We start from the raw sequence: 57,671 nt of genomic DNA, 5'->3' as shown, positions 1-57,671 counted from the left end.
GAAAAAACGCGGCAAAGTAACCGCGTATTGCTAAGGTATAAGTGAAATATTTAGCGCCTCTTAAATAAAAGAAACGCTTTGTTTTAACTGGGAATTATCAACTGCTATTTTTCGTAAGGCGTGAAGTCTTACATGACACATTATTTTTGCACAGGCGCGGTCGATTCACGCTCAATCAATTTGCCAGCGAACACTTCTTCAATGTCTTCGCTTTCAGGCGCATTAATCTTATCGATTAATAAGTTTACCGCGCGAAATGTCATATCTTCTACCGGTTGCGCAATCGTTGTAAGGCCTGGCCAAATATGGCGCGCAATCGGGGCATTATCAAAGCCTGCAATTGACAGCTCATCAGGTACTTTCAGTGACATTTGCGAGGCAACTTTTAATACCGCTGCCGCCATGTAATCATTCGACGCAAATACCGCACTTGGTCGAGCTGCTGATTCAAGGATTTGTCGCGCACTGTCTTCACCCGAATGATAACTAAAGTTACCCTCGGCAACTAACTCACTTTTAAGAGTTATACCCTCTTCGTTCAAGGCATCAACATAGCCGGCGAAACGCGCTTCGGTAGCACTGTGATCTGGGTGACCTTTAATAAACGCAATATCTTTGTGGCCAAGTTTTAGCAATAACTTGGTAATATCATAAGCCGCTTGCGTGTCGTTACTTTTAATCGAGATTGATTGGTCGTCTAAGGTCACTGGTGCGACGCGTGCATACGGAATATTGCGTAGCTTTAAATGGTCTACTAACTCTTGGTTATCTGAAAATGGTGGTGTTAATACAATCCCATCTAAGCGTGATGTGCTAATAAGTGTTTCAATATTATCAATAAGTGGTTCGCCACGCAGTTCACAAGGGTGAATTAGCAAGTTGTAGCTGCGCTCTTGGCAGGCTTCTAACGCGCCTGACTGTACACGGGTGATATAACTTTTCGACGGGTTATCATACAAACAACCAATGATAAAACTGCGGTTATGGGCAAGGCCTCGAGCAATCGGATTAGGACGATAATTTAGCTCTTTAAACGCTTGCTGAACCTTCTCTCGGGTCGCATCAGACACGTTTGGCTCGTTATTAAGCACGCGAGATACCGTCTTTTTTGATACCCCAGCGTGTTTGGCCACACTATTTATCGTCACTTTTTCCATATAAATCTCTAATCATTACTTCGTATCTAAACTGGCAGCCGCACCCAACAACGGAATATTGTCTTGAGTGATTAAAATTACCGGAATATCGTTAACAATGTGCTGCATTTTTCCTTTTGCAACAAAACGTTTTACAAACTCACTCGCCAGTAGCTTATCTTGAAAACGGGGCAAAATACCGCCGCCAATATACACACCACCGGTAGCGTTAAAGGTCAGGCTCAAATCACCTGCTACAGCGCCAATCCAATCGCAGAATTGGTTGAGTGTTTTTACACAAATGTCGTCATCATTTGCGAGCGCCAATTGTGTAATTGTTGGCGCGTCAAAGTTCTTTGCTGTTTGCCCATGGACTTTCGCCATCGCACGGTACAAGTTTTCAATGCCCTGACCGGAAAATACATGTTCAACCGAAACATGTTCAAAGTCTTCGCTTAATGCAGTAATTAAGTTGCGTTCAAGTTCATTACATGCCGCTAAGCTAATATGGCCGGCTTCACAGCTCAATACCACATTCTGCTCTTCGCCTTTCACAAGTGCGGCAGCGCCAAACCCAGTGCCTGGACCAATCACTGCAATATTGCCATCGCTATGACTATGTCCGTCTTTAATGACTAAATTTGCAGTGTTATCAATGTAAGGAGATGCATGTGCAAATGCCGCAAAGTCATTGATCACTTTAAAATTAGCAAAGCCGAATTGTTGTTTAATGTCGCTTACATTAAATTGCCAACCTAAGTTAGTTAAAAAGACCGTGTCTTTTTTACGTGGACCCGCAACGGCAAAACACGCATTGTTGGGCACGCTTTCTAGCGTATCGATGTAGGCTGCAACAACATCAGCAAAGCTATCAAAGTCTAAACTTGAAAACTTATGAATGTTGTTAAAAACAATTTCTTTTGTCGTTTTATCAAACGCTGTAACGAGTGCAAAGCGTGCATTTGTACCGCCAACATCCGCAACTAATATAGGCTCAAACATATTAATTCTCTCAATTGAATTAGCTAATTTTTAAGTGCAGCAATTGCAACTCGTAAGTAGTTATATCTTGCCCTGCTACAGACAATCAACTAAATGGCAACAAACCCAATTGACTTCGGTTAAGTTAACCAATTATGACACCGGTGTCAGATTAAATTCAATATCTCATCACATAAAGTTAGTTTTTTTATTAAGTTTATGGCTAAAATACCGCCTAAATTAGCGTGTTTATCATAAAAAGGTGCACAGTTGAGTAAATCCAAAGCCACATCGTTCGATATTGCCCACTATGCAGGCGTATCACAATCTACGGTTTCGCGCGCATTGCGCAACAGCCCATTAGTGAACGAGGAAACCAAAAAGAAAGTCTTTGAGATTGCCAAAAAACTTAATTACAAAGTCGATAAAAACGCCAGTAACCTGCGCACGCAACAAAGCAACACCATTGCACTGTTACTATTTGAAGATCCCACCAGCGATGAATCAATGATCAATCCCTTTTTTCTATCAATGCTGGGCTCAATCACGCGTGCCTGTGCTAATCAAGGCTATGATTTGCTCGTGTCATTTCAGCAAATGGATCAAGATTGGCAAGCGCAATATGAAGACAGCCACCGCGCTGATGGCTTAATTTTGCTAGGCTACGGCGATTACATCGATTACCAAGCACGACTTGCCACACTATTACAAAACAACACTAAGTTTGTATGTTGGGGCGCTCGTGTTGATTCGCGCCCAGAGCTTTCCATTTCCTGTGATAACTATTTTGGCGGTGAGCAAGTTGCAGAGTTTTTAGTAGCAAAAAAACGTACCCAATGTGCGTTTATCGGTGATGCATCAGAACATAGCCCTGAATTTTTCGCCCGTTTTAATGGCTTTAAAGACACGCTTAATAAACATGGCTTAGATGTTGATGCGCGCCAGATTATTAATGCCATTTCAACCGATGAGTCAGGCTATAACGCCACTAAGACTTTGCTTAGCTTAAAACGCCCTATTAATGCTATTTTTGCTGCCAGTGACTTAATTGCAATTGGCGCTATTCGCGCAATCAAAGAAGCGGGATTAAATGTACCTGAAGATATTAGCGTGATTGGCTTTGATGATATTCCTGTTGCGAGCTTTACTGAGCCCGCACTCACCACAGTTAATCAAAGTACGTCGGTTGCCGGAGAAATGCTTGTGGCGAATTTGCTAGCCCAATTAAAAGATGAACCGCCAAAACAAACTCAGCTAAAGCCCACCTTAGTCTTAAGGCATTCAGCATAAAAAAGGCGCTTAACGCGCCTTTCAAAATGCTACTTCTTTACTTATTAAAGTGCCAACAGATGCCACAACATCATTGCCAGGACATTGACTCCTTGCAATTAATTTATTTATTGCACAATTTCCATTTCCATCTTCTAAGCAATACTCAAACCGAGTTCGGAGCTTTATAGGTTTATCCATACCCGCTCTACTTAACGCTTGCCAGTTCCATTTAGGAATAACGTTTTTTGCCTCTCTCGCAAAGCTTTTATGGGTAGAGTTTATTAACGTTATACCTTCAATTTTGTATTCCGCTGTTACTACATATTCAATTGTTGCACACCCTTGCTTGCGCGAAACCACTTGATCTTCAGGATAACGTGGTGCAAACCTCTTTACTGAATTAAACTGCAATAATTCCGAAAAATCGTTTGATACGCTCAAATCAGCGTATTTACGACTTTCTTTATCAGCAGTTGAATTACAGCCGAATAAAACAATTGCTGTCGCAATGTAAATCAATCTTTTTGCCATATACACTCCTTGTAAATTGATAATTACTAATTGGGACGTTATCACTTAAAAACATGTTTTTCAAATAACTGACTGCAAGGCTTCCAGAAGTGCTAATCTTTTTTAATTCAACTTTTCTTTGACTACAGGGTAATAATCCCAAACTTGCTTATCTGACATTGAGCGTAACAACTTAATGTATTCGGCGTGTGTCCATGCAAGTGGTGTCGCTGAATTTGTGCCTTCGCCAAATGTGTAATTATGCGGGTTAACACCAACACCATCCCACACTTGTTCTGGTAACATTAAGCCTTCGTTGGCAAATTGTTCCATGCCTTTAACATAGGTCTGCGTTAATGCGGCTTGCTGCTTCGCATCAAACGAATCAGATTGCGCGAGTTTTGCAATTTCATAGTGGCCTCGCTCACCGGTAAAGAATGGCCAAACACGTCCACGTTGTCCTGGGGTATTATTACCGCCTTCAGCGTAGTTGGTGCCAGTCACTTCATCTTCACCATAACCGTCATTACCGTAACGGCGCCAGCCTGGGAATTGCCCCTCTACCCCCTCAAAAGTAAAGTTATATTTTACTTTAAGGTTTTGAGGTAAATTTTGTGCATCATATTCATCAAGCGTATCAATAATATGCTTATCTTCAGCGCTTCTTACACCGTAACGCACAAGTTCCAAAAAGCCGCCATCCAAAATGCTTTGTTTGACTAGACCTTTGCGGCCATTGTTATTGCCTAGCACAGTCGCTGAGTTTGCATCGTCATCTTGGCTAATGCGTACATAATGCTGGCCGTTTGATGCATCACTCGGTAACGTACTTTTAGTGGTATACATGCGCGATTCAACTTTGGCATTGTAATCTTTTGCTACATTTAAGTACTTAGTAGCCAAGGCATCATCGCCTGCTAGCTTTGCAATTTCACTTGCCGTAATAAGACCAGCGATTACAGCAGCTGTAGTTGAGGGTGAATGCCCGGCTTGCTCTTCCCAACGTTCTTGCTGAGTAAATGGCGGCTTTATTTCGGTGTCATTCCATAAAATCTTAGCAAGACCACCTTCAACTAAAAAATCTGCCGCTGGTTTGAGCATTTTATTAAACCAAAGGATCAGCTCTTCTTTGCTAAGCACATCGGTAAGATAAAGCTTCCAACCAAGCATAATTGGCATCGCGGTTTGGTCCAGTTGAACACCCACCCATTCCAGCTCACCGTCAACATGGGTCTTTTGTAAGAACCAGCCCGTATCACCTTGGTTACCCGGTGTTTTATCGGTCACTTGTACTTTTTCTAGGTATTCAAACGCCGTTTTCGCGGTGGCTTTATCACCCATAGCTAAAAATGCCATTGCTACTTGGTAGAAATCACGTACCCAAACTGCTTTGTATCCTGTATGCCCTTTAATTGCAGGTACGGTATCACCCCATGGGTTTGACAGTGATGCAATTAATGCGCCCGCATGTGTTTTATCTTCCTGCGCTTTTAACACTAAAGCACTGGCATAGGCTAAACGGCCATTATCAGCTGATTGTGAGCTTAGCGCTTCCAGATCAAGTGATGCTAAATAGCCTTGCCAATCTGCGCCAAATTCAGTTAATAGTGCTTGGTAACCTTTTTGTTGGCTTGCGTTTGCTGCTGCAATACTCTCATCTAAGGTGTTACCAAATGACAGTGTTAAATCAAATTCTGCTTTGCTTGATGTGCTACCAAGTAAGGCGTCAAGCGACACGTTACCAGTTTCATCACCGGTTGTTGCATAGCTGGTTAACGTTTTGCCCGATTTCATTTGTGATATCAGATCAGATGTACCAACAAAACCTACACTCGCTTGTTCAAATGCGGTGTTACTTGAAAGTGTAAGATAATTATCGCCATCAACCGCTACTAATTTACCCCCTTTCACCATGGCTTTATCGCCAACACCGTTATTATTCACATACGGGTTAGCGTGCACATAAAGTGATAATGGCTCGTCTTTAAGTGATTCAAGTGCCACCTTTACAAATAACGTTTGGTTGTTGCTATCAGTAAAAATGTGCTTTTCAATTTTAAAGCGGCCTTGTTTGTCAGTATTCGTTAGCTTGTAAGCAAGTGATAATGGTCTGCCTAGTTCATCTTTTTGTAGGTAGTCAATTTGCCACTGGGTATCATCAAGTTCTGTAGCAATGAAGTTGTCGCCTTTAACAACAAATTGCATTTCTTTTAACTGTGCTTGATGAATTAAACCAAACATGGTTTCGGTAATAATCCCCTGCGCTAGTGAGAACCACACTTTTGAAACGGGACCTGTTACCGCTTTATCACTGTAACTGCCATCTAAATACGCTTCGTAACTGGTACCTATACCGGTTTTGCCTGAATAAGCCCAGAACGGTTTACTACCTGGTGCGCCTGGTGCAGTTAAATTATTTTGCGCTGTACTTGCTGAGTTAGTTTTTGCCACTTCTGCACCACAGCCTGAAATTGCTAGTGCTACAGCACTTGCAAGTAATGATTGTTTAACAAATTTAGTTTTAAACATGGTTAATTTTTCACTTGTTGTCATTTACTTATTATAGGTCACACGGGTTACCGCAATGGCAGCAATCAAGTATGAAACGCCACCGAGAGAGAGTGCATAAATTGCTTCGCCATCGAAAACAAAGCGCACTAATGCGCCTAAAATGGTTGCTGCTAACATTTGCGGAATAACGATAAAAAAGTTGAAAATGCCCATATACACACCCATTTTATTGCTCGGCAAGGCGTTACTGAGCATGGCATATGGCAGAGATAAAACAGATGCCCAAACAAAGCCGATGGCTACCATGGCATAAATAAGATGGTCGCTATTCGAAATAAAGGCAAAACTCAACATGCCGCCAGCGCCAAGCAATAAATTGATCATATGACTCACTTTTAAGCCAAGCTTTTTCACCATTAGCGGAATGATAATTGCGGCAATTACTGAAAAGCCGTTGTAGGCTGCAAATAATACCCCTACCCAATCAGCACCATCGTTATACGCTTTTGATGCAACATCGCTGCTGCCAAAGTGGAACTTGGTTACAGCGGGAGTGGTGTAAATCCACATCGCAAAAAGAGCAAACCAACTAAAAAACTGTACAACGGCCAATTGTTTCATGGTGCTTGGCATGCTCATCATGTCAGACATCACAGTATAAAAACCGTTTTGCGTTTTACCACGAGTTTGCATACTGTTTGAAAGTAAAAAGAGCCCACCAAATACACTCAGCGCGCCGCCTAAGAATACGATATCTTTACCAAGTGATAACACATACACTGCCGCCAAAACTAACAAACCTAAGCCAAGTAATGCCACACCAATGCGAGCATACGGTAAGTGCCCTTGGTTTGAATAAGCAAGTGTTACTTGTGGATCTTCATACTTCGCCAGCTCTTCAGGGCTATATTCTTTAGTAGTTACAATGGTCCAAAGTACCGCAATCAGTAATACCACAGCACCAAAATAGAATGAAAATGTTACTGACTCGGGAATAACACCAGCTTCTGCTGTATTGCTAATACCAAACCAATTAGTCATCATCCAAGGCAGTGCCGATGCAACCACGGCGCCAACACCAATGAAAAAGCTCTGCATGGCATAACCCATACCCCGTTGCTTCTTCGGAAGGTTATCACCCACGAGTGCACGAAACGGTTCCATCGTCACGTTGATAGCGGCATCCATAATCCACAACATACCCGCCGCAATCCATAAGCTTGGCGAATTTGGCATAATACAAAGCGCTAATGTCGTTGCCAGTGCACCGTATAAGAAGAAAGGCCTGCGGCGACCTAATTTACCCCAAGTGCGGTCACTAAAATAACCAACAATCGGCTGCACAATTAGACCTGTAAGCGGGGCGGCAATCCATAAAATAGGAATTTCATCGATATTTGCACCTAAAGTTTGGAAAATACGGCTCACATTGCCATTTTGCAGGGCAAAACCAAATTGAATGCCCATAAAACCAAAGCACATATTCCATATTTGCCAAAACGACAGCGTTGGTTTGTCTTGCACGGGTGTTGTCATAAATTACTCCACTACCACAACTACTGCGCCCTCGGGCACTAGTGTGAAGTTAGTTGTTTTATTATTAGTTTGAATTTTGTTATTGCCAGCAAAGCGCAACAGGTTTGCTGGCTTCACATTATAGGGCAATGTAACTGACTGCGCTTTATCGCCAAAATTAGCAAGTATCAGCAAAGTGTCATGCTCGCTCTTACGTATAAAGCCAATCACCGTATCTTTAACTTCACCCAGCTCACTGGTTATATCAATAAGCGAACCTTGTTTAATGGCATCGCGCTTGGCCAAATTTAATAGTGTTTTGTAGAACTCGCGTAGCGCTTTTTGTTGGCCTGATAACAAGCCACCATCAAATTTGCCACTATTCACCCATTTTTGATATTGAGGCACGCCAACATAATCAAAAATACTGGTGCGTGTTGGGCTACCAAACCCGGCGTTTTCTGCACCTGGCTCCCCTACTTCTTGACCAAAGTAAATTAAACTAGGTGATTGGCTGATAAGGTGCGAAACCACCATCGCCGGTTTGCCTTTATCCATGTCGCCAACAAAATCAGGGCTCGCAATGCGCTGCTCATCATGGTTTTCTAAAAAGTTAAGCATATGTGGCGCAATGTCTTTTACTTCGTGGTGAACGGGCATTAAGGTCGTTGCCGATTGCTTACCTTGCATGATCCACTTTAACGTATCGTAAAAACCGACTTTGTCGTAGAGATAATCCATTTTACCTAAGTGGATATAATCACGATAAAGTGTTGGATTGTATACTTCAGCAATTAATGTGGCCTCTGGGTTTTTAGCTTTAATATGCGCATTTAAATAGCTCCAAAATTCTACGGGAACCATTTCAGCCATATCATAGCGAAAACCATCCACGCCTTTGTCTAACCAATAAAACGCGATATCGCGCATTTTGTTCCAGCTACTTGGTAGATCTTTATCTTGCCAAAACGCAACAACATCACTATAGCTCTTAGTTGCGTATTCACTTGGTAATGTCGCAAAATCATAACTGCCATCAGGTTTAACACCGTAGTTTACTTTTACGGTTTCATACCAGTCATTAAAATCGGGTTGAGCTTCGCGTGATCCATTACCTGTCCATTTCGCTGGGTTTTCATCAAACTTTCCATCAACTAATGGATGCGCATCACCGCCTAAAGGTGAATAATCTTCAGGGAATTTAGGCAGTGAAAACGCTGCTCCAGGAATATAGTAAAAATCATTAAGCTTGGAATAGGTAACGCTGGTATCGTCCTTTTCACCTAAACCAATCACACCTTTAGGCTTCGCAATAGATTCATAGCAGCGCGCAACATGATTTGGCACGATATCAATAATTACTTTTAGACCCGCAGCATGGCTTCGTTTAATCAGTGCTTCAAACTCTTCGATACGCTTGGCCGGATTATTTGCAAGATCTGGGTTAACTGAATAGTAATCTTTAATGGCATAAGGGGAACCCGCGCGTCCTTTTATCACATCGGGATCATCTAAACTGATACCAAACTGTGTGTAATCCTCGGCCATTGCATGATGAAGTACACCGGTATACCAAATATGGCTCACACCCATATCTTTTATTTCATTAAGCGCTTTTGGTGTAAAGTCAGCAAATTTTCCTACACCGTTTTCAACCTTGCTACCCCAGGGTTTATTAGTTGTGTTTGTGTTGCCAAATAAACGGGTAAACACCTGATAAACAACCGGCTTTTGCACTTTGTTTTGTTCTTCAACAAGTTTAGATTGGGCACTGACACTATTTGACGCCACAATAAGCGCAAATAAGGCATACATCTTCTTTTTCATTTAATTACCAAATCGTTTTAAAAATTCATTATGGGTTGGCAGTTTGTCACTGGTGTGGGCAACCAAGGTTTTTAAGCTTTCAAGTAAATCTTTAATTTGTGCATCATTTAAGTTATGCGCGAGTGGATGATATTGCGCTGGCGTAATACCTTGCCCTAGCATCACTTGCTGCCAGGCCACTTCACTAAACAATTCATCATCTTGTCTAAAAAACAGGGCATTTTCCGCAAAAAGCTGCATTTTGTGGCGTAAGCTGTTTGACACATCCATATCTTTACACTGACGCCAAAAAGCACTGTCTGTGCGCTCGGTTAATTTGTAATGCAAAATAATAAAGTCGCGAATGCGTTCAAATTCAACCTGACTTTGACGATTAAACTCCGCTACAACTCCATCATTAATACCCAATAACGGAAAATGCTTAGCGAGGCGAGTTGCCGCAGTTTGAATTAGGTGAATACTGGTTGATTCAAGTGGCTCTAAAAAACCACTTGAAAGGCCTATCGCCACAACATTTTTATGCCATTGTTTTAAGCGACGGCCAGTGCGAAAGCGAATAAGCTTTGGCTCTGCAAGTGCCTTACCGGGTAAGTTACTTAGCAGTAATTGTTTTGCGTCATCATCCGAGAGATGATTACTGGCGTAAACCAAACCATTACCAATGCGATTGGTTAGCGGAATTTGCCATTGCCAACCGGCATCATGAGCAATGGAACGTGTGTAGGGTTTAATTTCATTCTCACCATGTTCACACGGTACAGCCAAAGCACTATCACAGGGTAACCAATGGCGCCAATCTTCAAAGCCAACATTCAGGGTTTTATCAAGCAATAAACCGTGCAAACCAGAACAATCGACAAACAAATCACCCGTTACAAGCGCTTGGTTTTCGAGCGTTAGTGATTTAACAAAGCCGTTGTTTTGGTGAGTTTCGACACGGGTTACTTTGCCTTCAATGCGCTTTACCCCGAGCTGCTCTGCGTGATTTCGCAGAAACTGAGCGTATAAACGCGCGTCAAAATGGTAGGCGTAGCTAGTTCCCGGTAATTTGGTATTTGGTAAATGCTGCAGCTTATCGAAGCGGTTGCGCTTTGCTGCTTGATAATTAATAGAGTAATCCCAAAAGCTACTAGTATCGCCCTGCTCTTTGGCTTTGAGCCAATAATTCAAAAAATTGCAAAATGGAAAGTCCTTACCAAAACTGCCAAACGCATGCATATAATGCTCGCCTTGTTGCCCCCAGTTTTCAAACTGAATGCCAAGCTTAATAGTCGCGTTAGTTGCTTTGATAAAGGCTTTTTCATCAATGCCAATGGCGGCATTAAAAGGAATGATAGGAGGAATGGTTGCCTCGCCAACGCCAATTGTAGCGATGTCTTTCGACTCAACTAGCGTAATTGAAATCTGCTTGCCAAGTACTTTTGCAAGTAAGCTTGCAGTAAGCCAGCCAGCAGTACCTCCGCCGACGATGACAACATTGTTGATTTGATTTGTCATGGTAACCTCAGATAAAAACAAAGCCCTTTTCAGGGCTTTGTTGCAACATTCAGGTTAGAACTGGTAGTTCACACCTAGCAAGAAAGTGCGACCATAGTCTTGGTAATCACGTACTTGCAATGCGTTATCACCTGATAACGAGATAAACGGTTCTTCAGTAATGTTTTGCACTTGGAAAGTCACCGTCATGCCCTCTAGGCTCTTTAAGCCACTTTCAGAGAAGTCATAACCAATTTGTGCATCCCAAATCGTCTCGCCTTGAATATCAACTTGCTGTGAGTCAAAACCGCGGCCATAAACGTCACCTTTAAAGTCATCACGTTTACGCATGCTAGCACGCGCTTGGAAACCGTAATTTTCATAATAGAAAGTTAGGTTTTGAATGCTCTTAGATAAACCTGGAATTTCATAATCATTGCCATCTTGGTCAACCATGTCTGAGCTATTAACAGTATGACTTGCAATTAAACCAAAACCATCCAGTGCATCAGCAAAGTAGTTAAATGGTAATGTTACTGAGAACTCAGCACCTTTAACCGTGCCGTCGCCACCGTTTACTTTGCCATTACCTGTACCATCTGGGTTAGCAGGTACTAGGCCTGTTGATGGATCTGCAACACCTGTCATATCGATTGAATAGCTACCGTCAAAGATCCAGTCTTTTAAATCTTTGTGATAAAGCGCGATAGCAAAATAACCTTCTGGACTAAAGTAGTTTTCATAGCTTATGTCAAAGTTAATTGCTTGGTACGGTTCAAGTGACGGGTTACCGCCATTCACTACCCAGTTACTACCATTTTCATCTGGCTGCTGATTGTAAGTAGCATTAACTGACGCATTCATTTCATCCATACGTGCACGTGAAATCGTCTTAGCAGCGCCAAAGCGTACCGACTGATCATCATCAATCGATAATGATAGGTTTAAGCTTGGTAATAGATGTGCGTAATCGTGTTCAATATGCGTTGGCGATGTAATAACTTTGCCGTCTTGTGTATTGAAAGCGTTACCTTGCGATTCTTGTTCAGTTTTAACATAGCGAAGACCTGCATTACCAGTTAACGGCATGCCTGCTACTTCAGTATCAATATTTGCTTTAACAAACGCACTGGTTAATTGCTCTTTAACCGTCCACGATTTAGTTGCATGGCTTGGGTCGGTTAAGCTTTCTGCCAGTAAATCGTAGTAACCGTCTTCAACCATTGCGCGTGAGTTAAACGCAATCATGTCGCCCATGCCGATGAAATCAAGATTTGCCGTACCTAAACGGTACTCTTCTGGCACCATCATCATACCTGGGTTATCTAACGAAAAGCTTGATACTGTTAAGAAGTAACCTTCAGAACGCTTGGTTTTCTCACGTTCACTATAAGACAAACCAAATTCAACAGACGTTACATAATCGTTTTCAAGTACTTTGGTAGCAGCTAGGCGAAGTGCATTTAGCTCATCGTCAACTTCAGGGGTATTTAAAAAGCCATCTTGCAATTGATTTTCATATTCAGTACCAACAACGCCGTATTTTTCATTAAGTGCAGAACTCCAACCCCAAGAAAGTGGGCCGCCAAGTTGAATTAAATTATAATCACTATAATCCAGCTCATGGCTAAAGGTTGCGCCTGTATTTCCTGAGTTAAAAGCGTAACCTAGGTTATCTGCAACACCACGCGCATCGCCACGTCCCGTGCCTGCATAACTTTCCATACTCCAGATTTCACGCTCAACACTTGAGTGACTTGCATCGAACTCAAGTGACCAAGAATCATTTAAATCGTATTCTAGATTAAAACCAAATGATGTGAGTTCAGCGCTGCGATCTTCGTAGTCATTACGTACTACAACACGCTGCCCTTCAGTAATCGCTGATGTAACAAAACCTGTTGCTGGATCTACAACTGCGTTATCAGCACTGATTGAACCTTGACCCCAAGCAAATGGCACTTCGATACCACGGAGAATTTTTTCATCTACAAAATCTACATATAAGCTATCAAATACCATGCGTAGGTTTTCGCTTGGCGCATATTCAATCACCGCCATAACTGAATCACGTTCTAAAGTAGATGAACGTACAAACGGTTTTGCACCGCCCAAAATTGAATAGGTATTACCGTCATCACCCGTAAATTCAGGGTAGCCCCAAGAGTTCCAACGCTTTTCTTGGTTTGGTGATGACATGGTATTAAATGCAACAGCCACACCTAGGGTGTTATCGGCAAATTGGTCGATGTAAGACAGTGTACCGCGAAAGCCATTATCGTCAGCATCTGGATTTAATTTTTCAAAGCCCGTTTGCTCATACATGGCGTTAACTTTGATAACGCGTTCATCCATTGATAGCGGTTTAATTGTTTGTAAATCAATAACGCCAGCAAGGCCCGATGCTTCTAAATCGGCACTCGGCGTTTTATAAACCGTTACCGCGCTCATGATTTCTGATGGGTATAAATCTAATTCTGCACCGCGGTTATCGGTAATCGATACTTGTTCACGACCATTGAATGTTGTACCAACATGGTCTTCACCAAAGCCACGAATAGTAACGCGACTTGCGCGACCGTCTAAGCGCTGAGCGGCTAGACCCGGTAAGCGTGCAATTGATTCTGCAATTGAAGAATCCGGTAATTTACCGATGTCTTCTGCTGATACTGATTCAACCACTTCTGGTGAAAAGCGCTTGGTGTTAATGGCTTTAACTAAACTTGCGCGAAAGCCTGTAACCTCAATAACCTCAACTTCTTTTTCTTGTTCTTTATCGTTGTTTTGGTTCTCTGCAGCATATAAATTTGCAGAGCCTACACCTGCTGCGACCATTGCCAGCGTCAGCATACTTGGTTTGAAAATAGACATAAATTTTGTTCCCGATTGACTATTGCTAGTGCAAATCATGGTGCGAAATAACATCACTAAACGAATATAGCTTACTGACAGTATTTGTAGCAGTTGCACCAAATGAGTTCGCGTTTGTTGCCGACAGTGATAGTAACGCTATAAATTTAGCAACCACAACAAACTGCATACGTATTCAAATTTATGCAACGGCGCTCCTGGTTACAAATATTTTACATTTATTTTTCGCTATACATTGATTATTAAAGCTTTTTTAAAAGTAACATTAAACAAAACGTTAACTTAAAGAAAATGACATAAAACCATCACAAATACGGGCTAATTCAGTGCAAATTCAGCACAAACTGAGCATAACCTGCACTTAAAAGGTGCAATACAAAACCAATTATAAATTGGTATTACCAATTTATCCCTTTAATTTAGTATGTTTTAGCAGTAAATATTAAAATTGGTTATTTAGTGTGACCAATAAACATCGTTCCAAAGACTTATCTTCTTACAACTATTTTCACTGCATACGTATGTAGGCTTTTTACTCGCAGTCGCTATATGACGTAAGCTGACCGTTATTCGCAGTAAATAGATACTGCGAAATGGCAACGCAAACGTAAAAAAGCATTTAGCATCAGATAGTAATGAGAAAACGATGTCGAAACTAACAGCGCAACTAAATTGGTGGAAAGGCGCGGTAATTTACCAAATCTACCCACGCAGCTTTCAAGATACTACAAATAATGGTGTTGGCGATTTACAGGGAATAATAAAGCGACTTGATTATATTAAAGCGCTTGGTGTTGACGCTGTATGGATTTCGCCGTTTTTTAAGTCACCAATGAAAGATTTTGGTTACGACATAAGCGACTATCGCGATATCGACCCATTATTTGGCTCACTTGCTGATTTTGATGAACTAATCGCGCAAGCTCATCAGCGCGATATTAAAATTGTAATTGACCAAGTATTGAGTCATACCTCAGATCAACACCCTTGGTTTATTGAGAGTCGTGAAAACAAAACAAACGATAAAGCCGATTGGTATGTGTGGGCAGACGCCAATGAAGATGGTTCACCGCCAAATAACTGGTTATCAATTTTCGGCGGGTGCGCTTGGCAATGGGAGCCGCGTCGCTGCCAATATTATTTGCATAACTTTTTAACCCAACAGCCCGATTTAAACTTCCACAATGAAGATGTGCGCAATGCTGTATTAGATAACGTTGAGTTTTGGTTAGCTCGCGGTGTAGATGGCTTCCGTTTAGATGCCATTAACTTTTGTTATCACGACGCGCAACTGCGTGATAACCCTGCAAAGCCAAAGCATTTAAGACAAGGTCGTGGGTTTAGTGAAGATAATCCATACGCATTTCAGTATCACTATTACAACAATACCCAACCCGAAAACCTGGAATTTATGCAGGCAATTCGCACACTAATGAACAAATACCCGGGCGCTGTGACCCTTGGTGAAATTTCATCTGAAGATTCACTTGCCACAATGAATGAGTACACAGCAGGTGGCGACAAACTGCACATGGGTTACAGTTTTGAGCTGTTAACAAAAGACTACAGCCCAAGTTACATTCGAAGCACAGTTGAAACCCTTGAGTCGCAAATGACTGAAGGCTGGCCATGTTGGGCATTTAGCAATCACGATGTAGAACGCGTTGCGTCGCGCTGGAGCAAGCACGGTATTGTTAATCATGAGCAAGTAAAAATGCTACATGCGTTACTTGCAAGTTTGCGTGGCAGTGTGTGTTTGTACCAAGGTGAAGAATTAGGTTTAGGTGAAGCTGAAATCACCTTTGAGCAATTACAAGACCCTTATGGCATTACCTTCTGGCCAAACTTTAAAGGTCGTGATGGCTGTCGTACGCCATTGCCTTGGCAGCGTGAAAATGAATTCGGTGGTTTCTCATCTGTTGAACCTTGGTTACCGGTAGTTGACGCGCATAAAGATGTCGCGATTGACGCACAGCAAGCTGACGAAGCTTCTGCGCTAGTGCATTGCCAACAATTTTTAGCTTGGCGAAAGCAACATGATGCGCTGCTTTTTGGTGACATTAAATTCACCCAAAGCGACGAACATATTTTAGGCTTTGAGCGCAGCTATAACGGCAAAACATTAGTCTGTTATTTCAACCTAGGCGAACAAAGCCAAACGGTTGACATGCAAGGTAAAGTAATTAAATCACATCATTATGATAGCGCGACATTAAGTGGCTTTGGCTATGTGATATATGTAAAAGAGGACGTGTAAAAGTTACTAACGCAGGGTAAATGGAATTACCATTTTAACTAATCGAAAGAATTACGTATTGTTCTTCCCATGTGAACGTAAGGCTAACCCATCTGGGTTAGCCTTTTTTTTTGAATTATGGATTAAGTACAAACTCATTTTTACGAATAAACAGTACATCACCACTTTGGTATTGCCCATTTAGAACATCAACAACATGTTTGCTAAACTCGCTACACATCATGATGTTGTTGTTAGGAATATTAAACTTATCCCTAAACTTAGTTTCAATTGCACCGGGCGCCATGCAGATCACCTCGAAGCCATCATTTGCCATACTTTTGCTTAACGTAATCACACCTGCTTTTGAGCTACAATACGATGACCAATCTTTATAAGCGTTAAACCCAGCAGTTGATGAAATATTAATGATCAGTGTGTTTGGATTATTTTTTAGCGCGTATTTACTTACCAAATAGGTGCCAATTAAATTCACTGAAATATCTTGGATCCACTCAGCTGAATCGGATTCAAGTAATCGATTTGGGTGAATGCAGCCAGCATTATTAATAACAACGTCGAACGCTTTACCTTCAATATAAGACGCCACTTCGCTATCTTGCGTTACATCCAATTGCTGGCGTGACACTAAGGTAATATCAAAGGCATCGCTAAATTCGTTAGCAAAGCTTTGTGCCCAATCACCGCCACCGCCAGTAATTAAAATTGATCTTTTAGACGATATCTGGGTTTTCATGTTTATCCGACTTATCTATTAAGTTTCTGTATTGATCGTAAATACGCTCTTTTAAGTTTGAGCTACTTACACCAGCACCATATGGGAAATAAAATACTTTTACACCGAGATCGCGTAGGTAATCATATTTACCGCGCCAATCATCGCCTACCACAAAAATATCGATATTCAGGTCTTTTATGCGCTGTGTATGCTCTAACGAGCGCTGTGGAATAACCACATCAGGGTGTTTTAGCGCTTCAACAATCGCAATACGTTCTTCAAAAGGTACCGCAGGTGGGTTTTTATAGCTACACACAAGCTCGTCAGTGCTTACCCCAACAATTAAGGTTTCGCCAAGTCCTCTGCCATATTCAATCATTTTCAAATGATTGCGGTGAAACAGATCAAAGGTGCCTGATACGTAAACAATTTTACTCATAATATATTCTTTTAACTCGTGTTAATGTGAGATTAAATAATCACAAATACGCTCTGCCGATTTACCATCTAGCTTGCCCACGTATTCATCACATATTTGCTTTCTTATTGACTGTTTGATTTGCGGGTTTTTAACCGCATTTTCAACTACTTCGCTAAGTGCCTGATAACTGGCCGCCCTATCACAGAGTTCGTGAAACACTGTAATACTTTCATCTATACGCTTTTTAAAACGGAACGAAAATATACCACGATAACCCCAACGTAATTTGTAGAAGTCACACCAGATAACGGGTTTATCTAACGCTGCAAATTCAAAGATAGCAGACGATGCATCCGACAGCATGACATCTGAAATAGCCATAAACTCCAACAGATTATACTCATCAACGCCAGCTAGATAGACATTTTCACTGGCCGCCCACGATTCTAATATGGCTTTTTGTTTAGTGTAACGCGGCTTAGTTAGCGAGAAAAAGTGCGGCTTTAAAATAATATTGTAGTCTGCAAAATCGTTGGCAAAATTTGCAGAAAATAGTTCTATTGAACTTGGATAAAATGTTGGCGCGTAGAGAATTGTCGGCTTGTTTTCATCTAAACCAAGCGCGCTTAATGATAGCTTAAGTGATGTGCGATTAATCGCAGGATCGAGCTTGGCATAACCGCTATCTACAAAATTGCCGTTTGGAAACATGGCTTGAAGATTAGCTCGGCGCTTTTCACCTTCAACAAAGCGAACCGTAGTTGGTTTTTTCGATACATCGTAGTAACAACTTTTAGGCCCAACGCCATGTTGCATCAATACCGTTTTGCTTGCGCTATGGAGTTGCTCTAAATCAGATACGGCGTTACCAAATACAATCCAATCGGCTTTTTGTGCGAGATAATGTGCTAACGCATCTTGCCAATTGCCTACAATTTTGTAAGTTAACTGGGTGTCGTTCAAAGCGTTTTCAACAATGCGGTTTAAGTCATTATCATCTGTTTTGTATGCGACCAACTCAATATCTGTTTTATGCTGTTTTAATGCATCAATTACCGGTAAATACTGCGGTAAATAATACAGATGTTGAATATCAAAAATAACCTTCATTGAACTGCCTAAACGATTTATGTGACATTTTTATGATCTCACAAAAACTTAACATCAGGCAAAGTTTTTTAATTGAATTTCCAGTATTTGAGCTTTTTTCGTAGCTTAAAATTGCGAATAAAGTTAAGAGGCTTAGTTTTTTCGACAGTAAGTTCACCACGCAACACTTTCTCAACCGCATCCAGCACTCGCCCGCTCGATTGCCCATCGCGATACGGATGCAATTGCTTTATATACTCGCCAATCTGCTGAGTAAGGTCGTGTGGAGATTGCAATGCATATGACAGCTTTTCTTCAAGTAAATTAGGCTCAGTGAAATTAACCATATACGGTTTAGGATCAATATTGTTAAACGTTACGACCGGTTTATTTTGCACTAAAAACATTTGAATCACTGACGATGTATCGCACAACATCACATCTGCCTGTTTAAGCAGCGGTAATACGTTATCGGTTTCAACAAACTGTAAATGTTCGCTTTCAAGGGATTTATATTGCTCAACAATATGTTTTGGCATTTTAGGATGAAATTGCACGAGCCATTGCCACTTTCCCGTTGTGCTGAGTTTTTTAACTTGCTCGAACAAATGCGGTGCACACGTTAAATTGCGAGAAAACGTCGAGCACATTAACACCGTTTTCTTACTCTTGTTGGTTGTCGGCTCGGTTAGCGTGTCAGTAAATAATGGATCAAGCGTAGGCCAGCCTGTTTCGACCACATTAAAGTAACCATGTTGCTTGGCAAGTTGTTTGAACGGTTCGGTAGTATCTGGTCCTTGGGTGCAATATAAATCAAAGCATTGACGAATATTGAAATGGTCATTGTTACCGCGTCGATTTAACTTACCCGCGTTAAAACCATGGAACACCGCCACTTTAACGCCTGGGAAAAAGCGCGGTACCGTATTACCAGGAACAAATACCGCATCTGGGTTAAATGCTTTTACCGCATCAACTGATTTAAGTACCTGCTCATCTTCTTTTAAATAGTTCGCGTTAACTTCATTCCCCCACAAGAACCAAGCAACCTCGCCACCGCGGCGCCAAATTTCTTGTTGTAACGGGCGTAAAATCGCATAACTGTAATTTTGAGAGATAAAGAAAAGGTACTTACGCATAAATAATCCGTTGTGTTAAAGGCGCAAACAGCGCCCCGTTTATTTTTATAGTAGAGCGAACTTAACCACAAATAGAATAGATAACACCCAAACACTAATGCTCACTTCTTCGGCACGATTGCACATTACTTTTACTGCTGTGTAAGCAATAAAACCTAATGCAATACCGTGCGCTATCGAAAACGTAAGCGGTGTCATTAATAATACAACTGCCACAGGCACGGCTTCTGTCATATCATCCCAATCAACCAGCTTTAAGTTTTGTAACATTAATACCGCAACATATAAAATTGCGCCAGCTGTGGCGTAAGCCGGTACCATGGCCGCAAGCGGTGCAAAGAACAGCATTAATAAAAAGCAGATACCAACAACAACTGCTGTTAAACCTGTTTTGCCTCCAACCGATACCCCGGCAACAGACTCAATATAAGAAGTCGTTGTTGATGTACCTAACGTTGCGCCCGCGATCGTTGCGCAGCTATCTGCACTAAGGGCACGGCCCATGCGTGGAATATTGCCTCTTTCATCTGCAATTCCCGCTTTTTGTGACACCGCAACAAGTGTGCCTGAGGTATCAAATAAATCGACAAAAAGGAAAGCAAAAATCACACTAAGCATTGATAGCTCTAGTGCGCTGGCAAAGTCTAGTTCCATCCAGGTCGGTGCAAGTGATGGTGGCATTGAAACAATGCCGTTGTATTCAACTAAACCAAGAGCTAACGCGATAGCGGTAACACCTAAAATACTAAACAGCACACCACTTTTAATATCTCGGTATAAAAGCGCAGCGATAAAAAAGAAACTAATAATTGCAAGTAACGGGCCCGCTTGGGTTATATCACCAAGTTGTACCAGGGTTGCAGGGCTTGCCACAATAATACCCGAGTTTTTAAGGGCGATTAACGCTAAGAATGCACCAATACCGGTGGCAATTGCGCGCTTTAAAACAAGAGGAATGGCATTAATAATCCACTCACGCACTTTAAATAAACTTAAAAGTAAAAAGATAATGCCAGAGAAAAATACCGCGGCAAGTGCACTTTGCCAGCTGTAGCCCATACCTAGCACTACGCCATATGTGAAAAATGCGTTAAGCCCCATGCCTGGTGCCAATGCGATTGGGTAATTGGCCCAAAATCCCATAATAAAACAACCAATTGCTGCGGCTAAACAGGTGGCTACAAATGCTGCGCCTTGGTCTATGCCTGCCTCGGTTAACATTGCAGGGTTTACAAATACTATGTACACCATAGTGACAAATGTGGTGATGCCAGCGATCACTTCACGTTTAACCGTACTGCCCTGTTGGTTAATTTTAAAAAGTTGCTCAAACATGATTTCGTTACTGTGTCTTAAGGGGGCGATGATCATACCAGTGACACAGCAAAAATTAAATTTTTAAGTCATTTCGAAATGAAATTAAGTGAAAAAAACAAAAGCTTCTAAACTTAGGGTAATTCATCACGCTTAGATTAAGATAAACGTTCACCACGCAAAGCAATTTTAAACGTGTTACACCACACATGCTTTTTTAAAACACGTTTTAATCGGAACGTTTCTAACAAAGTTATTAACCTTGTCTTAGGTTAATTGACAATAAGGAAGCATATGCCCGACGAAAATAAATCCGTTGATGTAGATTCGTTAACTATAGAGGAAGTAGAACATCTTATTCTTTCTACCTTACTTGCTATAAAAAAAGAACTGACACAAAAAGCACACACTATTGTAGAGCAAGATGCCGAACGTTTGTTTGCAACTTCAGTCACTATGTCAAAAGCCAAAAATGATGTTGGAGCTGCCAAATATATGCGTTTCGCAGCCCTGCAAGGTCATGTAAAAGCGCAGTTTTATTTAGGCATGATGTTCGCAAAAGGCGCCGGACTACCACAAAGCGTGTATCACGCATATACCTGGTTATACCTAGCTGAAAGCCAAGGCTCGATAGAAGCCGTAGAGGCAATTGGTAAGCTTCAGCCGCTACTTCAAGCTAAACAAATCACCGATGCAAAAAAACAAGCTGCTGATTTATATCAAAATATTAATGACGCAATAATCCAATCTGAAAAAATTGTGTAAAAAATAACAAAAAGTGCTTGAAACAAAATACTGTATAAACTACTGTATAGATAAATCCACTGTATATTTAAACAGGTATCGTTATGTTACAAGCTCAACACCTTTCATCACAGCACGCTGTACAGGTTTCAACACAAGATACAGACAAGCTGAAAGTTATTAATGTGCAAGATGACATTCAAGAAACATTGGCACTTATTGAAATACTGCAAAAGCATACCTGCGAAAATAAATGGACACTGCTGCTTGCACCCGATGCAGTTCCAAGTAAAACCCTGTTAGAAAGTTTATCTATCGACCACAGCAAACTGCTTATTATTCGCCAGCGTCATCTTATTAATGTTGAATACGTGGTTAATTCGGCGTTAAAAAATGGCAATTTTGGCGCAGTGGTATCGTGGACAAATATGCTTGATGAAGTAACGCTTAGTTCACTCTATGCAAACCAAACAGAGTTTAATGGCTATTTTTACCACTTTGCAGCTAGCAAAGGTGTGACGGCAAACCCTACTCTCTGTTAAAATACTGGTTTTGAAAAACGAAATCTATTTATGTGTTACTGTGGAACAGCACAAGCATTTGAGCAATGTTGTGCACCCATCATCAATGGTGAAAAAAAAGCAGATAATGCTGAGCAGCTAATGCGCTCTCGCTATTCTGCATACTGTGTAAATAACAGTGAGTATATTCATAACACCTATGCATTGGCTAAACGTGCCGAAAACAGTGTTAGAGAAATAAAGTTATTTGCTGAACTTGCTGATTTTGTAAAACTTACGGTGAATAGTTTTGATGAACAAGGCGATTCAGCCCAAGTGCATTTTAAAGCAGAGTATATTTGCGACGGCTACTACTGCCAGCTTGAGGAAGTATCTAACTTTATTATTGAAGAAGAACAATGGCGCTATTTAGATGGCACCCTTACCCCTCATAACGAAACTAAGCTGGGCAGAAACGATACTTGCCCGTGTGGTAGTGGTAAAAAGTTTAAAAAGTGTCATGGTAGCTAAGTAGCACTTAATCACTTTTTAAATGTATATAGTCTTAGTCTAAACAACATTGTCGTAGCCTATCACTAAGATTAAGACGTTGACTGAAAGTTTTAATAGGGTGCCCCAGTTAGATAAAACACCCTATTTCTCAATACCCATCTACCAATACCAAATTACCCATTCTTTTAGATATATTCAGATAATGCACATGGATGATAATTAGCCAGTTCCACGATAAGTTTTATGCCATTTTTTCCGTATAGCTTTTCCTCTTAGCTTTTCTTCAAAGCTAAACTACGAACAAAAACCAAAGTATTTAGCACACAAGCTAAGCCACTACCTGACCAACGACCACTCGCACAACGCATTTTGAAAAAAAGACACAAACCCGTCAAATATATATTTAATGGCAAGCACGCTATTAACTAGCACTATTTATACAAAGATTAACGTTACGAAGTAATGATTCAGTAAGTATTTAACAAAAGCGTCCTTTGAGCCGCTACGGCCCTCTTTACTAAGCGACAGAAGCGAAGCTGTACTCTTGGCTTTTTTCAATACTTTGATAGAAATTGTCGATATCCATTTCGTTATTCTTAAGCCCAACTTGTTTAGCGCTGTGTAACTTCTTTTGCACCGCAGGCGGGCAATTATCAACAACTAAGGGCGGAATGTAGTTTTTATCATTCTTACAAGTGAAAGGTTCAGGCTTTAAACATTCATTAAATTGAATCGCGATTAATCCTTGGTTTTCTAACAATGTGCGATTGTGTTCGCCAAGCAAGCCGTTAAACGGTTCACTTGCTAATGGCTTTTTCGGGCCTGCTGCGACCTTAGCGTATGAAAGAACTGGATCAATAGTCGGTGACTTTTCGCTTTTTATTAGCTGAAATTGCGAAAACTCCGTCGCGTCATTGCTTATTAAAGAAAGTAAAAGTGCAAAATCAGAATGGCGCTGCTCTTTAACACTGTGAGAAAGTTGCTCTCCAAGTTGCGCTTCATGTGTGATGATTTGTTCGATTTGCATCTTTAATAGTCAATCTGATTAATAACAAAGCTGTTATCGACAAAATTCAAAAAAACTTTAGCTTTAACCTTTACTTAATTTTTTAGTTTGTTAATATTAGCCTCGTTCTCGTGGAGGGGTTCCCGAGCGGCCAAAGGGATCAGACTGTAAATCTGACGGCATTGCCTTCGATGGTTCGAATCCGTCCCCCTCCACCACTTCTCTTTTATTCCAAATTCCAAATTCCAAATTCCAAATTCCAAATTCCAAATTCCAAATTCCAAATTCCAAATTCCAAATTCCAAATTCCAAATTCCAAAAAGTGAAATACTATCTAGTGCTAAGTCAAACTATTTATTTTATTGATACTCACTTAGCGATTAATTACATACCTCTATAATTTAAATCTCAACACGCAAAATACACTGACCTACTCGTTATCAAAAATGCGTATATTCACAGCACGTAATTTAGCGCTTTATTACGTTAAGAAATAATCGAACGTCACTGCCTAACATAAATTATTCTTCTCCAAGTAAACAAATTAACTTGTGTCCCTATCTGTCACGAACATCAAATATGAATAACAAAAATGCTTTTTGCGGTTACTTTGAGTGGTTTTGTATGAAATTTAGCAGTTATGATTGGATTTTGAGCGGTTGGCCACTTTTTTATAAAAAGTGCTTTACAGTAAGATAAAGCTTCACTAATATTGCGCCTACTTCAGTGGAGGGGTTCCCGAGCGGCCAAAGGGATCAGACTGTAAATCTGACGGCATTGCCTTCGATGGTTCGAATCCGTCCCCCTCCACCACTTTCTTTCTGAAGCTCATCTAAATCTACTCAAGTTTAAATATATCCAATCTATATCCGTTTTCTTTAAGCCAGTTTTCAGCTTTTCGATAATCTGGATAAATACTCTCAACCGTCTGCCAAAACCTACGGCTATGATCCATCACTTTTAAATGCGCTACCTCGTGTGCAACAACATATTCAATTACCCATAATGGCGCACTTACTAGCTGTAAATTAAATTGTAATCGTCGTTTCGAATCACATGCGCCCCACTGACTGCGCACATGTTTAACACTCACGCTATGAAATGACGCGTTGATTTGTTTTGCCAATCGCTGCGCCTTAGCGCTGCAATAATCAGTCAGTTTGTCTTTTGCAAAATCAGCGATTAATGCCAGCTGCTTATCACTTACATTTTTTACCCGTCGCGATGTATTAATAGACAGTACCCCGTCAACTAATTCAACGTTACTTTTTACCTGCCCTTCAACAAATGCTAAATTAACTTCATCACCTAACATATTGAGAGTCTTTTGCGTTAATACCGACGCTGCATCGACACGTTTAATCTGCTTTTCTAAGTGTTTATTAATCCAACCTTGTTTTTGCATTAACCACTGTTCAATAAAGTCGTGTTTTAAATGCATAGGGGCATAAACAAACACTTCTTTTGCTTTAATTTTTATGGCGAGTGTTTTACGATTTTTACTGCGTTTTAACTGATATTTGATCGACATTATTTCCTATTGTGGTTAACTTGCTATAGTTATAAGAATCTAGCGCTAATCTGTATATAAATGAGTCAAAACAGCGAAAACCCACTCAAAGATAAGTCCATTTTAATTATTGATGACCAGAAATCATTCCAACAACTGCTTAAAGGTATGTTGATACAACTGGGTGCCAATAATGTCTCATTTTACGATTCCGGCGAAGCCGCGCTTAATAAAATTGACAAAGATTCTGTTGATATTGTGTTTATTGATTATAACCTTGGACAAGGCCGAAATGGTAAACAGTTTTTAGAAGAGCTTAAGTATTTAAACAAATTATCTCGCCACAGTATTTCCATTTTAGTTACAGGAGAAAGTACTCGCTCGGTTGTTTTGTCGGTACTTGAAATTGAGCCTGACGATTATTTAATTAAGCCGTTTTCAAGTGGCATGTTAAAAACACGCTTAAGTAAACTCTCCAATAAAAAGAAGCTATTTTTTGACGCGAATCAGGCTATTGAAGACGGCCAACTAGAAGCCGCAGTGCAAATTTACTTAAAAATAGCCAAAGATAGGCCGCGTAATGCCCAATTTTGTTATAAACGTGTCTGTCAGATCTACTTTGACTTAGGGCAATACCAAAATGCCTGTGAATTACTCGGTAATATTTTAGCAACAGCACGGCCCACTTGGGCGCTAACTTATATGGCGCAAACTTGCATGTTTTTGGCGCAATACGACAAAGCAATTCGTATTTGTGACGAATTACTCGGGCAAAACCGCTTTAATATCGACGCCTTAGATATTAAAGCCTTATGTTTAAACCATATTGATCAAGGGAAAGAATCACTTTTCCTTATCGAGCAAAGTTGTAATATTTCACCGCATTCATTTGCAAGGCAAAAAACCTTCGCTGAAATCGCACAAGTTAACAACGATCTTGAGGCGCTTATTAAAGCCCACGGCACCCTGCTTGCCATGTCCAAAGGCACCGCATTTGCCCATATTGATTATCAGTTTAACTACATTCGCGCTATGTTCAGTCAACTCCATTTGGCTAACTCAAAAGAAGAAAAAGCTGACCTAAGTAATCAAATTAAAGGGAGTTTACGTCAAGCACAAAACGACCGTACCATTACAGAGCAACATGCATTGTTTAACGAGTTTAATGCTTTTTGCCAAGCGCGATTAAGTGTCAGTGAAGGCAACTTTTTAGATGCTAAAAAAATGATAGCGCCTTATATTGCCGAACAATCATTAAGTAGCTCGGTATTACCTGATTCTGTTATGGCACTGTTTGATTTAGGTGAGTTTGACGATGCCAACGCGCAGCTTGAAAAATACAAAGGGCTGAACGAATGCGATGGGCAAACCCTTAAACAATTACAAGAGCGTAACGAATCGCTTGCAAATCATCAGACCGAGTTTGAGCAGCATAATGTACGGGGTATTGAGCTCTATAAAAAAGGCGATTTTCAAAACGCTATTGAGCAATTTGAAATGGCGCTTAAATACGCCCCCATGAATACGGGGAGCGCACTTAACTTACTGCAAGCCCTATTACAGCTTTTGCCTCGTGCAAATCAAGCAGCCGATGTTATTTTGGAAAAATGTCGTAGTAATTTCCGCTTGGTTGAAGGCATGGCACTACCTCGTCAACACGCTAAACGTTTTGAAGATCTTAAGTTTGAATACAACAAGTTAGCTAAACTTTATTCGCAATCAAATTAGCAAAACCTTCGCTAAGTGCTAGGCTTAAAGAATTCAATATCTGATATTTTTGATCTATGAGCAATGCACCAAAATGTAAATATGTATCGCCCGAAAACGAGCAATGTCGTGAGCTTGATATGGGTGGCGGCTATTGTTTTTGGCACGACCAAAAATACGATAAAAGTGGCTTAGCATTAACTGAAAAATTAGAGCGCTATGCCAAGCGCGGCGGTTTATTAAAAGGCTTACAGCTAAAACGAGCCGACCTTACCGGACTTAACCTAGTCAATCACCACGGTGAAGATTTCGACCTATCTTACAGCAACTTTTATCGCGCAAATATGCAAAACGCGCATCTTTACAACACCTGTATTCGAGATGCCTCACTGATGAAAGCCGATTTACGTGATGCTAACTTGCATTGCGCCAAATTAGAGGGAACAAACCTGCTTGGCATTAAACTAGTCGGTGCACGTATCGATAATATGAAATTAGGCCACACCTTATTACAAGAAAATCTTGCGCGAAAAGCTGAAAAAGAAAACGATAGTGACAAAGCACTGGATTATTTTGAACAATCTGAAGAAATCTATCGCGATCTTCGAAATGCCGCAGAGAATCAAGGACTATTAGAGCTATCAGGCAAGTTTAATCATAAAGTACTGATAATGCGCAGGCATCAATACCCGAAATTTTCAAAGCATCGCATTGCGTCTAAGTTTTTCGATATACTTTGCGGCTATGGCGAACGCCCTGTGAACGTTATTTTCTTTTCGATGATGCTGATTCTGCTGTGTGCACTAGGTTACTTCACATTTGGCGTAAACTTTAACGGCGACACAATTCAGTTCAGTTCAACGCAAAACACGCAAGAAAATTTAATGGCGCTGGTAAACAGCCTCTACTTTAGCGTAGTGACCTTTACAACCTTAGGATACGGTGACATAACGCCCCTTGGCTATTCCCGATTTATTGCCGCTGTCGAAGCTTTTTGCGGTAGCTTCTCTCTAGCCCTGTTTGTGGTAGTTTTCGTTAAGAAAATGACGCGTTAGCGTGAACACCCTTAACGAAAACTCAAACCATTAACCCGAGTATTAACGTCATATTCGTCTTGCTAATTGATGTTGCCAATAATAAACAACATCATGAATACCATTGAAAGTAATCGAAAAAAGAACAACTGCCCTTTTAAGCTGCGTACCTGTTTAGACGTTTTAAAAACTTTTAACTCTAATGCTTTACAATATTCACGACTAATCATAATAGAACCCTCATAGTAGTATCGGTGTTATACCAACATACCTGTTTGGCACACTTAGTTAGATTATGCATAATCGTTACCAAGTTTTAATGTACCTTCGTGTTCCTTTTTACCCTCGCTCCTAACTTGCTATCGACCTATCCGATAAAACTTTAAACGATATTTACCGTTTACCTTACTGTGCGACTTACTATCAAAAAAGTAGGTCATAAGTTGCAAGCTCAAGTTAAAGCCTGCGCTTTTTCTATCTAGAATTTACTACATTGAAAACGCGCATACAGACCAGAGTATCGCGATACGGTGCATGCCATGGCGCGCTCTAATCCGCCCGCTAACGATACCAATTCAAACGATTCTTTCGCACGCGTAATACCGGTGTATACCAACTGCCGATTAAGCACCGGTGAATTAACCGATAGTAACATAGAAACATGTTTAAATTCAGAGCCTTGCGATTTATGAATTGTCATCGCATAGACAGTATCAAATTGCGGTAAACGAGTTGTTGAAATCACGCGTTCAGCACCTTGGTCGTCAATAAAGCTCGCCATCAATCGACCGTTTTCGTCTTCGATAATAATGCCAATATCACCGTTAAATAAATTAAGCTGGTAATTGTTTTCGCTGATCATAATTGGCATACCAATATAAAAATTACCGGTGCGTTTAATTAACTGCTGCTGGCTAAGCTGTTTTTCGATTTTCATATTGAGCTCGTTGGTACCATACGGCCCAACACGCGTTGCACACAGGACTTGGTAGTTTGCAAACGCTAAATGAATGTCGCGAATGCTATCGCCATTGTGTATTGCTGCAATATAATGGCTGTAGTGCTCGACTGCGCGGTCAATAAATCCCTTAAAATCAGTTTCAAGCGAACTAAACATCAAATCTGTGCTGTTTGAGTGATATACCTCATTCAAAGCATTCAAATCATTGCTATTGACCGCTTTTGCCAATCGCCCGATACCACTATCGATTTTAAAACGGTGACTAACTTGCAAATAAGCAAGGTTATCATTGAGCTCATAAGAGGTTGGTTTTGCCGCATTCATTGGCATATTAAGTAGCTGCGCGAGAGTTTTCGCTGTCTCTGGTGTGTAATTATGATCGTTACCTAACGTTAACGGGCGACATAAATCTGACAGTACATTACCCGTATCAACCGACGATAATTGGTCTTTATCACCTAATAAAATAACCCGCGCATGACTTGGTAATGCATCAAATAGTTTAGCTAACATGGCTAAATCAACCATCGAGGCTTCATCTAAAATCACTAAGTCCACGTCGAGCGGGTTTTGTCGATTGTGGCGAAACTTGTTAGATAAATGGATCACTCCCAACAAACGGTGCAAGGTTTGTGCTGTGTCTGGAATATGCTTTGCAATTTGCGAATCAATATTCAAGTGTTGCTTTGCACCGGCAATCGATTCACTCAGTCTCGCCGCTGCTTTGCCCGTTGGCGCAACAAGGTGCACTTTTAGTGGTACCTTGCTGTAGAGTGATTGTAGAATTGCCAACAATTTAGTTACTGTGGTGGTTTTACCTGTGCCCGGTCCACCAGAAATAATGCAAAAACGTTTTAAGCAGGCTACGGCGCAGGCCACTTTTTGCCAATCAAGGGCCCCTGAGTTTTTAAAATAATGCGACAATAAATTACCCAACTCAGTTAAATCGAGGTTAGTGGCAAGGGCATTTCTCGCCTTTACCGCCTCTACAAATTCACGCTCATAATCATCATAGCGAGCAAAATACAGGTGTTTTGCAAACAAACGAAGTGGCTGTTGCTCCCCTACGCTGTGGTGTGCTTGCAAAAGCGCACTAAAGTCATCATCACTTGTAAATGGCGACTGTTTTTTACCATATTCAGTGAGAGCAAGATTAAACGGGTCTTCTTTATCAATGCTTTCAAGCGGTAAACATGAATGCTGAGAGCGCACAGCACGGCTTAATAACAGCACAAGGTAAAACACTTTAGAATCGACTTCAGGTACTAAGATAGTTGCCAAGTTAACATCAAACTGATCGATTTTGTCATATTCAATAAGTAGTTCACGCATTGAATGTCCCCTTATCAAATAAGCTGTCTAATACAAGCACTTGCTCAACATCCGGTGCTTTGTAATACACGCCATTACCCGTTGGCATACCGCGCATAAATAAGTAAAGGCTGCCCCCTAAATGGGTGTGAATGTCGTAATTAGCAATGCGTTGTTTTAACAAACGGTGTAACGCTACTGTGTAGAGTAAATATTGCAAATGATAGTGATGTGAACTCATCACCGTTTCCATATTGTCTTGATTGTAGTCCTCGCCGCTATCACCTAAATAATTCGACTTATAATCGAGCACATAGTAACGGCCATCAAAACAAAAGATTAAATCGATGAAACCTTTCAGCATACCGCTTATGGTGGCGCTTGTAAGCGGTGTAAAATGGTCGCGACTCTGTGTTAACAAAATATCGTTAAGTTTACGGGTCACTAATTCGTTTACTGGCAGCATAAACTCCATTTCGATTAGGCACTGCGTCATATCTAACTGTTCCATTGATATGGCAAGTGGCGCTAGTGGCTTAGCTAATAACTGTTTAATCCAGTTTTCAACAACCTCCTGCCAACTATCATCTATTTGATATGCGAGTAACTGCTTTTCCACAACATCTGCAAGTGGTTCTTTTTGCTCAAAAACTGGCTGTTCAGCAGCGTTAAAATCAATTTCTTCCATAATGGCGTGTAAGCAACTACCGGCATTGGCGCCTTTTGGAAAACTAAACTCATTTTGTACGATTGCAGTAGTGCTCTCCTGCCAATCGAGTAAATGCATTTCATCATTGGCACCTTGTTTGTAATCAAATGAGCTGCTATCGCCATGAGACGACTTAGTTAATGATGAAAAACTCGAAAGTCGCCATTGGTTTGGTACGCTTTTCGTTTTTTGCTTAACCAATAATTGATCAAACGTGGTGGCTGCTTGAGGTAACACTACGGGCGATTCTGGTGCACTATAAAGTGACGCGCTTAAACCACTATGGCTATCGCAAAATCCGCGCAATTGGCTATACCAGTCATGCCCCGTATCAATATCATCTTTATCAAGTAGCAAATGCCCTAAAGGCGTTTTTGCAATACCAGGGGTTTTGCTGCGGCCATCTTTACAGTTGTATAAACCCACCACTAAGTAATGTACTGCACGCGTTAGCGCAACATATAAAAGGCGCAAGTCCTCAGCAAGGCTTTCTTTACTTGCTAGCGTTTTCGCGTCATCGTCGGGCGCTAAATCATAAATAAGTGTGCCATCGTCTTTATGATAAACCGCATCGTTATTTTCTCTAAAGCTTGCAACAAACGGCATATACACAACAGGGTATTCCAGCCCTTTTGAGCCGTGCATGGTTACAATGTTCACCAGTTGTTGATCGGTTTCTAGACGCAGTTGCGAACCTTCCGCCGCGAATTTAGTAATTTGATCATAAAGCCAATGCAGCAAACGATGATAACTGTTCAGCGCCAGCTGTTTTTGCTGTAATAATTCACCTAAATGACGAATATCCGTTAGCAAGCGTGGTACATCCCAGCCTTTTTGCTGCCAACGACTCGGAAGCGCATTTAACTCGACCAGTGATTCAATCACCGCCATTACACCTTTTTGTTGTAGCAACAATTTTAGTTCGGCAAAGTGTTCTAAGGTTTCTTCCCATGCATTGGTATTTTTCGTTAATTCATGCACTTGTGAATAATTTAGCGCAAACAGTGGCCCCACTAAAACGCCGCGAAAAATCGCTTCATTGTAGGGGGTAATAAGCGCAGAAAGAAAGGTCAATAAATGACTCGCTAGTGGCGTTTCAAACACACTATCGCGCGATAAAAACACACTGGCAACGCCACATTTATAAAGAGCGCTTTTAATTGAATTTGCTTGGTTGCGATCCCTGACGAGTACCGCGATATCGCTTGCCTTTAACGCGTCACCTTCCAATTTGGCACGTCCCGCTGCGGCATCAATTAATAGCTCGGCAATTTGCGAGGCGCAAATGTTAGCAAGGTGATTATCCCCTTGTCCTTTCGCCACGGTGTCATCGAGTTCATCGAAGACACAAAAATGAATACCCGACTTACTTTCTTCGTTAACAAATAATCCCGACTCGCTGCTTTTACCAAACGCCTTTACTTTGCCAAATGGAATGTCTTTATTAAAAATAAAACTATCGTCTTTGTTAGCGAAAATACTGTTTACACCATCAACAATTTGCTGCGATGAGCGATAGTTAGTATCCAGTGTGTAATGACTTTCTAACGGTACTTGGCGCTTGGCGTCAATGTAGGTAAAAATATCAGCGCCGCGAAATCCATAAATAGCTTGCTTAGGATCGCCAATCATAATCAATGCGTTGTCGTTATGTGATACGCTGTTATTGTTTAAATAAATATTGGCGAATATACCGTATTGAATAGGATCGGTATCTTGGAATTCATCGATTAGTGCGACGGGGTACTGGCTTAAAATTGCATTCGCCAGCTCGCCACTTGTGTTAGTTTCAAGCGCTAAACTTAAATTTTGTAATAAATCATCCGGATTAATCAACTGATGCTTTTGTTTTTCACTCAGTAACCAATCAACAAGGTAGTGATACGCACTAATTAAAATAGACACTGGCAATGCTGCTTCGGCCTGTGCTTTTAGCGTTGCCGCTTCATCAAATAAGGTTGCAAGTTGATGGCTAACCGGTGTTTTATCTTTTAAATAATTGCCTTTATCTGCAAATGCTTGTTCACCCCAGATTTCAAACGAACGTTTTGATGCGCCTTCAAAAATGACCTCATCACTTTGGCAATAGGCATTTAATAATCCTAAGTTTTTGCTGCTCGCAATGGGCTTTGATTTTTTAAACGGCGTGTTTTCAATAAAGCCGATAAACTCTTGCGCTAAGATCTGCTGTTTAAGCGTACTTGTAGTCTCATAAAGCGCCGCCTGTAACGAAAGCGCTTGCTCAAATGTATAATGCGGCGTAATTTCAACGCCTGTGCGGCTCAATAATCCAAATAAATTTTTAAGCAATACATCCGGTGATGAAAAACAGCTGGTTACCGCCGCGTAGCTTTGCTTTTCAAGTGGAAAAACAAACTGACGCCAAAAATCTTTAATCGCGGTCTCAAGCAATTCACTCTGATCCATAATAAACTGCAAATTAAATGCCATTCCTGATTCAAACGCATGTTGTTTCAGCATACGTTGACAAAAACCATGAATCGTAAAAATGGCGGCATCATCGAGCGATTTAACTGCGCTGTCGATTTGATAAAACGCACTGTGGCTATCATCTATTTGACTTACTAACTCGTTAACTACCTGATCGTTGGTTTCTTTACCCAGTAGTGTGTCACGCAAGGTAATTAAACGCTGCCTTACCCTGTCTTTAATTTCCGCGGTAGCTGCTTCGGTAAACGTTACAACTAAAATCTGTTCAATACTGAGCGGCGTTGTACGTTTGCCCTCTTGAGTAAAGCCAAGTAGTAAACGTAAATATAGTGCTGTGATGGTATACGTTTTACCGGTACCCGCGCTTGCCTCAATTAAGTTTGCGCCGCACAGCGGCATCGCCATAGGTTTAAGATTTTGCATATTTATGCTCCGTAATAATGGCGTCTATCGGTGCAAGATAGGTTTCGGTTAATTCAATAAACTCTGCAGCGACACTTTCTAGGGAGGTAAAATCAAGTGCAATATACGGGTCACTCAATTCGTTTTGACCAACAAACGAGGCGCCTGAAAACGTGTTTTCTGCCGCGGCAAAATCGCGTTTTTGCAAATAGCTAAATCCAGTCGTCGCAAACAATGGCAACGGCCGAGTAAACATACTGAGATACAGCTCGCCCCATTTTTCAAGCTGAGTTAATGCCTCGTCTTGGTTCAGTTGCTGGTATTCAATATAGCCATCAAGGGATAAAAACACGGTGCTATTTACGTCACCACTGGCTGAGCCCGCTAGGTGATATAAATACCCAGCAATTTTATCTTTTGCTTTTAATTTAGCTGTAGGACGATACAAATATTGCGTCGCCAACGATACAGGTTTTAATGCACCACTTATTCTCAGCATTGATAGTGACAAATCAACACGTTTTGGCTCAATAGGTGTTTCATCACCTGTGATAATCTGATGGCGTTTTAACTCCATCAACAAAGGCTCCGCAGTATTCACCATGTTATCAAACGCCAGTTCGGCACCCGCTCCTTGTGGTAAATCGCCCCTTGCAATAATTGCCGCTAAATTAGGCGCATTACTGAGATAATCGCGCTCGACAATTTCTTGCAAATAGCGATAACGCGTTAAACCGTCTAAGGCAAAGGTTTCGTCATCTTGATTATTAAATTGATAGTCACCTAATCGTGCACCAATGGTGGAGCGATAAAACGATTGCTGTGGTGCAAGTAATTGCTGAATAAACAGCGCTAAATCAACCTGTGTGTCGATATCTGCAACTAACGGTTCGTTTTGACCCGTTGCTAGCGTTTGCTTTGGCAACCAAATCGGGTTATAGCTTTGCAGGTTCGATTGTTGATAATACGCAGGATTAAACGGCTGTAAGTAGTGGCTAACCGTTAATGATTCAATAAGTTTACCCTTATCGTGCTCAAACACACGGGATAAATAGTCTGTTAGTTCACTGACTAAAACACTCGGTAAACGCTCCGAATTATCCACACACGAATTACCGATATAGCTCAAATATACATGTTCACGGGCACTTAAAATTGCTTCTAAAAACAAGTAACGGTCGTCCATTTTACGTGAACGGTCACCTTTTTGTGGTTTGCTGTGCTGAAGTAAATCAAAACCCAGAGGCTGCACACTGCGCGGATAATCGCCATCATTTAACCCTAAAATACACACCACTTTAAAGGGCACTGCACGCATTGGCATTAGAGTACAAAAGTTTACTTGGCCCATAAAAAAGCGCTGGCCAACCCCTTTTTGCATCAGTTGCTGCTTTAGAATATGCACCATGAGCACTTGCGATACCGCGCCTGTATGATCATAGTTTTCAAAGTGCTGTAAAACGTGTTCGAGCGCTTTTTGCACATAGCCTAAGTCGTTATTTTGACTTACATCACTTGCGTAAAAGCGCATTGTAAGTTGTTGCAATTGCTTTACTTTATCAGCTAAGTTGCCACTGGTTTTTAACTCTTTTTGCGTTTGTTCAAGTGCATCAAAAAAACGAATTAATTTAGCTAGCGTTTCAACCGCCATGCCTTCAACCTGATCGGCGGCAAATAACTGATTAAATTCGGTGTTTTCGTCTTTGCTGGCAAACCCCAGTATTAAGCGCGATAATCCCTGTCGCCAACTATTAATAGCAATTTTCGGTTGGTTAAATTCGCCTTTATGTTCGCCATCAATGCCCCAGCGAATATTAACCTGCTCTAACCAATAGCCTATTTGATTGAGTTCTTCGCTCGAAATTTCAAACTTTGCTGAGATTTCGTCAACTTGTAATAAGTCCAGAATATCAGATACATAAAAACGGCAAGCGCCTAAATCGGCGAGTTTGATAAAGCTGTTTACGATTGGCTTTTCTTGCTCAACACCTAAGTCAGAAATCGCAAATGGAATGTAACGGTTGTCTTTTGCACTGCCAAATACCGCTTCAATATATGGGCTGTACTGTCCCGAATCAGGCATCATCACAATAATATCGCGCGGTGATAAGCTATCGTCAGCACTAAATAAGTTCAACAAATGGTCGTGCAGCGCTTCTACTTCTCTAAGTGCATTATGGCAGCGCGCAAACTGAAATGACGAATAGCCTTTGTTTTCACTATAAGTTAACTTGCCTTCATCTGATACGAACCAAGTTGGATCACTAGCAAGCGGCACGCCTTTAAACGCTAATTCAAAAATTTCCTGTTGTAATTGACCCAGTAAATTCTCATCGAACGCTTCAATAAATATATCAGTCCACTGTGCATCTAATTCCACCAGCTGCTCTAAATATTCGCGCCCTAGTTTACCCCATGATGCCAAAAGTGGATTACCTACAATGTAATAATCCTCGCCTTCGGCGTCTATATTTGGTTTAACGTCATAATTGGCATTAATTTTCGCTTTGGTTTTTTCATCAACCACATCTCCCCAATAGTGTTTACTTGGATTACACAAATAAATGTACACATCAATGTGCTCAGCTAATGCCTGAAATACTTCAAGTTGCTGGCTGGGAATGGCTGACAAGCCAAATATGTATAAATTTTGATGAGATAAATTAATTGCATTTTGGCTTAGGCATGCAATTAAATCTTGATGCAAATTCGCACGGTGATATGGGTTTTGCCCAAGTGTTTGCGTATGCTCAACTAGTTTTCGCCATAATATGGGCTGCCACGGTGCAATTGATACATCGACATCGGCAAGTTCGTCGTCACCCTGCTGCCAGGTCTCTAGCCAAGCTGGTCGATACATTAAATATTGGTCAAAGGCATCGGCAATTTTTTCGCACAAACTAAATAATCGCGTATCGTTATCGAGCGCAGTTTGCGTATCCACCAAGTACTGTTTTAACAGTGCAAATTCCGCTTGTTCTAAACAATTAGGCAAAATATTAAATAGCTTCCACGCCATGTTATTTTTGTTAAATGACGATTCTTGTGGCACATCTGACAACAAGTTTTGATACAAACGCCAAATATAACTTGAAGGCAACACATAATCGATTTGCCCTGTGACACCATGCTGCTCTGCAATCAACACCTTTAGCCACTGCGCCATACCGGGTGATTGCACCAATACTTGTTCTTTATCAAAAATGCTCGGATTGGGGCTGTGCATCAGCGACTGAGATAAGTGAAGCTGAAGCGCTTCCATACGGTTTGATTGAATAATATGCAGCATTTTAAGAACAAACTAACTAATTGGTTTACCTTATATTAATTTAAATAAAAGCGGCTGACTATGAAAGAGTAAAAAGCTAACGTGACACGCTTGTTTTTTGTTAGACTAGTGCGCACTAATCTCAGATGTGGATAACAAGGTGAACAATGAAAGTTATCAGTTTTAATATAAACGGCTTACGTGCTCGTTTACATCAACTACAAGCGATTATCGACAAGCATCAGCCTGACGTAATTGGCCTTCAAGAAATTAAAGTACATGATGAAGCTTTCCCTATCGAAGATGTTGAAGCGATGGGATATCACGTTGCATTTCATGGTCAAAAAGCCCATTACGGCGTGGCGGTTCTTACTAAACAAGCGCCAATCGCAATTGAAAAAGGCTTTCCGACCGATACTGAAGAATCGCAAAAACGCATGATTATTGCGACAGTAGCAGATAAAAACGGTAATCCGGTTAAAATTTTAAACGGCTACTTCCCTCAGGGTGACAACATTGCCCACGAAACTAAATTCCCATACAAACGTCAGTTCTATCTCGATTTAATGACTTATTTGGCAAGTCATGATCCTGAAGAGCAAATTATCGTTATGGGTGATATTAATATTTCACCGCTCGATTTAGATATCGGTATTGGTGAGCCTAATCGTAAACGTTGGCTAAAAACCGGTAAATGTTCATTCCAACCAGAAGAACGTGAATGGCTTGCTCGCCTGCTCGATTGGGGATTTGTTGATACCTTCAGAGCATTAACGCCAGACGCCACAGAAAAGTACTCGTGGTTTGACTACCGTTCTAAAGGGTTTGATGATAACCGCGGTCTGCGTATTGATGTTGTGCTAGCAACCAAAGCGCTTGCAGCAAAGTGCATCGAATCAGATATTGATTACGAGCTGCGCGGCATTGAAAAGCCATCAGATCACGCGCCAATTTGGGCAACATTTGATATTTAACCGAGTCAATTGGTAGGTAACCCTGTGCAATTTGATTTAGCTGAATTAACCTGTTTGTTGTTATTTGCAATTGCAGTGATTAAATCACTGAATGCGGCCACGCGTCATATTCTATTATCAAATCAAGTTGTGCAGCGAAGCGTGCTCGCCATCAGCCTAATGTTAGTTGGCTTTTGGTCACTCAAGGCTGGGCTTTATCCTGGTCTTGATATTCACGTTTTAGCACTGACCGGTGTAACGTTAACGCTTGGTCCTCGCCTTGCAATTCTCACTGCAGCGCTTAGCCATAGTTTACAGTTAGGCCTTGGTTTAGTGCCGTTTGAACAAATTGGCAGTTATGCCCTATTTACCTCGCTGTTGCCTATTTTGTTTAGCTACGCACTGTTTTTAATGTGCTACCAATACATTACTCGCCATTTATTTGTTTATATCTTTGTTAATAGCTTTTTAGGCGCTGGCCTTACCGCCGTGTTTCATATTGGCTTAATGACAGGCTATCATTATTTTTCTGGCCACTATGATTGGCAAACATTACTTGATAATTACACTTTTTTAGCAAGCCTCATCTGGTTTCCAGAAGCCACCATCAACGGCATGGCAATGACGGTGTTAATTATTTATCGCCCTCATTGGGTAAGAACCTTTTACGACAACGAGTATTTAGCGCGCTAAACCATATATTTTGAAAGAGCCGAGTTTATGGTGCACTAATCTCGTATCTGCTGGTGGTTTAAGGTTATAATCATGCGATTATTTATCGTGTAACCAGATCTAAATGTCTCAACTTTATTTTTGCCCTATGTGCCAGACGCCACTTGCCGATGACACACATCGTTTAATTTGCGCCAATAACCACAGTTTTGATAAAGCCAAAGAAGGTTATATCAACCTGCTGCCCGTGCAAAACAAAAAAAGTAAGGATCCGGGTGATAACAAAGAAATGGTTATAGCACGACGCGCGTTTTTAGCTCGTGGTCACTATAATTTTTTACGCGATGCAATTTGCCAACAGATTGAAACTCTGGCGAGTGACAGCACATTACTAGATGTTGGTTGTGGTGAAGGTTTTTATACCCACAAATTTGATGAATGTGAGAACGTAGCAACGACTTACGGGCTCGACATTTCAAAACCTGCGGTTAAATATGCTGCTAAGCGCTTTAAAAACTGCCATTTTAGTGTTGCTTCATCGTCGAATGCACCATTTAACGACGCGGTGTTTGATATTGTAACCAGTGTATTTTCACCACTATTTAGCGATGAATTAAATCGCCTTGTAAACGACAACGGCACACTAATTGTTGCAAGCCCAGGTGATAACCACTTAACTGAGTTAAAATCGATTATTTATGACGAAGTAAGGCCACATCAAGCAGTTGAAGCACCAACAGGCTTTAGCCTTCAAAGCCATACGTTACATACCGAAGTAGTTAGTTTAGAGCTCGATGCGTTAACTGAATTAATTAAAATGACACCATTTGCGTGGAAATTCCGCCCAGAGCATTGGCAATCTCTCAGCGAGAAAACACCTTTTACAGTAACCCTGTCGTTTTATGTAAGTGTGTTTAACAAAGGCAACGCTTAATCTTACAAGGCATTACGTGAATACAAAAAAGTGTCAGCTAAAGCCCTGACACTTTTTGGTTATCACAGGGTATTTAAAAAAGATCGCGCTTAAACGCATTATCCATTTTGTCGTACACCTCTTTAAGCAGATATGCCAAATCGCCGTAACGCGGTTTGGTAATTGATACTGGCGGCTCGACTCCGTGCTCAGTCATTTTGCCGTAAACCTCGCGAAACCACACCGCTTCTTGGGGTGGTAGCAAGGTATTGGCACGCTTACCTAACCAATACAAACCTTGCACTGGCATTGACAACAAAAATAAAGAAAAGGTTAACGCTTGCGGTAAATATTCAAGACTTAAAAAGTTTACCTGCACAAACACACTTAACACCGCAAGCAAAGGTACAACTTTAATGGCAAGCTTAGTTGCCTTTATGACACGAAACTCCAAAAATACAGCGCCTAATTTAGGCTCCAACGGCCATGTTTTGCTGTAGTGATGCCCATCAGAAATTTGCGCTAACATCGATTTTTGCATTACCACCTCGAAATTGCATTGAGTTTCTAGAATTACCTAACGAAAAAGTAAATTTTAGGGTAAAATTGCAACTAATAAAGTCAAGTATACCATAGTCTGAAATGACTGCCGAAAAATCTATTTAAGGAAACCATTAACTATGTCGCACAATGTGCTCGTATTAAATTGTGGAAGTTCAAGTTTAAAATTTGCCATTATCGATGCCACAACCGGCGCAGCAAGCCTAACCGGCTTAGCCGAGTGTTTATCACTTGATAATGCATCGCTAAGTTACAAACTTAACGGTGAAAAACATAAAATCGAATTACCAAAAGGGGCACAGCACGACACTGCCATTGCAGAAATCGTTAATCTAATTAAACAGCAAAACTTAAGTAGCAGCTTAATTGCGGTAGGCCATCGCGTCGTTCATGGCGGCGAAGCATTTACCGGCTCAGTTATCATTGATAGCGCTGTATTAAATAGCATCGAAAGTAATGTTGCCCTCGCACCACTTCACAATCCAGCTAATTTAATGGGTATTCGCGCGGCACAAGCGGCATTTGCAAACTTACCACAAGTTGCAGTGTTCGATACGGCATTCCACCAAACCATGGAAAAGCAAGCGTACTTATATGCGCTACCGCTTTCGCTATACAAAGAACACGGGGTGCGCCGTTACGGTTTCCACGGCACGAGCCACTTCTTTGTTGCTAATGAAGCCGCTAAATTAATTAATAAGCCAATTGGACAAAGCGCGATTATTACTGCGCACTTAGGCAATGGTTGCTCTGTTACAGCAGTTAAAAATGGCAAAAGCGTTGATACCAGTATGGGTTTAACACCGCTTGAAGGCCTTGTAATGGGAACGCGTTCAGGCGATTTAGACGCAGGTCTTTACAACTATTTATCAACCACACTTGACTATTCTAACAGCCAAATCGACGCATTACTTAATAAACAAAGTGGCTTACTTGGCTTAAGCGAACTTTCGAGCGATTGCCGAGAAATTGAAGAAGCAGCCGAGCAAAATCATGTACAAGCTAAGCTTGCTCTTGATGTATTTTGTTACCGCCTTGCTAAGTACATCGCGTCATACGTTGTACCATTAGGCCAACTTGATGCCATTGCTTTTACCGGTGGCATTGGCGAAAACTCATCGCTTATTCGTGAAAAAGTCATCCAATTACTGGCTTATTTTGCCTTTGAACTTGATAACGATGCCAACCTTGCAGCACGCTTCGGTAACAGCGGCGTAATCGCGTCAAATCCATTAGGTGCAAAAGTGCTTGTTGTGCCAACCAATGAAGAATGGGTTATCGCGATGGACGCACATAAGCTTGTGGAGGCACGCTAATGTCACACCGCATTATGCTTATTCCTGTATCAACGGGCGTTGGCCTTACCTCGGTTTCTGTGGGCTTAGTACGTGCCCTTGAAAAAAAATCGGTAAAAGTTAACTTTTTTAAACCTATTTCTCAGCCTCGCGGTAAAAAAACAGGGCCTGAGTTATCTACCGAAATCGTTAAAATTGGTTCAACCATTAACCCTGCGAAATCAATCGATTTACATACCGCGGAGCAAATGATTGGCGACGGTAAAACTGAAGTTTTACTTGAAGAAATTGTCGGTCGTTTTGAAAAACATGTTGGCAAAGATGATGTTGCGATTATTGAAGGTATGGTACCGACACGTAAGCAACCTTATGTTGGCCGCGTAAACCGTGAAATTGCACAAACCCTTGGTGCGCACATTGTATTTGTTTTAACGCCAAGCAATGATGACGTAGATGAAATTGAAGACCGTATTGAGCTAGCAGCAAGTTTATACGGTGGTGTTGAACACCCTCGCGTACTCGGCTGTATTTTCAATAAAGTAAATGCACCTCTGGATGAAGAAGGTAATATTCGCACTGACTTTATCGAGCCAAGTAATGATGAAAGCTTGCAAATTGAGCTTAATCGCATTGCATCGCTGCCACTATTTCGTAAAAAACCGTTTAAGTTATTGGGTTCGGTACCTTGGTACCAAGATTTAGTTGCGCCGCGCGTAATGGACTTAGCCAAGCACCTCAATGCCGAAATTTTAAATTACGGTGATATCGAGCATCGTCGTTTAAGAAGCGTTACATTCTGTGCACGTACCGTATCAAATATTCTTAACCACTTTTCACCGGGTGCATTATTAGTAACCCCGGGTGATCGCTCGGATGTGTTAGTTGCAGCCTGTTTGTCAGCAATGAATGGTACAAAAATTGGTGCGGTACTGTTAACCGGTGGCTTTAAACCTGAAGAACGCATTTTAAAGTTGTGCGAACAAGCGTTTGATACTGGCCTGCCAATTATTTGTACAGAAAATGACACTTGGCGCACCTCGATTCTACTACAAAGCTTTAACCTTGAAGTACCGGTAGACGATGAACAACGTATCGAAAAAGTAAAAGACCATAATGCCCGTCATATCGATAAAGACTGGTTAGAATCACTGACGCAAGGCGTTGCGCTAAATCGTAAAATGTCTCCGCCAGCGTTTCGTCATTTGCTGTCATCTACTGCGCGCTCGGCACAAAAAACCATTGTCTTACCTGAAGGTAACGAACCACGCACAATTAAAGCTGCGGCAATTTGCGGCGAGCGTAACATTGCCCGTACCGTTTTACTTGGTGACCGTGAAGAAATTGAACGTATTGCTGAGCAACAAGGTGTGCAGCTAAACGATAACGTTGAAATCCAAGATCCGAGCATTGTAAGACAAAACTACATTGCGCCTATGGTTGAGCTACGTAAACACAAAGGTTTAACAGAGGTTATTGCCGAAGAGCAACTGCAAGATAACGTCGTGTTAGGCACCATGATGCTTGCAGAGAATAAAGTTGATGGCCTTGTTTCGGGCGCGGTGCACACTACAGCCAATACAATTCGTCCGCCGCTACAGTTGATTAAAACAGCACCAAATAGCTCACTGGTATCATCCGTGTTCTTCATGCTTTTACCAGATCAAGTATTGGTTTACGGCGACTGTGCAATAAACCCTGATCCAACAGCAGAACAATTAGCCGATATCGCCATTCAATCGGCTGACAGCGCAGCCGCATTTGGCATTGAACCACGCGTTGCGATGATCAGCTACAGTACAGGTACATCAGGTACCGGTGATGACGTTGAAAAAGTACGTTTAGCAACCGAACTTGCTCAGTCAAAACGCCCTGATCTATTAATTGATGGTCCACTGCAATACGACGCGGCAATTATGGAAAGCGTAGCGAAGAAAAAAGCACCAGACAGTAAAGTTGCCGGTAAAGCAACGGTGTTTGTATTCCCAGATCTCAACACCGGTAATACAACATACAAAGCGGTACAACGAAGCGCTGATCTGATTTCTATCGGTCCAATGCTGCAAGGTATGCGCAAGCCAGTAAACGATCTTTCTCGTGGCGCCTTGGTAGACGACATTGTTTACACCATTGCATTAACTGCGATACAGGCAACGCAAGAAAGCCGTTGATCAGGTTGAAAATAGCCTTACAGATGATATTTTTTTTGATATTGTAAGGCTATAAACCACAAGGATTTTTGGGAGTAATATGTCTCAACAAACGTTAGCCGTAATGCAAGAAACCTTTACGATTCACAGTTTTGACGTAGACACACCTATTCCACCTGCTGTTTATCAAAGCAAGGTGTTTTTTATTGCGCGCACCTATGATGAGCTCTCGGTTGTATGCCCGTCTCATGTAAAACTTGATTCAAACGAGCAAGAAGAAGATTGGGCTGCGCTTGAGGTTTTAGGCCCTCTTGGGTTTTCTATGACTGGTATTCTTTCTAATATTTCGGGCGTACTGGCAAGTGCAAAGATCTCCATTTTTGCGATATCCACATTTGATACCGATTATATTTTGGTGAAGAAATCATTAATTAATGACGCCGCAACTCACCTATCAAAAGCAGGCTATAAAGTGGTTGATAGCTAATGCGCGTGTTAAAACAAGATTTTTACAGCGTTAAACATGCAGCCTTCGCTATTCACGCGCCATTTTCCGGTCGAGTGATAAGCCAAAGCGACGCCGCAAATCCATTAGTACGCAATCAATTGTTGGGATTAGGGATTGAATTAGAAATCAGCAATTATCAGCTTTTCGCGCCGTTTTCAGGCACTTTGCTCTCTGTCAATCAAGGTGGTTTAGAGTGTGTCTTTAAATCAAAGCAAGGCCTTAAATTGCTGGTTCTCGTCAATCTAGATGAACAATCTCTACCAATGACAGGCTTCAAACAGCACCTAAAGGTTGGCGATTTGGTTTCTGCTGGGCAACTTGTCGCTAGCTTTGATTTTCGTAAACAACATCACAGTGTTTTCGCGAGCATTTTACTGCTTGAACCTGAGCGCTTAAGCAAGGTGCTTGATAAATGTTATTATCAAGCGAGCCGTGTAACCGCTGCAAACGATATTTTATTTAAACTAACAAAACGAATTAATCATGATTAAACTTTTTGGCATTCCAAACTGCGACACAATTAAAAAAGCAAAAAAGTGGCTTGAACAAAACAACATTGAATACACTTTTCATGACTACCGCAAAGACGGTGTAAACTCAGAGATGGTAAATAACTTTTGCCAACAGCTAGATTGGCAACAAGTACTGAATAAGCGTGGCACGACCTACCGCCAGCTCGATGATGCAACTAAAGAGAATCTTAACGCCGAATCTGCGGTAGCACTATTGGTAGAGCAACCAGCCATGATTAAGCGCCCTATTTTAGAAAAAAATGGCGAATTCCATTTAGGCTTTAAAGCAGAACAATACCAAAGTATTTTCTCATGAGTGATTACAATGTAGTAAGCCTTACCCAAGCGCTTATTCAAAAGCCCTCTGTGACACCCGATGATGCTGGCTGCCAAGATTTAATGGCCGAACTGCTAACGCCGCTTGGGTTTAATATTGAGTCTTTATTTTTTACCGACACATTAAATATGTGGGCGCGCAAAGGCACTGAAGCACCGTTATTTTGTTTTGCAGGTCACACCGACGTGGTACCAACTGGGCCAACAGATGCATGGCATCAACCACCGTTTTCGGGTAACTTACTCGACGGCTATATTCACGGTCGTGGCGCCGCTGATATGAAAGGCTCGCTTGCCGCTATGCTGATTGCCACTGAGCGTTTTGTTGAAAAGCACCCAAATCATAAAGGAAGTATCGCCTTTTTAATTACCTCAGACGAAGAAGGCCCGTTTATTAATGGCACGACTAAGGTGATTGACGTATTAGAAGCCCGTAACGAAAAAATTGATATGTGCTTAGTGGGCGAACCGTCATCTAGCCATACCTTAGGCGATGTAGTTAAAAATGGTCGTCGCGGTTCATTGACTGGGTTTGTTACTGTGAAAGGTGTGCAAGGCCATGTCGCCTACCCGCATCTTGCAAAAAACCCAATTCATTTAGCTGCCCCCGCATTGGATGAACTGGCAAATACGCAATGGGATAGCGGCAACGAGTACTTCCCAGCAACCAGTTTTCAAATCTCAAATATAAACGGTGGTACTGGTGCAGGTAATGTGATCCCGGGCAGCGTTGAAGTGCAGTTTAACTTTCGCTATAGCACTGAAGTAACCGCTGATGAGCTAACAGCGCGTACTGTCGCGATTTTAGACCATCACGGACTTGAATATGATATTCGCTGGGTTTACAACGGACTGCCTTTTTTAACTGATGAAGGCCCGCTACTTGAAGCCACCGTAGCGGCCATTAAAGATGTACAGCATATTGATACATCAGTTGAAACCACAGGTGGTACATCTGACGGGCGTTTTATTGCACAAACGGGCGCACAAGTGGTTGAACTAGGCCCTATCAATGCAACCATTCATAAAGTTAACGAATGTGTAAACGCACGCGATCTTGAGATCCTTGCTGATATTTATGAGACCATTTTAGTTAAATGTTTAACCTAGATGAGCAGGCTGCGCTTGGTCTTACGCAGGCGCATTTATGCGACTATCACGGTCGCTTAGTTGAGCAATCGATTACACGCGACCTCAAGCAAATGCAAGTTGCAGCAAGCAAATGCAATATTACTCTCTCTCTCGCCTCTAGCTTTCGCGATTTTGCAAGGCAAAGCCTTATTTGGAACAATAAGTTTAATCAAATCAGACCTGTGTTCGATATCAACGACCAGCCAGTCGATTTAACTCACTTAAACGAACAAGACAAATGCCAAGCAATCATGTTGTTTAGTGCGATCCCTGGGGCAAGTCGACATCACTTTGGCACCGATCTGGACGTATTTGACGCAAATAAGGTAGATGATGATTATCAATTGGCGCTTAGCCAACAAGAGTATGCGTCGGGTGGACCGTTTTTTGAACTTGCAAAATGGCTAGAACAACACGCTGAAACGTATGGATTTTTCTTGCCCTATAAGCAGTTTAATGGGGGCGTTGCGAAGGAGCCTTGGCATATTAGTCATATCAGCCGTGCGCAATATTACAGCAATATCCACTCTAAAGAATTGCTTGAAAAACTACTGATAAACTCAAATGTGGCAGGTTGGCCAAGTTTAGTTGACCAACTCGATACAATTTATCCTCAGTACGTCAGCAATATTAGCGCTGCTGGTAATTAGCAAAGAAGCGCTGTATTCCCTCTATCGCCGGGGTTAATTGGTCTGGATGTGGTAAAAATACAAGTCGGAAGTGATCTGGATCCGGCCAATTAAACGCACGCCCATGCACTAATAAAGTACGCTCTTGCTTAAGTAAATCTAAAATCAGCTTTTCGTCATCATCGACATTAAAGCGCTTACGATCAAACTTAGCAAACGCATAAAGTGCGCCCTTTGGTTTTACACACGAAACACCATCAATGGCGTTTAAACCCTCATATGTCATATTGCGCTGCTGATACAATCTGCCGCCTGGCAATATCAGTTCGTCGATAGATTGCACGCCACCTAACGCTTGTTGAATTGCATACTGTGCTGGTACGTTTGCGCACAAACGCATTGATGCAAGCATTTCTAATCCTTGCATATACTCATCTAACAATGAAACTTTGCCACTCAGTACCATCCACCCCATGCGAAGGCCCGCTGCGCGATAAGTTTTTGCTAACCCATTAAAGGTAATAATCGGCACGTCATCACATAAGCTTGCGATCGAGGTGTATGGCGTATTGTCGTAGATAATTTTTTCGTAAATCTCGTCACTAAATACCAGTAAATTGTGCTCTCTCGCTAAACCTAACAGGTCATTAAGCAATGCCTTGTCATAGACAGCGCCCGTTGGGTTATTTGGGTTAATCAGCACTATTGCTTTGGTATTTGACGTAATTTTACTTTTAATGTCATTGATATCTGGAAACCAATCTTGCTCTTCATCACACAAATAATGCACTGGGTTACCACCAGCAAGCTTAACCGATGCCGTCCAAAGTGGATAATCAGGCGCCGGGATCAGTACTTCATCTTGGCTATTAAGCAAAGCTTGAGTCGCCATTTGAATAAGCTCACTAACGCCATTACCAATGAAAATATTGTCGATTGATAAATTTGAAAACTGTTTATTTTGGTAGTATTGATAAATAGAAACGCGGGCCGAATATAAGCCTTTTGAGTCACAGTAACCCTGTGCAGCGCTCATATTTCGAATAATGTCTTTTAACATATCTTCTGGCATGTCAAAGCCAAAGGCGGCAGGGTTACCAATATTTAACTTTAATACCTGGTCCCCTTGATCTTCCATTTCACGTGCCATTTTTAAAACTGGCCCACGAATGTCGTAACAAACCCCTTGTAACTTATCGCTTTTTTTAAACACTGCCAAACGTCCCCAAATACAATTTTTTGCGTTTACCTTAAACGCTCTATTTTTATAACAACCAAACGCGCAACGGACTTATGTCGTTACATAAGTCCGATAAAAGCATATATCAATTGAAAGCTAACGCGTGCTCAAGCCACAGGCTATCGCATTTGCATTAAAAGCGAAAGGATAAACACACTAATGGAATAAAATAATTAAACCAGTCTATTTATTGCGTCTTTAGTAGCAGAAATATGCGCGGGCAAAGCCGTTTTTAATTCGCTGGCTAGCGCCATATTTGACTCGTTAAGCGCGTGTTCGAGTTGTCTCGCAATTTGCGCAAGCGAGTCTGCACCAAATTGCGCCGCATTTGATTTTAAACTATGGGCATGTCGCGTTGCCTCAGTTAAATTACTGTCAAAATCGTTTTCAAGATCTTGATAAAGGCGGTCAAATTCTGTCAGACAGAATTCTAATGTAGGTAAAAATTGATCTTGCAACAGATCTTGCATAGCAAACAGTGCATCTGAATTAATGTTTACGTCTATTTCACTCATAGTAAGCTATTAAAGTATTTGACTTCCTTTAACATTAAACCAAGTTGTGCCTCTTTTCTATTCCGATTTAAAAATTAACTGTTAGTTCCTATATTTAGCACAATATTTAGTTTTTATTTAACCCATTAATAGGCGTGCTTGAAAGCAGTAACACGGACTATTAAACTATTCATTTTAGCGACGATACTACACATCTATGGCCCGCCCCACTTGTAATACATGCCACTTTGTTAAAACTGATTGCATATGTGCACACGTTAAAACCCTTTCTAATCGCATCAACATCATTGTATTGCAACACAAAGGCGAAGAGAAAAACGCAAAGAATACAGTGCGATTGGCCGAGTTAATTTATTCAAATATTACGGTTCTAGTAGGTGAAACACCCAAAGATTTTGACGCACTTAAAAAACTGCCACAAAATTCCAGTGCCCTTTTGTACCCAACAGAAGATGCTATGCCACTAGAAGATAACACTACCGCGTCACACCTTACCCATTTAATCGTGCTTGATGGTACCTGGAAAAAAGCGAATAAGCTGTTTTTTAGTCTGGATATTTTGAGTCAGTTTAAACAGGTGAGTTTTAGCCAGCTACCGGAAAATCGGTATCATATTCGTAAAGCCAACCGTATGGATAGTTTATCGAGCTTAGAGGCAATTGCTTACGCGCTTAACTTAACGGAAAAACTACCGATGGAACCCGCTTACACAGCTTTAGAGGCAATGATGGAGAATCAATTTAAGCACATGCCCGCAGAAGTGCGGGCACGCTATAAACAAAACGATTAAGACTGGCTGTCGTCACTAATTCGGCTAGCCACAGCGCCTGATTGGCCTTTGTATTTTGCGTCTTTACGGCGGTTATAAGGGTTTTCTGCCGGTCCAGACATGGTTTCAAAACTCAGCGCCCCTATTTTCATATACGGGCGAAGGGCTAATGGCAATTTACCAGAATTGTAAAATTCCAACACAATATTGCCTGACCAACCTGGATCAATTCGGTGAGCGGTTACGTGAACCATTAAACCTAAACGCGCAAGCGACGAACGGCCATCTAACCAACCTACGATATCGTCAGGCAAAGTGACACTTTCATACGTGATAGCAAGGGCAAGTTCACCTGGGTGTAGGAAGAATGCTTCTCCCTCTTCTAGCACAATTTCATCGCTCATAATCGATTCCATTGCCGCAGACACCAACTCTTTTGGACCACTTAAATCAACATAGGGTGCTTTATGATCCTGAAATACACGAAATTTGTTGCCTAATCGTAAATCGACCGTCACACCGGAAATCATGTCATCTTTTGGTGCAGGATCAATGCTAATTTTACCCGCGTTTAGATACTCTTTTATATGGGTATCGCATAATCGCATAGTTAATCGTCCGTTATAATAATTTCGACGGGATTGCTGCCACTTCCTTGATAAAACAAATGACTAGCAATAAGTTTTGCCGCTCGATTATAAATGGCAACGAGCGCCTTGTCAGCATTATGTGAAATAAACTCACCTGCTTCTCCACTTTCGCGAATGGCATGGGCCAGCGGCACTTGGCCAAGTAATGGTACATCAATACGCTGAGCAAGTGCTTTACCACCGTCTTCACCAAATACGTGGTTGATACCATTACAATGTTGACAGTGAAAATAGCTCATATTTTCAAGTAAGCCTAAAATCGGCACTTTTACTTTGTTAAACATGTCGATGCCTTTGTTGGCATCAGCAAGCGCTAAATCTTGTGGTGTCGTAACAATCACAGCGCCACTTGCGGGAATTTTTTGCGACATGGTGAGCTGAATATCCCCCGTACCCGGTGGCATATCCACAATTAAATAATCAAGTTCAGGCCACGCGGTTTCGTTTAGTAACTGCATCAGCGCGGTCGATGCCATGGGACCCCGCCACACCGTGGCATCCTCTTTACCTAGTAAAAAGCCTATTGATTGTGCTGCAAGCCCATTTTTACTCATAGGTAGTAAAGTCTTATCGTCTTTCGCTTGCGGTTTTTGGTCTGCAAGGCCAAGCAATAACGGGATAGATGGGCCATAAATATCGGCATCTAACACCCCGACGGCTGCACCATTTTGCTTTAACGCATGGGCCAAATTAACCGCACTGGTTGATTTACCAACACCACCTTTGCCACTGGCAACTAAGATAATATGTTTAATCGTGCTATGGCGAAAAGGCTCGAGCAATTGCACCTGCACACTCACGTGCACCGGTTTTTGAAGTTGTTCTGAAAGAAACGCGGCGATTGCAAGCTGCTCTGTAGTGGCAGCAAAATGAAGCGTTAGTGCAACTTTAACACCGTCAACATCATCCACCGAGACTAAACTACAGGCTTGTTGTAACCCCACAGGAAAGACGTCCGAGCGATAATCGCCGAGCAAACTGTTTATTTGCTCAAACAGGTCGGAATTTTGTGGTTTTTTCAGCGCTTTTTCGGCTGCTTTGGACCCTCGGAAAAGATTTTTAATATTAAACATGTAAATCTTCATTTGGCTAATGAAATACGCGCTGGAATTATGTAATATTCCTGACCTTAACTCCAGTTTTAAACTTAGCTTGTTGTACTGTTTAATATTCGCTTTCACAAGTTAGGTGTTACCCGTTGGGTATTTTAATGGTGTTGTCACCACACTAGTTTACGGTAAACGATATGTCGCAAAGAAAAATCTTAATTACAAGTGCATTGCCTTATGCAAATGGCCCGACTCACCTAGGCCATTTACTTGAGTATATTCAAACGGATATCTGGTCGCGCTTCCAGAAATTACGTGGCCACGAAACGTATTATGTATGTGCCGATGATGCGCACGGTACGCCGATCATGCTAAACGCGCAAAAACAAGGTATTACACCAGAAGAAATGGTGGCGAATGTAAGTGTTGAGCGCCAGCGCGACTTTGCTGACTTTCATATTAAATTTGATAATTACCACAGCACTCACTCAGAGGAAAACAAGCAGTTTTCTGAGTTAATTTATAACCGTCTCAATGATGGCGGCTATATTAAAAAGCGTACTATTTCTCAGCTATTTGACGAAGAAAAAGGCATTTTCTTACCAGATCGCTTCGTAACAGGTACCTGCCCTCGCTGTAAAGCAGAAGAGCAAAATGGCGACAGCTGTGACGCATGTGGCGCAACTTACAGCCCAACTGAATTAGAAGCACCAAAGTCTGTGATGTCTGGTTCAACACCAGTATTAAAGGATTCTGAGCATTACTTCTTCGATTTACCAGCATTTGAAGACATGTTGAAATCGTGGTTAACCTCAGGCGCAATTCAAGGCGAAATGGCAAACAAACTAAATGAGTGGTTTGAAGATGGCCTACAGCAGTGGGATATCAGCCGTGATGCACCGTATTTTGGTTTCGAAATTCCTGGTGCACCAGGTAAATACTTCTATGTATGGTTAGATGCGCCAATTGGTTACATGGCGAGCTTTAAAAACTTATGTGATAAATCTGGCCTAGATTTCGACGCATTTTGGTCAACCGATTCAGATGCCGAACTATATCACTTTATTGGTAAAGACATTGTCTATTTCCACAGCCTGTTTTGGCCAGCAATGTTAGAAGGTGCAGGTTTTAGAAAGCCAAATAATGTATTTGCTCACGGTTTTGTGACGGTAAATGGCGCTAAAATGTCTAAATCAAAAGGCACCTTTATTAAAGCACGCACATACCTAGATCACATCAACAACCCTGAGTACTTACGTTACTACTTCGCGGCGAAGCTAAACTCGGGTATTACTGATTTAGATTTAAACCTTGAAGATTTTGCTCAGCGCGTTAACTCTGACTTGGTCGGTAAAGTAGTGAATATTGCGAGCCGTTGCGCTGGCTTTATCACCAAGAAATTTGATGGCAAGTTAAGCACTGATATTGCAGAGCCTGAATTACTTGCTGAGTTTGTAAACGCACAAGAAAGCATTGCAGCTTCATTTGAAAACCGTGAGTACAGCCGTGCCATTCGTGAAATTATGGCGTTAGCGGATAAAGCAAACCAATATATTGATGCTAAAGCACCGTGGGTGTTAATTAAGAACGAAGAGACCCAAAATGAAGCGCACCTTGTGTGTTCAATGGGTATTAACTTATTCAAGTTATTAATGACTTATTTAAAGCCTGTGCTTCCAGCAATGGCCGAGCAAGTAGAAACATTCTTAAATACTGAACTGACATGGCAAAGCATTAATACAGCACTAACTGGTCACGAAATTAGTAAGTTTAAAGCGCTTATGCAGCGTGTAGAAATGGATAAAGTTAACGCTATGCTTGAAGAATCAAAAGAAAGCCTTGCACCAGCAAAACCGGCAATTGACCCAAATAGCCCACTGGCAAAAGAGCCAATTGCTGACGAAATTGAGTTTAACGACTTTGCAAAGGTTGACCTACGCGTTGCTAAAATTGCAAAAGCAGAGCACGTAGAAAGTGCCGATAAGTTATTAAAGCTTACACTTGATTTAGGTGGTGAAACACGCCAAGTATTTGCAGGCATTAAGTCAGCTTATCAACCAGAAGATATTGAGGGTAAACTTACAGTTATGGTTGCAAACCTTAAACCACGTAAGATGCGCTTTGGTATGTCTGAAGGTATGGTGCTTGCTGCAGGTCCTGGCGGTAAAGAGATTTACATCTTAAACCCAGATGAAGGTTCACAGCCGGGTATGCGTGTAATGTAATACCAATTCTGTTGAGTATGAGTTCAGAAATAGCGCTGGGTAAATTCAAACGCTGTTAGCAAAATATTTACCCGCTAGCATGAACAGCTATTCAAGCAAATTGTTATATTATACACACTTAAAAAAACCGCCAACTGGCGGTTTTTTTGTATCTCAACAATTTAATAGGTAAAACACCTAAAACGGTCACTACATACCTAAATTAAAGCTAAACGGGTTAAGCATAAATCGGGAAAATTTAACTCACCTGTTTAATCGAACGCATAAATGATTGATACGATGAGCTAATATCTTTTTGTGATTGTGATTTCAAGGCGCCTTCTAAACCTTTAGCCATTTGACCCAACTCATCAAAGCCAAACATACCTGCTGCGCCATAAATTGCATGGCACAGTTTAGCCAACTCTTTATTATCACCTAAACAAAATAAGTGCTCAGCGAGGGCTTTTTGTTCCATTAAGTTATTAATAAATTGCAAACGCATAATTTTTAAGTCTTGCTCTGGAATGGCCGCAACTTCAATTGGTATACCAGTATACTTGCTCAGCTTTTCATAAAACTCGGTTTGATCAATGGGTTTGGCAATATGGTCATCAAATCCTACTGATAAATAGTGTTTAATTTCATCTGTCATAGCATTAGCAGTAAGCGCCAAAATCGGGCACGATACACCCGTTGAGCGCATTAATTCATGGGCTTCAATCCCATCCATCACTGGCATTTGAATATCTAACAAAATAATATCAAACTCATCGGTAAAGGTGGCATCAACTGCCAGAGCACCATTTTCAACACACGTAACCTGAAATCCTAAATTTTCAAGCATTCGGGATATAAACAGGCGATTATCTGGGTGATCTTCTGCCAGCAAAATACTGCCTTCGAGTTTTTTAACCTCGCCAGATTGTTTTTTCTTGGTATTCGCTTCTTGAGTAACTTGGTATGAATCAAGCCATTTGGTTTCTGTGGTTGTATAACATGGCAGTGTAAAACTAAATTTTGATCCTTTACCTGGTTTGCTCGAGACGTTAATTAAACCACCCAAGCGCTCAATTAAGTTTTTGGAAATATGTAAACCTAAACCAGTGCCACCATATTGTCGTGTGGTCGATATATCGCCCTGATGAAATGGCGTAAATAACTTTTTAACGGCCTGTTCATCCATGCCAATACCCGTATCAACAATGGTAATTTTCAGGTCGTCCTCTTCCATTTCAACCTTAATACTGACACTGCCTTTTTTGGTAAATTTAACTGAGTTACTGGCTAGGTTAAGCAAAACTTGGCGCAACCTAACCGGATCTGACATGATGGTGTTAGGCAGCGGAAAATGATAGTCGATGTTAAATTCCAGACCTTTATCACGCACTTGGCGCCCCAAAATTGAACCCACCTCGGAAAGTAACTGGAAGATATTCGTTGGCACTTGCTCAATGGTAAGTTTGTTTGCTTCAATCTTAGATACATCGAGAATGTCATTAATTAGGCTTAGTAAGTGTCGGCTGTTCTTTTGGATGACTTTAAGCGCATGACGCTGCTCGTTTGGCGTTAACGTGTTATCACTGTTTAAGGTATCCACATAGCCTAAAATAGAGGTCATCGGCGTACGAATTTCATGACTCATATTGGCTAAGAAGCGTGATTTTGCCTGATTTGCGTCTTTAAGTTCATCAGTCAGTACTTCAAGGGCTATGGTACGTTCGCGTACTTTTAGTTCTAGGTTTTGACTTAAATCGATATTTTGCTGATTGATTAAACGCAATTTATCAGCCACCGCAAACGCCAATAACAAGGCATCTAATGTGGTGCCAATTAAGCCGTACAAGTAAAAGTTTGCGTTAACGTCACCCAATAATCCCAAGTTATTTAAATTGCCCACCATATTCGGCAGCAGCATTGCAATGTAAGCCAAAATAAAATAACGGGCTGGTTTAAAACCATGTTGCCAACTAAGTAATCCAGACGCCATACCAATCACCATCATGGTTCCGGTAACGAGCGTAGCCCAGATAAAGCCGAACCCCGGCATAAACAAACTTATCGGAATGCCGGCTAGCGCACCATAACCAATCCATAAAGCGACTTTTGCCAATTGGGGAAAGCGTTCATCCAGTCGTAAAAACGGAATAAAAAACAGTGCATTGGTAAGCGGCAGCAAAATAAACCCCAACCAATGAACAGACGCGGTGTTAATATTAAATAGCTGCTGTGGAATTAAAAAGAAATGACTCCACGCGAATACCCACGACGCGGTAAATAATGCATAGTACAAGTGCATTTTTTCTCGCGACACAAAGTAAATTAGTAAATTATATAGCCCAAGCGCTAAGCCAATGCCGAAACAAAGCAGCATTATGGTAGAATTTACGGTTGCTTGCTGTTCAAACTTGGAGGCGTGACTAACCGTTACTTTTGGCGCAGTGTAAAAATAGTTACTGGTGATGCGCATAATCACCATATATTGCTCACCTTGTTTTAAGTGAACACGATTGGCGAAATGAAATGGCACATTTAATGGGTAATTAGCGCCCGAATACGTAGTTTGTACGCCATCTTTGGCAAAAACCCGTACCTCAATGTCATCTGCCATAAAGTTTGACGGCGCAAATACATAATCACCGCTAGCGAGTTGATTATCAATTGAAAGCGCATACCACACTTCATCGCCAAATATATTAGGTCGTTTTACAGCTTGTGCTTTGTGTTGCCAAGTTAGGGATTCTTGAAAGCTCAGCGGAAAGCTTAGAGGCTGTGAGTTATCAATTTGCACCGCGTGGGTTAATACATTAGCGCCGAGTTGTTCTTCAGACAGAACCGTTGCTGAGGCCAAAATCGGACTCAGCAAACACCAACAAATCAGTAAAAAGTATATCCCACGTGTTCTGATCATCTACTGCTTTCCGAACATGAATTAAAATTGATAACGCAGATTTACGCCATATTGACGGCCTTCGGCTTTAAAATCTTCGAGCATGCCTAAAAATGAGCTCAGGTCGAACTTTAAGTGACTGTACTCTTCATCTGTTAGGTTTTTACCCCACAGATTAACATGCCAATTTGCGATACGATACGATACGTTTGCATGCCATAACAATACATCATCCTGCATCGCAAACGCATTCATGTTCTGGTCAAAGTAATATTCCGACTGATAATCGTTACCAATGCCAAACGTAAGTTCGCTTTTATCAAAATTAATACGGTAATTTACATTGCTTGAAATATTCCATTCAGATGTGAATGGTAAACGGTTATCGGTAAGCTGATTACCAAGTGGGTCGGTATATTCGTCAAATTCTGCATGAGGCAAGTAACCAATATTAAGCACGATATCTAAATCGCTGCCGACAAACCACGTATTCTCAACTTCCACACCATAGATTGTTGATGAAGCGACATTTTCTAATAGCTGTAACGGCGGCGCATTAGGAGTAGCACTTGCCTGATTCATAAACACTTGCTGATCTTGATAATCATAATGGAACGCTGCTGCTGAAATTTTCCACGTATTATCAAATAACTCTGTACGCAGGCCCAATTCATTCGCAATCAAATATTCAGGACCATATGCAGCTAGCTTTGCCTGCTCTTCGGTGGCAATAAAGCCACCATAGTAACCGCCGCTTTTATAACCATTAGAAAGTGAATAATAAAATTGTGTGCCGTTTAATGTTTGATAATTAAGCGCTAACTTTCCTGATAACTGCTCATCGCTTTCATCACCAGACACGCTATAGTAATCAATTGTTTGGCCAAGTAAATCACTTGGGTCGAGCACAAGGTTTAAATCGCTATCGGATTCATATTTAACCGTTTCATCGGTATACCGCGTGCCAAGCACCACGGTAAATTGCGAATTGACTTGCCAATCAAACTGGGCAAACAAGGCTGCAGATTCAACATTAATGGTATTATCATAAAAGAAAGTCGTCGTTAAACTAGGATCAAGTACGCCACGTAGGTCACGCAGAATATCATTGAAGTTATTTTGTTTAATGTCTTCATGTAAGTAAAAGAAGCCCGCCATTAAATACCCAACATCGAACTTTGACGATACGCGAATTTCCTGACTAAACGCATCATCTTTAGTACCCAAATGGCCTTCACATAGCTGGGCTGGACTACCGTCACAATTAAAACCATGATCGCGGTTAAGGGAGTTATATGCTGTAATGCTAGTGAGCTGAGTTACATCGTTAAATTGATAATTAAGTTTTAGCGACGCACCTATATTTTCCGTATCGTGTTCTTGCTCATTATTCACCATAACATCGAAAAAGTTCTCACTGCCATCGTTAAAGCCAAACGCATCAAAGCAGCTATTTGAACCAAGCTCGTCTTTACTACATAAAGAACCATCAGCAGGATTTTTAAATATGCCAATAGAACCAACTGGATTTACACGGCCATCCC

General features: G+C 41.3%; 44 protein-coding genes and 2 tRNA genes (1 of these 46 cut by a window edge). 21 read left to right on the top strand and 25 right to left on the bottom strand.

The features are described from left to right. Positions 1-140 precede the first annotated feature (140 nt). Both L1068_RS00755 and glk read right to left on the bottom strand, forming a co-directional pair. Positions 141-1,157: a LacI family DNA-binding transcriptional regulator gene (locus L1068_RS00755; RefSeq protein ID WP_237128637.1), complete on the bottom strand. Its 1,017-nt coding sequence runs from the start codon at positions 1,155-1,157 to the stop codon at positions 141-143. 15 nt (positions 1,158-1,172) lie between these two features. Beyond that, a complete protein-coding gene (gene glk / locus L1068_RS00750; RefSeq protein ID WP_237128636.1) occupies positions 1,173-2,138 on the bottom strand; it encodes a glucokinase in 966 nt (321 codons plus the stop codon). Between the two features lie 249 nt (positions 2,139-2,387). On the opposite strand from glk, the gene L1068_RS00745 reads away from it, so the two are divergent. Continuing rightward, complete coding sequence (locus L1068_RS00745; RefSeq protein WP_237128635.1) at positions 2,388-3,407, top strand: LacI family DNA-binding transcriptional regulator; 1,020 nt, start codon at positions 2,388-2,390, stop codon at positions 3,405-3,407. 21 nt (positions 3,408-3,428) lie between these two features. Here the strand turns inward: L1068_RS00745 and L1068_RS00740 are convergent, their stop codons facing one another. From L1068_RS00740 to L1068_RS00715, 6 genes are all read right to left on the bottom strand, one after another. Then, on the bottom strand, positions 3,429-3,920 hold the full coding sequence (locus tag L1068_RS00740; RefSeq protein WP_237128634.1) for an energy transducer TonB: 492 nt from the start codon (positions 3,918-3,920) through the stop codon (positions 3,429-3,431). A gap of 102 nt (positions 3,921-4,022) precedes the next feature. Continuing rightward, on the bottom strand, positions 4,023-6,428 hold the full coding sequence (locus tag L1068_RS00735) for a glycoside hydrolase family 15 protein (protein ID WP_237128633.1): 2,406 nt from the start codon (positions 6,426-6,428) through the stop codon (positions 4,023-4,025). A gap of 24 nt (positions 6,429-6,452) precedes the next feature. Beyond that, on the bottom strand, positions 6,453-7,946 hold the full coding sequence (locus L1068_RS00730; protein ID WP_237128632.1) for an MFS transporter: 1,494 nt from the start codon (positions 7,944-7,946) through the stop codon (positions 6,453-6,455). A gap of 3 nt (positions 7,947-7,949) precedes the next feature. Beyond that, entirely contained in the window at positions 7,950-9,752 is a 1,803-nt protein-coding gene (locus L1068_RS00725) for an alpha-amylase family glycosyl hydrolase (RefSeq protein WP_237128631.1), read from the bottom strand. Continuing rightward, positions 9,753-11,249, bottom strand: a complete 1,497-nt coding sequence (locus L1068_RS00720; RefSeq protein ID WP_237128630.1) for a tryptophan halogenase family protein — start codon at positions 11,247-11,249, stop codon at positions 9,753-9,755. A 54-nt stretch (positions 11,250-11,303) separates the two neighbouring features. Beyond that, the gene (locus tag L1068_RS00715; RefSeq protein ID WP_237128629.1) at positions 11,304-14,099 is read right to left on the bottom strand and encodes a TonB-dependent receptor; all 2,796 of its coding nucleotides are present in this window, start codon (positions 14,097-14,099) and stop codon (positions 11,304-11,306) included. 646 nt (positions 14,100-14,745) lie between these two features. On the opposite strand from L1068_RS00715, the gene L1068_RS00710 reads away from it, so the two are divergent. Continuing rightward, positions 14,746-16,356 (top strand): alpha-glucosidase, encoded by a 1,611-nt coding sequence (locus L1068_RS00710; RefSeq protein ID WP_237128628.1) that lies wholly within the window; start codon positions 14,746-14,748, stop codon positions 16,354-16,356. A gap of 115 nt (positions 16,357-16,471) precedes the next feature. Here L1068_RS00710 and L1068_RS00705 read toward each other — a convergent pair whose 3' ends face one another. The 5 genes from L1068_RS00705 to L1068_RS00685 all read right to left on the bottom strand — a co-directional run bounded on the left by L1068_RS00705 (position 16,472) and on the right by L1068_RS00685 (position 21,058). Further along, positions 16,472-17,092, bottom strand: a complete 621-nt coding sequence (locus L1068_RS00705) for an SDR family oxidoreductase (RefSeq protein ID WP_237128627.1) — start codon at positions 17,090-17,092, stop codon at positions 16,472-16,474. Further along, complete coding sequence (locus L1068_RS00700; protein WP_054980145.1) at positions 17,070-17,513, bottom strand: adenylyltransferase/cytidyltransferase family protein; 444 nt, start codon at positions 17,511-17,513, stop codon at positions 17,070-17,072. The genes L1068_RS00705 and L1068_RS00700 overlap by 23 nt, the downstream gene beginning before the upstream one ends. Positions 17,514-17,534: 21 nt before the next feature. Beyond that, positions 17,535-18,605 (bottom strand): CDP-glycerol glycerophosphotransferase family protein, encoded by a 1,071-nt coding sequence (locus L1068_RS00695; protein WP_237128626.1) that lies wholly within the window; start codon positions 18,603-18,605, stop codon positions 17,535-17,537. 68 nt (positions 18,606-18,673) lie between these two features. Continuing rightward, complete coding sequence (locus L1068_RS00690; protein WP_237128625.1) at positions 18,674-19,723, bottom strand: CDP-glycerol glycerophosphotransferase family protein; 1,050 nt, start codon at positions 19,721-19,723, stop codon at positions 18,674-18,676. 45 nt (positions 19,724-19,768) lie between these two features. After that, positions 19,769-21,058: an NCS2 family permease gene (locus L1068_RS00685; protein ID WP_237128624.1), complete on the bottom strand. Its 1,290-nt coding sequence runs from the start codon at positions 21,056-21,058 to the stop codon at positions 19,769-19,771. Between the two features lie 273 nt (positions 21,059-21,331). On the opposite strand from L1068_RS00685, the gene L1068_RS00680 reads away from it, so the two are divergent. The 3 genes from L1068_RS00680 to L1068_RS00670 all read left to right on the top strand — a co-directional run bounded on the left by L1068_RS00680 (position 21,332) and on the right by L1068_RS00670 (position 22,812). After that, positions 21,332-21,802, top strand: a complete 471-nt coding sequence (locus L1068_RS00680; protein WP_237128623.1) for a hypothetical protein — start codon at positions 21,332-21,334, stop codon at positions 21,800-21,802. A gap of 83 nt (positions 21,803-21,885) precedes the next feature. Continuing rightward, the gene (locus tag L1068_RS00675) at positions 21,886-22,323 is read left to right on the top strand and encodes a SulA-like leucine-rich domain-containing protein (RefSeq protein WP_237128622.1); all 438 of its coding nucleotides are present in this window, start codon (positions 21,886-21,888) and stop codon (positions 22,321-22,323) included. 30 nt (positions 22,324-22,353) lie between these two features. Next, a complete protein-coding gene (locus tag L1068_RS00670) occupies positions 22,354-22,812 on the top strand; it encodes a YchJ family metal-binding protein (protein WP_237128621.1) in 459 nt (152 codons plus the stop codon). Between the two features lie 499 nt (positions 22,813-23,311). Here the strand turns inward: L1068_RS00670 and L1068_RS00665 are convergent, their stop codons facing one another. After that, on the bottom strand, positions 23,312-23,821 hold the full coding sequence (locus L1068_RS00665) for a VC2046/SO_2500 family protein (RefSeq protein ID WP_237128620.1): 510 nt from the start codon (positions 23,819-23,821) through the stop codon (positions 23,312-23,314). A 112-nt stretch (positions 23,822-23,933) separates the two neighbouring features. On the opposite strand from L1068_RS00665, the gene L1068_RS00660 reads away from it, so the two are divergent. Beyond that, positions 23,934-24,018 (top strand) — tRNA-Tyr (locus L1068_RS00660). Between the two features lie 510 nt (positions 24,019-24,528). After that, positions 24,529-24,613: transfer RNA gene (locus L1068_RS00655), tRNA-Tyr, on the top strand. Positions 24,614-24,638: 25 nt separating this feature from the next. On the opposite strand, the gene L1068_RS00650 is transcribed toward L1068_RS00655, so the two are convergent. Beyond that, entirely contained in the window at positions 24,639-25,331 is a 693-nt protein-coding gene (locus L1068_RS00650; RefSeq protein ID WP_237128619.1) for a SprT family zinc-dependent metalloprotease, read from the bottom strand. A gap of 60 nt (positions 25,332-25,391) precedes the next feature. Between L1068_RS00650 and L1068_RS00645 the strand changes: the two genes are divergently transcribed. Both L1068_RS00645 and L1068_RS00640 read left to right on the top strand, forming a co-directional pair. Further along, positions 25,392-27,038 carry a response regulator gene (locus L1068_RS00645; RefSeq protein ID WP_237128618.1) on the top strand — a complete coding sequence of 549 codons (1,647 nt, stop codon included), beginning with the start codon at positions 25,392-25,394 and terminating at the stop codon, positions 27,036-27,038. A gap of 56 nt (positions 27,039-27,094) precedes the next feature. Then, the gene (locus L1068_RS00640) at positions 27,095-28,072 is read left to right on the top strand and encodes a pentapeptide repeat-containing protein (protein WP_237128617.1); all 978 of its coding nucleotides are present in this window, start codon (positions 27,095-27,097) and stop codon (positions 28,070-28,072) included. A 457-nt stretch (positions 28,073-28,529) separates the two neighbouring features. Here the strand turns inward: L1068_RS00640 and recD are convergent, their stop codons facing one another. Genes recD through recC form a run of 3 tightly spaced genes read right to left on the bottom strand, consistent with a single transcriptional unit; the run spans position 28,530 to position 37,174 of the window. Beyond that, entirely contained in the window at positions 28,530-30,344 is a 1,815-nt protein-coding gene (gene recD, locus L1068_RS00635; RefSeq protein WP_237128616.1) for an exodeoxyribonuclease V subunit alpha, read from the bottom strand. Next, on the bottom strand, positions 30,337-33,906 hold the full coding sequence (gene recB, locus L1068_RS00630; RefSeq protein WP_237128615.1) for an exodeoxyribonuclease V subunit beta: 3,570 nt from the start codon (positions 33,904-33,906) through the stop codon (positions 30,337-30,339). The genes recD and recB overlap by 8 nt, the downstream gene beginning before the upstream one ends. Continuing rightward, the gene (recC, locus tag L1068_RS00625) at positions 33,893-37,174 is read right to left on the bottom strand and encodes an exodeoxyribonuclease V subunit gamma (RefSeq protein WP_237128614.1); all 3,282 of its coding nucleotides are present in this window, start codon (positions 37,172-37,174) and stop codon (positions 33,893-33,895) included. Before recC ends, recB begins: the two co-directional genes overlap by 14 nt. A gap of 146 nt (positions 37,175-37,320) precedes the next feature. Between recC and xthA the strand changes: the two genes are divergently transcribed. From xthA to rlmA, 3 genes are all read left to right on the top strand, one after another. Further along, positions 37,321-38,127: an exodeoxyribonuclease III gene (gene xthA, locus L1068_RS00620; protein ID WP_237128613.1), complete on the top strand. Its 807-nt coding sequence runs from the start codon at positions 37,321-37,323 to the stop codon at positions 38,125-38,127. 24 nt (positions 38,128-38,151) lie between these two features. Then, complete coding sequence (locus L1068_RS00615; protein ID WP_237128612.1) at positions 38,152-38,799, top strand: hypothetical protein; 648 nt, start codon at positions 38,152-38,154, stop codon at positions 38,797-38,799. Positions 38,800-38,902: 103 nt separating this feature from the next. Beyond that, positions 38,903-39,712 carry a 23S rRNA (guanine(745)-N(1))-methyltransferase gene (gene rlmA, locus L1068_RS00610; protein ID WP_237128611.1) on the top strand — a complete coding sequence of 270 codons (810 nt, stop codon included), beginning with the start codon at positions 38,903-38,905 and terminating at the stop codon, positions 39,710-39,712. 73 nt (positions 39,713-39,785) lie between these two features. Here rlmA and yfbV read toward each other — a convergent pair whose 3' ends face one another. Continuing rightward, complete coding sequence (gene yfbV / locus L1068_RS00605) at positions 39,786-40,232, bottom strand: terminus macrodomain insulation protein YfbV (RefSeq protein WP_054979437.1); 447 nt, start codon at positions 40,230-40,232, stop codon at positions 39,786-39,788. 139 nt (positions 40,233-40,371) lie between these two features. On the opposite strand from yfbV, the gene L1068_RS00600 reads away from it, so the two are divergent. The 7 genes from L1068_RS00600 to L1068_RS00570 all read left to right on the top strand — a co-directional run bounded on the left by L1068_RS00600 (position 40,372) and on the right by L1068_RS00570 (position 46,831). Then, positions 40,372-41,568, top strand: coding sequence for an acetate kinase (locus L1068_RS00600; RefSeq protein WP_237128610.1), 1,197 nt, complete (start codon positions 40,372-40,374; stop codon positions 41,566-41,568). Beyond that, positions 41,568-43,715 (top strand): phosphate acetyltransferase, encoded by a 2,148-nt coding sequence (gene pta / locus L1068_RS00595; RefSeq protein ID WP_237128609.1) that lies wholly within the window; start codon positions 41,568-41,570, stop codon positions 43,713-43,715. Before L1068_RS00600 ends, pta begins: the two co-directional genes overlap by 1 nt. 79 nt (positions 43,716-43,794) lie before the next feature. After that, entirely contained in the window at positions 43,795-44,181 is a 387-nt protein-coding gene (locus tag L1068_RS00590) for an ACT domain-containing protein (protein ID WP_010560292.1), read from the top strand. Continuing rightward, positions 44,181-44,693, top strand: coding sequence for a PTS glucose transporter subunit IIA (locus tag L1068_RS00585; RefSeq protein WP_237128608.1), 513 nt, complete (start codon positions 44,181-44,183; stop codon positions 44,691-44,693). The genes L1068_RS00590 and L1068_RS00585 overlap by 1 nt, the downstream gene beginning before the upstream one ends. Further along, complete coding sequence (locus tag L1068_RS00580) at positions 44,686-45,030, top strand: ArsC family reductase (protein ID WP_237128607.1); 345 nt, start codon at positions 44,686-44,688, stop codon at positions 45,028-45,030. The genes L1068_RS00585 and L1068_RS00580 overlap by 8 nt, the downstream gene beginning before the upstream one ends. After that, positions 45,027-46,160 (top strand): succinyl-diaminopimelate desuccinylase, encoded by a 1,134-nt coding sequence (gene dapE, locus L1068_RS00575; protein ID WP_237128606.1) that lies wholly within the window; start codon positions 45,027-45,029, stop codon positions 46,158-46,160. Before L1068_RS00580 ends, dapE begins: the two co-directional genes overlap by 4 nt. Next, on the top strand, positions 46,148-46,831 hold the full coding sequence (locus L1068_RS00570; RefSeq protein WP_237128605.1) for a M15 family metallopeptidase: 684 nt from the start codon (positions 46,148-46,150) through the stop codon (positions 46,829-46,831). The genes dapE and L1068_RS00570 overlap by 13 nt, the downstream gene beginning before the upstream one ends. Here the strand turns inward: L1068_RS00570 and L1068_RS00565 are convergent. Both L1068_RS00565 and L1068_RS00560 read right to left on the bottom strand, forming a co-directional pair. Next, positions 46,812-48,029, bottom strand: a complete 1,218-nt coding sequence (locus tag L1068_RS00565) for a pyridoxal phosphate-dependent aminotransferase (RefSeq protein WP_237128604.1) — start codon at positions 48,027-48,029, stop codon at positions 46,812-46,814. The two genes, L1068_RS00570 and L1068_RS00565, sit on opposite strands and share 20 nt — an antisense overlap. 194 nt (positions 48,030-48,223) lie before the next feature. Continuing rightward, the gene (locus L1068_RS00560; RefSeq protein ID WP_237128603.1) at positions 48,224-48,565 is read right to left on the bottom strand and encodes an Hpt domain-containing protein; all 342 of its coding nucleotides are present in this window, start codon (positions 48,563-48,565) and stop codon (positions 48,224-48,226) included. Between the two features lie 196 nt (positions 48,566-48,761). Between L1068_RS00560 and L1068_RS00555 the strand changes: the two genes are divergently transcribed. Further along, on the top strand, positions 48,762-49,355 hold the full coding sequence (locus L1068_RS00555) for a tRNA-uridine aminocarboxypropyltransferase (protein ID WP_237128602.1): 594 nt from the start codon (positions 48,762-48,764) through the stop codon (positions 49,353-49,355). Here the strand turns inward: L1068_RS00555 and dcd are convergent. Both dcd and apbC read right to left on the bottom strand, forming a co-directional pair. Further along, positions 49,352-49,942 (bottom strand): dCTP deaminase, encoded by a 591-nt coding sequence (gene dcd / locus L1068_RS00550; RefSeq protein ID WP_010560300.1) that lies wholly within the window; start codon positions 49,940-49,942, stop codon positions 49,352-49,354. The two genes, L1068_RS00555 and dcd, sit on opposite strands and share 4 nt — an antisense overlap. Positions 49,943-49,944: 2 nt before the next feature. Then, positions 49,945-51,057, bottom strand: coding sequence for an iron-sulfur cluster carrier protein ApbC (apbC, locus tag L1068_RS00545; protein ID WP_237128601.1), 1,113 nt, complete (start codon positions 51,055-51,057; stop codon positions 49,945-49,947). 173 nt (positions 51,058-51,230) lie between these two features. Between apbC and metG the strand changes: the two genes are divergently transcribed. After that, the gene (gene metG / locus L1068_RS00540) at positions 51,231-53,258 is read left to right on the top strand and encodes a methionine--tRNA ligase (protein ID WP_237128600.1); all 2,028 of its coding nucleotides are present in this window, start codon (positions 51,231-51,233) and stop codon (positions 53,256-53,258) included. 238 nt (positions 53,259-53,496) lie between these two features. On the opposite strand, the gene L1068_RS00535 is transcribed toward metG, so the two are convergent. Both L1068_RS00535 and L1068_RS00530 read right to left on the bottom strand, forming a co-directional pair. Then, positions 53,497-56,148 (bottom strand): ATP-binding protein, encoded by a 2,652-nt coding sequence (locus L1068_RS00535; protein WP_237128599.1) that lies wholly within the window; start codon positions 56,146-56,148, stop codon positions 53,497-53,499. A 21-nt stretch (positions 56,149-56,169) separates the two neighbouring features. Beyond that, positions 56,170-57,671, bottom strand: the 3' portion of a protein-coding gene (locus L1068_RS00530; RefSeq protein ID WP_237128598.1) for a TonB-dependent receptor. Its footprint extends 730 nt past the window's final position; 1,502 of the gene's 2,232 nt are visible here — the last part of the coding sequence; its start codon lies off the right edge, out of view — the gene reads right to left on this strand; it ends in the stop codon at positions 56,170-56,172.

It is taken from the genome of Pseudoalteromonas sp. MMG024 (genome assembly GCF_021654175.1).
Taxonomy (GTDB): domain Bacteria; phylum Pseudomonadota; class Gammaproteobacteria; order Enterobacterales; family Alteromonadaceae; genus Pseudoalteromonas.
This window is presented reverse-complemented; position numbering and strand designations above follow the sequence as displayed.

Excerpts from the sequence above, each read along its gene's own strand:
- L1068_RS00755 (WP_237128637.1), bottom strand. The coding sequence starts at position 1,157 with ATGGAAAAAGTGACGATAAATAGTGTGGCCAAACACGCTGGGGTATCA.
- glk (WP_237128636.1), bottom strand. The coding sequence starts at position 2,138 with ATGTTTGAGCCTATATTAGTTGCGGATGTTGGCGGTACAAATGCACGC.
- L1068_RS00740 (WP_237128634.1), bottom strand. The coding sequence starts at position 3,920 with ATGGCAAAAAGATTGATTTACATTGCGACAGCAATTGTTTTATTCGGC.
- L1068_RS00735 (WP_237128633.1), bottom strand. The coding sequence starts at position 6,428 with ATGTTTAAAACTAAATTTGTTAAACAATCATTACTTGCAAGTGCTGTA.
- L1068_RS00730 (WP_237128632.1), bottom strand. The coding sequence starts at position 7,946 with ATGACAACACCCGTGCAAGACAAACCAACGCTGTCGTTTTGGCAAATA.
- L1068_RS00725 (WP_237128631.1), bottom strand. The coding sequence starts at position 9,752 with ATGAAAAAGAAGATGTATGCCTTATTTGCGCTTATTGTGGCGTCAAAT.
- L1068_RS00720 (WP_237128630.1), bottom strand. The coding sequence starts at position 11,249 with ATGACAAATCAAATCAACAATGTTGTCATCGTCGGCGGAGGTACTGCT.
- L1068_RS00715 (WP_237128629.1), bottom strand. The coding sequence starts at position 14,099 with ATGTCTATTTTCAAACCAAGTATGCTGACGCTGGCAATGGTCGCAGCA.
- L1068_RS00710 (WP_237128628.1), top strand. The coding sequence starts at position 14,746 with ATGTCGAAACTAACAGCGCAACTAAATTGGTGGAAAGGCGCGGTAATT.
- L1068_RS00705 (WP_237128627.1), bottom strand. The coding sequence starts at position 17,092 with ATGAAAACCCAGATATCGTCTAAAAGATCAATTTTAATTACTGGCGGT.
- L1068_RS00700 (WP_054980145.1), bottom strand. The coding sequence starts at position 17,513 with ATGAGTAAAATTGTTTACGTATCAGGCACCTTTGATCTGTTTCACCGC.
- L1068_RS00695 (WP_237128626.1), bottom strand. The coding sequence starts at position 18,605 with ATGAAGGTTATTTTTGATATTCAACATCTGTATTATTTACCGCAGTAT.
- L1068_RS00690 (WP_237128625.1), bottom strand. The coding sequence starts at position 19,723 with ATGCGTAAGTACCTTTTCTTTATCTCTCAAAATTACAGTTATGCGATT.
- L1068_RS00685 (WP_237128624.1), bottom strand. The coding sequence starts at position 21,058 with ATGTTTGAGCAACTTTTTAAAATTAACCAACAGGGCAGTACGGTTAAA.
- L1068_RS00680 (WP_237128623.1), top strand. The coding sequence starts at position 21,332 with ATGCCCGACGAAAATAAATCCGTTGATGTAGATTCGTTAACTATAGAG.
- L1068_RS00675 (WP_237128622.1), top strand. The coding sequence starts at position 21,886 with ATGTTACAAGCTCAACACCTTTCATCACAGCACGCTGTACAGGTTTCA.
- L1068_RS00670 (WP_237128621.1), top strand. The coding sequence starts at position 22,354 with ATGTGTTACTGTGGAACAGCACAAGCATTTGAGCAATGTTGTGCACCC.
- L1068_RS00665 (WP_237128620.1), bottom strand. The coding sequence starts at position 23,821 with ATGCAAATCGAACAAATCATCACACATGAAGCGCAACTTGGAGAGCAA.
- L1068_RS00650 (WP_237128619.1), bottom strand. The coding sequence starts at position 25,331 with ATGTCGATCAAATATCAGTTAAAACGCAGTAAAAATCGTAAAACACTC.
- L1068_RS00645 (WP_237128618.1), top strand. The coding sequence starts at position 25,392 with ATGAGTCAAAACAGCGAAAACCCACTCAAAGATAAGTCCATTTTAATT.
- L1068_RS00640 (WP_237128617.1), top strand. The coding sequence starts at position 27,095 with ATGAGCAATGCACCAAAATGTAAATATGTATCGCCCGAAAACGAGCAA.
- recD (WP_237128616.1), bottom strand. The coding sequence starts at position 30,344 with ATGCGTGAACTACTTATTGAATATGACAAAATCGATCAGTTTGATGTT.
- recB (WP_237128615.1), bottom strand. The coding sequence starts at position 33,906 with ATGCAAAATCTTAAACCTATGGCGATGCCGCTGTGCGGCGCAAACTTA.
- recC (WP_237128614.1), bottom strand. The coding sequence starts at position 37,174 with ATGCTGCATATTATTCAATCAAACCGTATGGAAGCGCTTCAGCTTCAC.
- xthA (WP_237128613.1), top strand. The coding sequence starts at position 37,321 with ATGAAAGTTATCAGTTTTAATATAAACGGCTTACGTGCTCGTTTACAT.
- rlmA (WP_237128611.1), top strand. The coding sequence starts at position 38,903 with ATGTCTCAACTTTATTTTTGCCCTATGTGCCAGACGCCACTTGCCGAT.
- yfbV (WP_054979437.1), bottom strand. The coding sequence starts at position 40,232 with ATGCAAAAATCGATGTTAGCGCAAATTTCTGATGGGCATCACTACAGC.
- L1068_RS00600 (WP_237128610.1), top strand. The coding sequence starts at position 40,372 with ATGTCGCACAATGTGCTCGTATTAAATTGTGGAAGTTCAAGTTTAAAA.
- pta (WP_237128609.1), top strand. The coding sequence starts at position 41,568 with ATGTCACACCGCATTATGCTTATTCCTGTATCAACGGGCGTTGGCCTT.
- L1068_RS00590 (WP_010560292.1), top strand. The coding sequence starts at position 43,795 with ATGTCTCAACAAACGTTAGCCGTAATGCAAGAAACCTTTACGATTCAC.
- L1068_RS00585 (WP_237128608.1), top strand. The coding sequence starts at position 44,181 with ATGCGCGTGTTAAAACAAGATTTTTACAGCGTTAAACATGCAGCCTTC.
- L1068_RS00580 (WP_237128607.1), top strand. The coding sequence starts at position 44,686 with ATGATTAAACTTTTTGGCATTCCAAACTGCGACACAATTAAAAAAGCA.
- dapE (WP_237128606.1), top strand. The coding sequence starts at position 45,027 with ATGAGTGATTACAATGTAGTAAGCCTTACCCAAGCGCTTATTCAAAAG.
- L1068_RS00570 (WP_237128605.1), top strand. The coding sequence starts at position 46,148 with ATGTTTAACCTAGATGAGCAGGCTGCGCTTGGTCTTACGCAGGCGCAT.
- L1068_RS00560 (WP_237128603.1), bottom strand. The coding sequence starts at position 48,565 with ATGAGTGAAATAGACGTAAACATTAATTCAGATGCACTGTTTGCTATG.
- L1068_RS00555 (WP_237128602.1), top strand. The coding sequence starts at position 48,762 with ATGGCCCGCCCCACTTGTAATACATGCCACTTTGTTAAAACTGATTGC.
- dcd (WP_010560300.1), bottom strand. The coding sequence starts at position 49,942 with ATGCGATTATGCGATACCCATATAAAAGAGTATCTAAACGCGGGTAAA.
- apbC (WP_237128601.1), bottom strand. The coding sequence starts at position 51,057 with ATGTTTAATATTAAAAATCTTTTCCGAGGGTCCAAAGCAGCCGAAAAA.
- metG (WP_237128600.1), top strand. The coding sequence starts at position 51,231 with ATGTCGCAAAGAAAAATCTTAATTACAAGTGCATTGCCTTATGCAAAT.
- L1068_RS00535 (WP_237128599.1), bottom strand. The coding sequence starts at position 56,148 with ATGATCAGAACACGTGGGATATACTTTTTACTGATTTGTTGGTGTTTG.